Source organism: Pseudomonadota bacterium (assembly GCA_034189865.1).
Taxonomy (GTDB): Bacteria; Pseudomonadota; Gammaproteobacteria; order UBA5335; family UBA5335; genus JAXHTV01.
This window is the reverse complement of sequence record JAXHTV010000009.1, coordinates 1-57,671: the sequence shown is the minus strand read 5'-3', so window position 1 is coordinate 57,671 and position 57,671 is coordinate 1. Positions and strand designations below refer to the sequence as shown.

The following is a 57,671-nucleotide window of genomic DNA, read 5'->3' as shown; positions in this document are numbered from 1 at the left end:
AGCGATCCCGGATCCGCCTCGACTGCGGCACAATGCACTCGCTCTGGAACACAACAGCGGTTCCTGAGCCTCACCGCGTGCAGCGAAGCAGCACCATGACCCCTCTCAAACCGCCGCCACTGGGCATCTACGTACACCTACCCTGGTGCGTACGGAAATGCCCTTACTGCGACTTCAACTCCCACACCAGACGTCCGGGCAAAATCCCTGAGCAAAGCTACATCAGCGCACTGCTACAAGACCTGGAGCGTGATCTAGCGCAACTACCGCTTTCAGATCGCGAGGTATCCAGCATTTTTATCGGAGGCGGCACGCCCAGCCTTTTTTCTCCGGATAGCATCGCCGTCCTGCTCGAGGGCATCAGCAACCGCCTGAAAATCGAGGACGACGTTGAAATCACCCTTGAAGCCAACCCTGGAGCAGCCGATGCAGACCGGTTCCGAGGTTTCCGGCAAGCGGGCGTCAACCGGCTTTCAATCGGCATCCAAAGCTTTGACGATCGCCATCTGGCGCGCCTGGGGCGCATTCACGACCGACAAGACGCCTTTAAAGCCATCGAAGCGGCGCACGCTACGGGCTTCGAATCGTTCAATCTCGACCTGATGTACGCTCTGCCCGAACAAACGGTGGCGGAAGCGGTGACCGACGTAAAACTGGCGTGTGAGCTGGGCGACGGTCATTTGTCGCACTACCAACTGACACTTGAGCCCGGCACCGTGTTTGCCCAGTACCCCCCAAACCTGCCGGACGATGACACCGCCTGGCAGATGCACCAGCAATCGCTTGAGGTCATCGCCGCAGCGGGATTGGCCCGCTATGAGATATCGGCGTACGCTCGCCCAGGAACGCGTTGCCGACACAACCTAAATTACTGGGAATTCGGCGACTACTTGGGATTGGGGGCAGGGGCCCACGGAAAAGTCACCGATATCACCGGCGACACCATCGTACGCACAACCAAGCCGAGTTCACCACAAACTTATCTCCGATCCATCGCAGATGGCGATTGCGCGGTTACCACATTCGTCGCCCCATCGGAGCGGCCGATCGAGTTTTTTATGAACGCACTCCGGCTGATCGACGGCACGACCCTAGCGCTCTTCTCGCAGCGAACGGGATTGGCCGCGAGCGCCGCAGCCTCCGGCCTGAGCCGGGCACGCGAACTCGGCCTACTCATCACAAACGGAACCCACATCGCACCAACAAAACTCGGGCTGCGATACCTCAACGAACTACTCGTCCAGTTCATGCCAACGGACTCGACGGGGCACTAGCAACCCGCTGGCGGTTGACAAAACGAACTTAACCGCGTGGCTTATTCACAGGCCAAGGGGACAGCCCGGAAAAACGCCTGACTCTCGTGATATTTCAAAAAGTCAAGAAAAATTCCAATAACATCGGCGGGTTAGCGTTGCGCATAAACTTGCCAGTGAGCACAAGATACCTGTGGGGCGCGAACTTAAGTGATTTATCACGATTTCATCCACACACTTATCCACAAAATTTGTGGATAAGTCGCCGGATCGAAAATCACAACTTGTCGGCGTATAAATTTGCCGGTATGATTCGCGGTTCTTTTAGGCAGCCAGGCCGCTTCGAGGCAGCCTGGAACAGTCTGGGTCAGAGGAACGGCAGATGCGTGCAGACATCCATCCTGAGTATAGCGAAATCAAAGTGACCTGCAGCTGCGGGCACAGCTTCGAGACGCGTTCCACCATCGGGAAAGATCTCCAAGTGGAAGTTTGCTCTATGTGCCACCCGTTCTACACGGGTAAGCTGAAGATCGTCGACACCGGTGGACGCGTCGACAAGTTCCGCCGTCGCTACGGAATGAAGTAAGCGGTAATCCCTTAAGTCCGTTTTGACACCGGCTCGCAATACGTTCCAAACTGCGAACGCCCAAAACGGACTTCCAACGCGTTGAGCCCATCGCAACTCGCCGGCACAAAGGGGATTTGGTGCGAGAGCCGGCTCACCGCTTATACTCGGGCAAGTCCTACCGGATTTGCCACCCACACTAGTCGTACTGACCAACTCCCCGTTGGATTGCCGAGATGATGACGGATGACCAACTGACACAGGCAGCGCTTGATTATCACGCCAAGCCGAAACCTGGAAAACTCAGCATCGCTATCACCAAGCCGTTCACGACCTACAACGAACTTTCCCTGGCCTATTCACCCGGCGTAGCCGCTCCCGTCCGCGCGATCGCGGCCGATAAAGACAACGCTTTCAAATACACATCCAAAGGCAATTTGGTCGCTGTCATCACAGATGGAAGCGCGGTGCTCGGGCTCGGAAAAACAGGCGCGTTGGCCGGCAAACCGGTGATGGAAGGCAAAGCGGTCCTGTTCAAGAAATTTGCCGACGTGGATGTCTTCGACATCGAGGTGGATGCGGAAAATCCTGAGGCTTTCATCGACACGGTAGCGCGCATTTCGCCGACGTTCGGTGGAATCAACCTGGAGGATATCGCGGCACCTCACTGTTTCGAGATCGAACGCGCACTGGTCGAACGCCTGGATATTCCGGTTTTCCACGACGACCAGCACGGGACCGCTATCATCGTCGCCGCCGGCCTACTCAATGCCCTGGAACTCCAGAACAAATCCATTGGTGATGTGCGGATCGTTTGTTTAGGGGCAGGGGCTGCCGGCATCGCTTCGATGAAGCTGCTGCTCGCCTTGGGCGCGAAGCAAGACAACCTGTTGTTAGTCGACCGGCAGGGTATCATTCATCACGAGCGGGAAAACCTGACACCGACCAAACAAGAGTTTGTTGTCAATACCAAGCTACGAACGCTCACTGACGCCATGCGAGGCGCGGACGTTATCATTGGGGTTTCCGGCCCCGACCTGATTACCGCGGAAATGGTGAAACAAATGGCAGATAAGCCGATTGTGTTCGCCTTGTCCAACCCGGATCCGGAGATTCGTCCCGAGGTCGCCCTGGGCTCTAGGGCGGATGTCATCATGGCAACCGGACGGAGCGATTACCCTAACCAGGTCAATAATGTGTTAGGTTTCCCGTATATCTTTCGGGGTGCTCTGGACGTGCGTGCCACGCGGATCAACCGTGAAATGCACATCGCCGCAGTCAATGCGTTGCGATCGCTAGCCCGTGACCCCGTTCCCCGCGAAGTCTTAAAAGCCTACGGGCTGAAGCAATTGGCCTATGGCCCGCAATATATCATCCCAACACCGCTAGATCCGCGGCTGATTGACTATGTACCGCCCGCCGTTGCGAAAGGCGCAGTCGATTCCGGTGTAGCCCGCACCGGGTATCCGGCTCACTACCCGCCACCACCTGCGAGTTAGCCCAAGGATCTCATCAACACGGTTGACCAGGAGCAGATCGATGAGTGAAGAAAATTTTGTATTGACCGACTCCGCCTCCGGCAAGCAAACGGAGCTTCCGATTCGCCAAGGAACAGCGGGGCCGAGAACTGCTGATATCAGCTCGCTGTATCGCGAACAGGGCATCTTCACTTACGACCCCGGCTTCGTCTCGACGGCCAGTTGCCGCAGCAACATCACTTTCATCGATGGGCAGGAAGGTGTCCTGCTGTATCGCGGCTATCCCATCGAGCAGTTAGCGGAAAAGAGTACGTTTCTCGAAGTGGCCAACCTCCTACTCACCGGTGATCTGCCGAACCGGGAAGAGTTGGATACGTTTACCGACTCCATTCGTTACCACACGATGATTCATGAGTCCCTTCGTGACTTCTTCCGGGGATTCCACTACGACGCTCACCCGATGGCCATGCTGACCGGTGTCGTAGGCAGTCTGTCCGCTTTTTACGGAAACTCCGGTGATATCCGTGACCCTCGGGAACAAGAGATTTTTGCCCACCGGATGATTGCCAAGATTCCAACCATCGCCGCCTGCGCCCACAAACACTCCATCGGTCAACCCTTTATTTATCCCCGCAACGACCTCGATTACTCCAGCAATCTATTGCATATGCTGTTTGCCGTACCGGCGGAAGGCTACGAGGTGGATCCGGTCGCCGCACAGGCTCTGGACATGCTGTTTATCCTCCATGCTGACCATGAGCAGAATGCGAGCACATCCACTGTGCGCCTCGCCGGCAGTTCCGGAACCAATCCGTACGCGGCGATTTCAGCGGGCATCGCCTGTCTGTGGGGACCTGCCCATGGTGGCGCCAATGAAGCGGTGCTGCACATGCTCCACGAAATCGGAGATATCAAGAACATTCCCACGTTCATCGACAAAGCCAAAGACCGTGACGACCCGTTTCGGCTGATGGGCTTCGGTCACCGGGTCTATAAAAATTATGATCCGCGCGCCACGGTGATCCGAGGGATGTGTCACAAGATCCTTAAACGCTTGGGTAAGGAAAACGACCCCTTGTTCGAACTGGCCCTCGAACTAGAGCAAATCGCCCTCAACGACAGTTACTTCAAGGAAAAGAAACTGTACCCCAACGTCGATTTCTACTCGGGGATCATCTACAAAGCGTTGGGACTGCAAACCAATATGTTTACGGTGATGTTCGCCATCGCCCGGACGGTAGGCTGGGTCGCTCACTGGATCGAAATGATCAACGATCCAGAGCAACGCATCGGCCGTCCTCGCCAGATCTACACCGGTGCGGCGAGCCGAAACTACACCGATATCTCCGAACGCGCTTGATAGAAAAAACAGCGGGGCAATAGCCCCGCTGTTTTTTCTTAGGCCGCGTCTTGTCCAGGGGCGTCCTCGTCGATCAAACGCTCGACCTGGGCTCGGGTCGCCCTCGCCATGGGGCGACCATCAATCTGGCTGAGCGGGGGACGCCTCAAACCATCCCGATCGAATACCACCAGTTCGAACGGCACTTCATCCACGAGAAAACGTATCACCGGATAGTCCACGTGTTGCATCGGGCCAGTCCGCAAACGCCGTTCGCCGGTCTCGTACGGTATCCCCCGGTCCATCAGGTGCATGGTCAGTAGCTCCGGAGATTCGGCGAATACGTGAAGATGAATCATGGAATGCTCAGTGGCAGAACCGCTTAGCACAGGCCCCACCAACCGCGGCCGAAAGTCGCTCAAAAAGCGCATCGCCTCGCAGGCCAACTGACGCAGTCGTCGGATCTGCAGAGGCTGCGAATCAGCCTGAAAAATGCGTTGGTACTCCCGCAAAGCCTCATCGATTTCCCGATTTCGGGGCATGTTCGGGCTGTGGCGCGATAAACCAAGTTGATCGGCGGCTTTGTTCTTGGCCAGTTGAAAATCACGGATTCCGTCGTGGACCATAATCTTGGCGGCTGTTTGCGCAACCAAAGTACGCTGCTGCCACGAACGGTTTGTTTGTTTTTTCATAGCATCACGGCTCGAAGCATATCCGGGCAGCGGCGAACAATCCCCCGCCCGTCTGTATGACCAACCTGCGCGATGAGCCTCCACCGACCGAGGCGGCCAATGCGGGACTCAGCGGGCAAACCGTTTTAGAACAATTCCTGAATACCCTCCGTGTCGGGCGCCGATACGCCTTCGCCTGCCGGAGAGGGCTCCGGCGATTCCAGAGCATCGACCGGTAACGCATCGGGACGAAAGATTTCGAACACCACGTCCGTCTCGCTAACCGAGGCGATCCGCCCCGTCTGACGCGAAATCCGCAACGTAACCAATCCCGGCGGCTGAACAGCCGGCATATCCGGAACTTCTGCTAGCGCCGAACGGACAAATCGCGTCCACATGGGCAGCGCCGTACGACCTCCACTCTCACCGCGGCCGAGGGGATAGCCTTGATCGAACCCCACCCAGGCAACGCTCACCATAGCTGGGTTGTAACCCGCAAACCACGCATCTCGCAAGTCGTTGGTCGTGCCCGTCTTACCTGCAAGATCTCGACGACCCAGTGCAGCGACCCGTCGACCCGTCCCCCGTGCAACAACATCCTGCATCATGCTGGTCAAAAGATAAGCCGTTGCCTCGTCGACCACTCGAGGTGCCGCCTGCGGCGGCACAGGAACATATTCGCTGTTGCCAAGAACGTCCGTTCGCGCCGCGACCTCCAGCTTTGGTAGATCTTGGTCGATCATGACGGGTGAGGGCTGATCGTCAAGCGATTCGCAATCGCGACAAGCGTACACTGCCGCGTTCTGATAAATCAGGTTGCCTGATTGATCTTCTACCCGTTCGATTGCATAAGGTTCAACCAAGAATCCGCCGTTGGCGAAAACCGAATATCCACGTGCCAGCGCCAGCGGTGTGACACTCATGCTGCCGAGGGACAGGGACAAATCGCGCGGCATCTGATCGGGGTTAAATCCGAAACGACTTGCATATCGAATCGCGTAGCCGACACCAATGTCTCGGAGTAGCCGGACCGACACCAGATTGCGGGAGTGAACCAGCGCCTCCCGAAGTCGGGTCGGTCCGTAAAAACGCCCACTGTAGTTCTCGGGGCGCCATGTCCCTTCCAAGCGGTTGTCCGCAAATACAACCGGCGCATCGTTGATGACGGTGGCAGGCGTATAACCGCGATCCAGCGCCGCCGCGTAGATAAACGGCTTGAAGCTGGAACCGGGCTGCCGTTCCGCCTGGATAACCCGGTTAAAGGGACTGGTGTAAAAATCGAACCCCCCGACCAGCGCAAGAATCCCGCCATCGATGGGGTCCAACGCCAACAGCGCACCTTGGACGTTGGGCAACTGGCTCAAGGCCCAACCGGCGTCGGTTTCCGACGCATAAACCACTTGACCGGATTGGACCACGTCCGAAGCTTTACTCGGCGCATCACCTCGCCGATCCACGGAGACAAACCGACGCGCCCAGGCGATACCTTCCCAATCGAGCTCTACTTCGCCATGGCCGGCCACATAGACGTGTGCCGATTGATCTTTCAATGCCAACACCAAGGCCGGTCGCAATGGCTCCACCTTGGGATGGGCACTTAAAATCTCTTCTACTGAGGCACGCCAAGTCTCGTCCTGGTGATCACCCGGTGGCAATTCGACCTGAGCAACCGCCCCGCGGTAACCGTGGCGACGATCGTAATCAAGCAACGTCTCACGCAAAGCCGATTGCGCCGCCCGCTGCAACCCCGAGTGCACGCTGGTAACGATTCGATATCCGCCAGTATAGGCATCGCCCCCAAATCGATTGACGGCGTACTGACGCGCCATTTCTGCCACGTAGGGCGCCTCCAACTCCGCCAACGCGCCGTGGTACTCGGCAGCTACCGGCGCGGCGAGCGCCTCAGCGAAATCCTCGTCCGAAATCAACCGCAAGCGATGCATCCGGTTCAGAACATAATCGCGCCGTTCTCGGGCCCGCTTCGGATCGGTGATCGGATTGATCCGCGAGGGTGCTTTAGGCAAACCGGCAATCATGGCCCATTGCGGCAATTCCAACTCGGCAACCGACTTGCCGTAATAGACATGAGAAGCGGCCTCAACCCCGTAGGCTCGATGCCCGAGATAGATTTTGTTGAGGTACAGCTCGAGAACCTCCTCCTTACTCAACTCGCGCTCGATTTTTAGCGCAAGGAGGATCTCCTTAATTTTCCGCTCATAGGTTTTCTCAGGGCTGAGAAAAAAGTTGCGGGCGACTTGCATCGTGATGGTACTGCCGCCTTGTTCTTTTTCTCCTGTCACAAGCAACCGAAAGACAGCTCGCAACAACCCCTGGTAGTCGACGCCTGGGTGCTCGAAGAAACGATCATCCTCTGCAGCGAGAACCGCCTGCACCAAAGGACGCGGCAAATCAGCAAAAACGATCGGCGATCGTCGTTGATCACCATATTCCGCCATCAAGGCTCCATCACGGCTGTAAACCCGCAAAGGAATTTGCAGCTCGACATCCTTGAGCCCCTGCGTTTCGGGCAGTTGCGGTGAGAAATAGTAGTAGGCGGCGACGATCACGCCAATCGCCACAGTACCGGTCGCCACGACCAGTCCGAGAAGAAACCGAATGAACTTTGACAATAAAGCCACTGAAAGACCTGCCGATAAGAAGTGCGGACTCCGAGTAACGGGCATTATAGAACCCTTTACAAGAACGGCGCAGCCCGCCGCACCACCGGGCAAAAGCGACCAGAGACAAGAGTCCGCCTCCCGCCGGGAGGATACACGAAGCTGGTACTGCGACCCGGGAAGAAGGAATGAGCGTGTTCCGAAAGAAAATCAAGCCGCTGATCGGACTGGATATCAGTTCCACCGCCGTAAAACTGATCGAATTGGGTGGCGATAAAGACAAGATGCAGGTGGTCAGCTACGCCGCCATCGGCCTGCCACCCGAATCGGTTGTCGACAAGCAAATCGTCGATCCGGAAGGCGTTGGCGAAGCCATCAAACGGGCCGTGAAGAAGGCAGGAACGCGAACCAGAGAAGCGGTGATCGCTGTCGGCGGTTCTTCCGTCATCACCAAAGTCGTGCCGATGCCGGCCGGCTTGAGCGATGACGAGATGGAACAGCAAATCATGATCGAAGCGGACCAATACATCCCCTTTCCACTGGAAGAGGTGGGTTTGGACTTCGAGGTTCTCGGGCCGTCCGAAACCGAAGAGGGCTCGGTGAATGTTTTGATTGCGGCCTGCCGCAACGAAACCATCGAAAACCGGGTCGCATCGGTGGATCTCGGCGGTCTGAAATGCAAGATCGTCGACATTGAATCCAATGCGCTGGAAAGCGCATGCCACTTGATCAGCGCCGAGTTGACTTTGGAAGACTCCGACAGCGCCATCGCGTTCATCGACGTCGGGGCCACCACCACGACGCTGAACATTATGCACCGGGACAGCATCATCTATACCCGGGACCAGAGCATCGGTGGCAAACAACTAACCGAAGAAATCATGGCCCACTACGGCCTCTCTTATGAAGAAGCCGGGAAAGCCAAGCGAATCGGCGGCCTCCCCGACGGTTATAGCGATGAAGTGCTCAAACCGTTCATTGAAGATGTCATCCAGCAAATCAATCGGGGATTACAGTTTTTCTTCTCTTCGAACAATCGCGTCGAGCACATCAGTCAGATTGTCCTTGCCGGCGGCTGCGCCTCCATCCCAGGCATCGATCAGGCGGTGGAAGAAGAGCTGGAAGTGGCAACGCGAATTGCCAATCCTTTCGGCGGCATGGCCATCCAGTCCCGCGCAAATCCCAAAATGCTCAAATTGGATGCCCCTGCACTGATGACAGCCTGCGGATTGGCTTTGAGGAGCTTCGACTAATGGCGCACCACATCAATCTTCTCCCCTGGCGCGAACAGGCCCGCGCGGAACGTCAACGTCAGTTCCTGGTCATCCTGGCCGGTGCGGTCATCGCGGTCGGCGCCGGGCTGTTCGCCACGAGCAACTACATTCAGAGCCATATCAATTACCAACAAGCCCGGAATCAAAAAATCCAGAAAGAGATCAATGACCTGGACTCGAAGATCGCCGAAATCCGAGACCTCAAAGAAACCAAGCGCCGCCTGCTGGAGCGGATGCGGATTATTGAACAACTGCAACAACAACGCTCCGAAGTCGTACACCTGTTTGACGAGCTGGTCAAAACGTTGCCGGACGGCGTTTATCTGTCCTCCATCCAGCAAGAACGCACCGGCATCGTTCTCAAAGGACAGGCCCAATCCAACGCCCGGGTGTCCAACTACATGAAGCAACTCGATGCTTCTGAGTGGCTCGCCGATCCCAAGCTGTTGGTCATTGAGACCAAAGGCGGTGACTCGGCGCGCTTCAGTGAATTCTCCTTGGTCATCAAGTCGATGAGACCGGACGAGGAAGAGGCCGACGGGGAGTCCGCACGATGAATATGAATCTAAATGTGGGACAACTGTGGAACGAGTTGCGTTCGCTTGACATCAACAACGTCGGCAGTTGGTCCATCGCAGCACGCGGTATCGTCGTCGTGTTTGTCTGCGCACTGCTGGTGTTTCTCGGCTACTGGTTCTTGGTCCGTCATCAAATCGACAACTTGAACGTCGCCCAGAAGAAAGAACCTGAACTGAAACAGCAATTCGAGCGAAAACAAGGACAGGTCGCCAACCTGGATGCCTACAAACAGCAGTTGGAAGAAATGCGGGTTTCATTCTCCACCATGCTACGGCAACTGCCCAGCGAAACGGAAATGGCCAACTTGCTGCAGGACATATCCCAAACCCGGGTGGCGACGGGCCTCGAAGAACAAATCTTCAAGCCCGAACCGGAACGGCCGAAGGAATTTTATGCCGAAGCCCCCATCCGCATCCGAGTGACGGGTGATTTTCACCAATTCGGCGATTTCGCTAGCGGAATCGCTGCCCTCCCGCGAATCGTGACTTTGAGCGGGATCTCGATCAAGCGAAATGGGGGCAAGGGCGCGAGTGCGGACTCCTTGATCATGGACGCCACGGCCATGACTTATCGATACGTCGACGAGCCGGCCGCCAAAAACAAACGGCCGACCAAAGGGCGTAAGAAGTAATGAGCGCGAACCGAAAGAAACCGCTTCAATCCAGAGCTTGGCTCGCCGCGTGCATCTTGATATCGGTTGTCATCACCGGCTGCGGCCGTGACATGTCGGATCTCGACAGTTACATCGATCAGGTCAAGTCCCGTCGCTCTGGAGAGATCGAACCGCTACCGCAGATGAAACCTTACGAACGGTTCGCCTACGATGCAGCCAGCCGGCGCTCCCCATTCCAGCCCGATGAGCGTATCCGCCCCCGAGACAACAACAGCAACGGGGTCACACCCGACGTCAACCGTCCCCGTGAACCACTCGAAGACTATCCCTTGGATGGCTTACGCATGATGGGAACCCTGGCCATGAATGGCTCCCGCTGGGCCCTTGTTCGCGACAGCGATGGAATCATTCACCGGGTAGCAGAAGGCAACCATATGGGCCGAAACTTCGGGAGAATCACGGAGATTTCAGCCGATCAAATTGAACTGATGGAAACCATCCCGAATGGTCTGGGTGGTTGGATGGAACGAAAAGCGTCCATCGCCCTGAGCGATTAGCAAAGGGGAATTCGATGCAGACCATCAAGCACTTACCAACCGTCTCGCGCCGACCGAATCAGTATAAGGGGAAGATGATGCGAGTCCTGAGAAAGTTTTGGGGCAGCCGACGATTTACCGCCCTCGCGTTCCTATTCTGGCTGGTGTCCGGACACGCCTTTGCAGCAAATACGCTGACCAACATCGACTTCGTCGCCACCACCGGCGACCAGGTAGAAATCACCCTGGCTTTGAGTGAACCGGCAATGGAGCCGCTTACTTTCACGATCGATGATCCCGCGAGGATCGTGCTTGATCTGCCCGATACCAGCAATCAGTTCAAAGAAAGGCAACTCCCGATTGGCGTCGGTCTGGCGCAAAAGGTCAATGTCGTTGAGGCAAACAATCGCACCCGCGTGGTGATCGAGCTCGCGGACCTGGTCCCGTATTCGACTGCGGTGATGGGCAATCAAATCCGAATCACCCTCAACAGCCGGCCCGGTACCGACATCGTGAGCAGCCCCCAATTCGGTGAGGCATCACGCGACGCGACCGGTCAGCGTCAAGTAACCAAAGTTGATTTTCGTCGCGGTGAGGCCGGGCAAGGCCGCGTTCTGCTGATGCTGAGTGATCCGAATACGGTCATGGATATGAAGCAGCTCGGAAAAGAAACCATCGTTACACTGCAGGGCACCCGAATTCCGCGTGATCTGCAAAAACGCTGGGATGTGTTGGACTTCGCGACGCCAGTCAAAACGATCGAAGCCACCCAGTCCGGTCAAGACACTCGAATCGTCATCACCCCGACCGGCGAGTTCGAACGACTGGCCTATCAATCGGACGACTTGTTAACCATCGAATTCCGGCGTCCGCTGGAATCGGTGCTGGAAGCGGATAGAGCGCCCGTCTTCAAAGGTGAGCCCATTACGCTGAATTTCCAAAACGTTGAGACCCGCGCAATTCTGCAAATCCTATCCGACGTCGCCGGTAAGAACATGGTGGTCTCGGATAGCGTCGGCGGCACCATGGCACTCCGGTTACAGAACGTTCCGTGGGACCAAGCGCTGGACATCATCCTGAAGAGCCGGGGTTTGAGCACTCGGGAAGTCGGTAACGTGATGTTCGTCGCCCCCGCCGAAGAAATCACGGCCCGGGAAAAACTCGAACTGGAGACGCGCCAGCAGATTCAAGAGCTCGAACCTCTGCGCTCGGAGTTCCTCCAGGTCAACTATGCCAAAGCCACCGATCTGGCCACACTGATCAAATCGAAGGACAGCTCATTGCTGTCCCCGCGCGGCAAGATATCTGTCGATGAGCGCACCAACACGCTGCTCGTTCAAGATACGGCGGCACGGCTCCGTGATATCCGCTCACTGGTGAATCGCCTGGACGTTCCTGTCAGCCAGGTGTTGATCGAGTCCCGCATCGTGGTGGCAAACGATGACTTCACCCGCGCGGTGGGTTCTCGGTTCGGCATTACGGCCTTCAACGATTTCGATAACATGCGCGGCTTGGCCACCACCAGCGGCAGTCTGGACAGTACCGACGTGGCCATCAACCAATCGCTGGAGTCCTTGCTGGATAATGGCACGGTGTATCCCACAGCCGTTCCGGACGCGGCCGAACCACGGCTCAACTTCAACCTACCTGCCGCGATCAGCTCTCCGGCCTCCATCGCTATGGCCGTTCTGGGCACGGATTTCCTGATCGACCTCGAGTTGTCCGCGCTGCAGGCCGAAGGCCGCGGTGAAGTGATCGCCAGCCCGCGAGTCATCACCGCCAACCAGAAGACCGCCTCCATCCGCCAGGGCGTGGAAATTCCTTACCAAGAGGCATCTGCCAGCGGCGCCACCGCCGTCAAGTTCAAAGAAGCGGTGCTCTCTCTGGAAGTCACACCGCAAATCACGCCTGACAACCGGGTCATCATGGATCTGATCGTCAATCGCGACAGCGTGGGCGAAAACGTCCCCACCGGAACCGGTGGCTTCATCCCCAGTATCGACACTCGGGAAATCAACACCCAGGTCCTGGTGGACAACGGCGAGACGGTGGTATTGGGCGGCATCTATGAGCAATCCACCGCGGAGTCCAACAACAAAGTCCCCTTGTTGGGTGACATCCCGATTCTGGGTTCTCTTTTCCGCGAGAAACGGACAGTGGACAACAAAACCGAACTGCTGATTTTCGTTACACCGAAAATCCTGAAAGAGGGGCTCGTCCTCGAATAGATTTCGCCCGCACGCGAAACCCTAGCCCGGCGGCACCCCAAGGCCGACCGGGCTTCTTTTTGCCTGTTTTTGGCCCGAATCGAGCCGCCTCGAGCCGGTGCATGACCGAAAAGGTCGAGACCAAACGGTTCGCCTGGAATACAATATCGCCCATCATGGCGAACGACTATCCGAAGCGAATCTTTCTCATCGGTCCAATGGGCGCGGGCAAAACCACCGTCGGCCGACGCCTGGCCCAGCTCCTTGACTACACATTCATGGACTCGGACCAGGAGATCGAGTCACGTACCGGTGTGGACATTGCGTTCATCTTCGAAAAGGAAGGCGAACAGGGATTCCGGGAGCGGGAGCAAAAGATCTTATCGGAGCTGACCGAACTCGACGGTATCGTCCTGTCGACCGGCGGTGGTGCCGTCCTGGATCCGACCAACCAGCGTCACCTAACCGAGCGGGGCTTCGTCGTTTACCTGGAAACATCTATAGAGGAACAATTGCGCCGGACCCGCCGCAGCACCAACCGGCCGTTGCTTGACGCCACCGACCGCGCGACCCGGCTGCGCGAACTCATGGCTCAACGAGAGCAACTTTATCGGGCGCTGGCGGACCTTACGATTTCGACGGACCATCGTTATCCCAAAGCTGTCGCAACCGAAATCCACAAATTATTTGAGGCGCGGGCACACAGCGCGGGCGAGGATTCGCACTCATCCGGCGACGACCCCGTCACGAGTTAACGAGAGACCTCACCATCCCGATGCGCACACTCACCGTCGAACTTGGCACGCGCAGCTACCCGATCATGATCGGGCAGTCTTTGTTGGGCCGGCCCGAAGCATGGACGCCATATCTCAAAGGTCGTCAAGTCTTGGTGGTCAGCAATGAAACGGTGGCGCCGCTGTATCTCGAGACCGTCCGAGACAGTCTGGCCGAGTTTCAACACGACAGCCTGATCCTTCCCGATGGCGAGCAGTTCAAAACCCTCGATACAGTCGAGCGGATCTTCGATCAACTGCTGCAACAACGATATGGTCGGGACTGTACGCTCATTGCCTTGGGCGGTGGCGTCATCGGCGATATGACAGGCTTTGCAAGCGCCTGTTACCAGCGCGGCGTAGCATTTCTGCAGCTCCCCACCACCCTATTGGCCCAGGTGGATTCATCCGTGGGCGGAAAAACCGGCGTGAATCACCCATTGGGCAAAAACATGATCGGCGCCTTCCACCAACCTTGCGCGGTGGTAGCCGACACCGCCACCTTAAATACGCTGCCGGACCGAGAACTGCGCGCGGGACTGGCCGAAGTCATCAAATACGGCTTGATCGCCGATGCGGGTTTTTTGGTATGGCTGGAATCGCACATAGACAGCCTGCTGGCGCGGGAGCCAACGTTGTTGGCCGAGGCGATCGAGATCTCCTGTCGAACCAAAGCCCGCATCGTGGCAGCCGACGAAAGAGAACAGGGCCAGCGCGCGCTGCTCAATCTGGGCCATACATTCGGCCATGCCATTGAGACCGGCATGGGCTACGGAAAGTGGTTACACGGCGAAGCCGTAGCCGCGGGCATGCTCATGGCCGCTGAGTTTTCTCATCAGATCGGCATGCTCTCAGCGGACGCAGTGGCTCGCGTTCACCGGCTACTGACCCGTGCGGGATTGCCCACAACCGCGCCGGCCGAACTTGACGCCGAGCAGTTTCTCGAACTGATGTCAGTGGACAAAAAAGTCCAAGCCGGCCGCCTGCGCTTGGTGTTGATGCGCGATATCGGACAAGCCAGCGTCGAAACGGAGTTTGACGACGACCAGCTACACCGAACCTTAAGCGAGTTCCCCCGCAGTGACCGAGCTCCCGTCTGAGCTCACATGACCGCGGGACCGGCTCGAACACATCTTCTTGCTCGCCTCGATCACGACAAATTGAACCGCGGTGCCACCACCCGTTATACTGTCCGGCCGCCCCAACCCAATTGAAACTGGTTTCGACCCGGCGCACCCCGTTAAGAGTCGGTCATTATGACTGACGCGGGCACGAGCAAGGGGGGGTCACCTTGCGTGGCGTTGTTTGACGTCGAAACCTTGACGACACCGTCGGCTGCTGGAACATCGCTTCCGCCGCGCGTCGCGTCAGAGAATCAGCAAGGCAGCGCATGAACCAGAACCACAACGGTCTTTATCGCCGCGAATTCGAAAAGGACAATTGCGGATTTGGCTTGATCGCCCATATGGACGATCAGCCCAGTCATTGGCTGGTCCGGACGGCCATCACGGCTCTCGCCCGACTGACTCACCGCGGCGCCGTCGCCGCCGACGGCAAAACCGGTGACGGCTGCGGGCTGTTGTTTAAGAAACCCGATGGATTCTTGCGGGCCGTGGCCGATGAAAACGGCTTTTCACTCGGGCCGGTATATGCCGCGGGCCTGGTGTTCTTAAACCCCGAAGAACCGCAGGCGGAAACCTCTCGATCCATACTCAGCAAAGCCCTCGAAGAAACCGGCGTAACGGTTGCCGGTTGGCGGGATGTGCCGACCGACCCCGAGGCTTGCGGCAGCGAGGCCCTCAAATCCCTTCCGCGCATTGAGCAAATCTTCGTCAGCGCCCCGGAAGGTATGACCGATGACGAATTTCAACGCGCCCTGTTCATCGCCCGTCGCAAGGCGGAGAAAGTGCTCATCGACCGTGACGACTATTTTTATGTCGTCAGCCTGGCCGTGGATGTGGTGGCTTATAAAGGCTTGGTGATGCCGTCTAATCTGCCCTTGTTCTATAAAGACCTGGGGGACGAGCGGCTGGAGTCTTCGCTGGCGGTGTTTCATCAGCGCTTTTCCACCAATACCTGGCCGGAATGGCGCTTGGCTCAACCATTCCGCTATCTTGCGCACAATGGGGAAATCAATACCATTCGCGGCAACCGTAACTGGGCCATTGCCCGCGCCAGCCGGTTCCAAACGCCACTGATCCCAGACATCGAGGCCATTCAGCCCATCGTGTCTCTGAACGGCTCCGACTCCTCCAGCCTCGACAACATGCTGGAGGTCTTGCTCGCCGGCGGCATGGACATCTTCCGTGCCATGCGGCTACTGATACCGCCGGCATGGCAAAACGTCGACACCATGGACCCCGACCTTAGGGCGTTCTACGAATACAATTCCATGCACATGGAGCCGTGGGACGGACCCGCCGGTATCGTCTTGACCGACGGTCGCTATGCCGCCTGCGTGATGGATCGCAACGGTCTCCGGCCGGCCCGGTACGTCATCACCCGCGATCGTCATATCACCCTGGCCTCAGAGGTAGGCGTTTATGACTACGCACCCGACGAAGTCGTCAGCAAGGGGCGACTGAAGCCCGGGCAGATGATCGCTGTCGACACCCAAACCGGGGAGCTGATCTCACCGGAAGAGGTCGACCAGCGCTTGAAATCGCGCCATCCCTACAAAGATTGGCTGCGCCATCACGTCCGGCACGTGGAGTCCAAACTCAACTACCGGCAGCTGACGTCCTCGCCCATGGACCGGAAGATGCTTCAGGTCCACCAGAAATCGTTCGGTGTCACCTTCGAAGAACGGGACCAGATCATGCGCGTCCTCGGTGAGGCCGGACAGGAAGCCGTAGGCTCCATGGGCGATGACACCCCGTTCCCCGTCCTGTCCCGGCAGCCGCGCGCTCTTTACGACAATTTCCGCCAGCAGTTCGCCCAGGTGACCAACCCACCGATTGATCCCCTTCGGGAGCAAATCGTCATGTCCCTGGAAACCTGCCTCGGACCGGAAATGAACGTCTTCGAGGAGACAGCCGATCATGCGGCGCGCTTGGTGGTCGACTCACCGGTTCTGACCGAAGGCAAGTTCAAGCGCCTGCTCGATAGCAAACGTTCCGGCTACAAGCACCAAACCATCGACCTCAATTACCCGATGGATGTGGCGCTGAAGGATGCCGTTGAAGACATCTGCGACAAGGTCGAGGCCGCGGCTCAGGCCGGCAAAGTGTTTGTCGTTCTCGACGACCGTAAACTGGCTCGTGATCGCTACCCCGTTCACGCTCTGCTGGCCACCGGCGCGGCTCATCACCGGCTGGTACAAAAAGGCTTACGCTGCGATGCCAATCTGATCGTGGTCACGGGAACAGCACGCGACCCCCATCATTTCGCGGTTTTGCTCGGTTATGGGGCCACGGCGATTTATCCCTATTTGGCGTTCGAAATTCTCTACGACCTGGTCCAAACACGGGAGATCCGGCAGGACCAACTCGGCAATCTGGTTCAAAACTACCGCAAGGGTATCAATAAAGGCCTTTACAAGATTATTTCCAAAATGGGCATCTCGACTATCGCCAGCTACCGGGGTGCCCAGCTGTTTGAGATCGTCGGCCTGCACGACGAGGTGGTGAACCTGTGTTTCAAAGACACCATCAGCCGGGTCCAGGGTGCCCGCTTTCAGGATTTGGAACACGACGTTCGCCAGCTCATCTGGCAAGCTTGGAATCCCCGGCGACCCGTCGACCATGGCGGTTTGCTCAAATATGTTCACGGCGGCGAATACCACGCCTATAACCCGGAAGTGGTCGCGAAACTGCAGGCCGCAGTTCAAAGCGGCGAGTACGAGACCTACAAGGAATTTTCCGCGTTGGTCGATTCTCGTCCTCCGGCTTGCCTGCGCGACTTGCTGCGTGTTCGAGAAGACCAATCCGTCATCCCGCTCTCCGAAGTTGAAGCGATCGAGAATATCCTGCCGCGCTTTGACACCGCCGGCATGTCTCTGGGCGCCCTGTCACCGGAAGCGCATGAAGCACTTGCCATCGCCATGAACCGACTGGGGGGGCGATCGAATTCCGGAGAAGGCGGGGAGGATCCCTCGCGCTACGGCACGGAGCGGATGTCCAAGATCAAGCAAGTGGCCTCCGGCCGGTTCGGGGTCACGCCCCACTACCTGGTCAACGCCGAAGTGCTTCAGATCAAGATCGCACAAGGCGCGAAACCGGGCGAAGGCGGCCAACTGCCAGGACATAAAGTCAATGAAGTGATTGCCCGCCTGCGTTTCTCCAAACCCGGCGTGGCGCTCATCTCGCCGCCGCCGCATCACGACATCTATTCCATTGAAGACTTGGCGCAGCTGATCTTTGACCTCAAGCAGGTCAATCCGTCTGCTCTGGTATCAGTGAAGCTGGTTTCTGAGCCGGGCGTGGGTACCATCGCCGCCGGGGTGGCCAAGGCATATGCCGACCTGATCACGATTTCCGGCTACGACGGTGGAACCGGCGCCAGCCCCTTAACATCGGTGAAGTACGCCGGATCGCCTTGGGAATTGGGCTTAGCCGAAACCCACCAGACCCTCCGCGCCAACGACCTCAGGGACAAAGTCCGCTTACAAACCGACGGCGGTCTCAAGACCGGCCTCGACGTGATTAAAGCCGCCATATTGGGTGCGGAGAGCTTCGGCTTCGGCACTGCGCCCATGATTGCGCTGGGTTGCAAGTACTTGCGCGTCTGTCATCTCAACAACTGTGCTACCGGCGTTGCGACCCAACACAATGTGCTCCGCAAGAAGCATTTCATCGGCCTGCCGGACATGGTGGCCAACTATTTCTTGTTCGTGGCGCGTGACACCCGGGAGTGGATGGCCCGTCTCGGCATCCGTCGCATGGACGAACTTATTGGCCGCACTGACCTGCTGGAGATCCTGCCGGGCGAAACCCAACGCATGCAAAGTTTGGACTTGAGCCCCATTCTCTCCGACCTGGGATTGGGCCAGGAAAAGCCGCAGATCTGCCTGCAACCGCACAACGAACCGTTCGACAAAGGTGAGCTCGCGGAGCAGATGGTCGCCGATATGCTCTCGGCTATCGAAGCCAAGCAAGGCGGCGAGTTTGCCTATCGCACACAGAACAACAACCGCTCCATCGGTGCGCGCATATCCGGTGAGATCGCCAAGCGGTACGGTAACCGAAACATGGAAGAAGCCCCCTTACGGGTCAATCTTTCCGGGACCGTCGGACAAAGCTTTGGTGTTTGGAATGCCGGTGGCCTGCACATGTATTTGGAAGGCGACGCCAATGACTATGTCGGCAAGGGCATGGCCGGCGGCAAGCTGGTGCTACACCCCCCCCCAAATAGCGGTTTTGTGGGCAAAGATACGGTCATTATGGGCAACACCTGCCTGTACGGTGCAACGGGCGGCAAATTATTCGCCGCTGGCCAGGCCGGTGAGCGCTTCGCGGTCCGTAACTCCGGCGCCATCGCGGTGGTCGAGGGCGTCGGCGATCACGGCTGCGAATACATGACCGGCGGCGTCGTGGTCGTGATGGGCGGCACCGGTCTCAATTTCGGTGCTGGCATGACCGGTGGTTTTGCCTATGTATTGGACTTGGAGCGCAATTTCGTCGATCGGCACAATCACGAACTGATCGACATTCACCGGGTCACACCAGAACACATGGAAGCCCAACGGGTCTACTTGAAAGATCTCATAAAAGAGCATGTTCAGGAAACAGGTAGCCCTTGGGGCCAGGAAATTCTGGATAGTTTCTCGGATTACGTTGGCCAATTCTGGTTGGTGAAACCCAAGGCCATGGACTTGGCAGACCTCCTGGACTCGTTGCGCACGGCGGCGTGAACGAGGATCGGCCCACCCTACGGATGCGGAATTTCTAGCGACTATGAGTGACCCATTTCATTTTCTTGACGTACCTCGCCAGGACCCGGCCAAAGAAGCGGTGGAAGTCCGCATCAAAAGCTGGGGCGAGATCTATGGTCAGTTCGACGCGGAAACCGCGGCCTCACAGGCCCATCGGTGCATCGCGTGCGGAAACCCTTACTGCGAGTGGAAATGCCCCGTCCATAACTACATCCCTCAGTGGTTAAAGCTCATCCGTGAGGGCAACCTGCTCCAGGCGGCCGAGCTGTCCCACAAGACCAACTCGCTGCCGGAGATCTGCGGCCGCGTCTGCCCGCAAGACCGGTTGTGCGAAGGCGCCTGCACCATGAACGACGGCTTCGGCGCCGTCACCATCGGCTCAATCGAGAAATACATCACCGATGAGGCCCTGAAACAGGGTTGGCGCCCGGATTTATCCGATGTCAAAGCGACCGGTAAACGCGTGGCCATTGTCGGCGCTGGACCCGCCGGTTTGGGTTGCGCCGATATTCTCGTGCGCAACGGCGTCACCCCGGTGGTCTACGATCAACATCCGGAAATCGGTGGGTTACTCACCTTCGGGATTCCGCCGTTCAAACTGGAAAAATCCGTGGTTCAAACCCGGCGCCGGTTGATGGAAGAAATGGGTGTCGAGTTCAGATTGAACACCGAGATCGGGCGCGACATTCCGTTCGAAAACCTGCTTGAAGAATACGATGCCGTGTTTCTCGGTATGGGCACCTACAACGCCATGACGGGCGGTTTCCCGGGTGAGAAGCTCGAAGGCGTGCACGAGGCCCTACCCTTTCTGGTATCCAACATCCACAGGTTGATGCAGCTGCAGGATGACCCCGCGCATCACATCAGCATGGAAGGTCAACGCGTGATCGTTCTGGGTGGTGGCGATACCGCGATGGATTGCAACCGGACCTCCATCCGCCAAGGCGCAGCGAAAGTCGTCTGCGCCTACCGTCGCGACGAAGAAAACATGCCCGGTTCCCGACGCGAGTATCGCAACGCCTTAGATGAAGGCGTACGTTTCCTGTTCAACCGACAACCGGTAGAAATTGTCGGCGATCGACGGGTTGAAGGGGTGAAATTCATCACCACCCAACTCGGCGATCCGGACGAACGCGGCCGGCGGCGACCGGTTCCCGTGCCCGGCTCCGAAGAAGTCATCCCAGCCGATCGCGTCATCGTCGCGTTTGGTTTTAGGCCCAGCCCGGCAGACTGGTTTAATGCCTTCGACATTAACTGCGATCCATCCGGACGCGTTCAGGTTCACCGGGGACAGCAAAAATTCCAGACCGACAACCCGAAGGTATTCGCCGGAGGCGATATGGTCCGGGGCTCTGATTTAGTGGTCACGGCGGTATTCGAAGGCCGAACCGCCGCCGAGGGAATTTTAGAGTACCTGGGCGTCTGAACGTGCGGCACGGACTGGTATGAATAACGTCCCAAATCCCGAAAAATCGATTCCGCCGCACGAGCGGTTGATTTTCGCCTTGGATGTTCCCGATCCAGAATCCGCGAAGCAGTTGGTCACGCGACTCGGCAACCACGTCCATTTTTACAAAATGGGCATGGAACTGTTCATGGCCGGCGGCTACTTCGAGTTGCTGGATTGGTTGGTCGGGCAGGGCAAGAAGGTTTTTGTCGACCTGAAATTCTTCGACGTCCCGGAGACCGTCGCCCGGGCGGTGCGGCGCTTGAGCGAGCGCGGCGCCACCTTCGCTACCATTCACGGCAACCAAGGGATGATGGAAGCGGCGGCGGCAGCCAAGGGAGAGCTGGGCGTGTTGGCGGTCACAGCGTTAACCAGCCTGGACCGGGGCGATCTGGATGATTTGGGATTCCAATGTGACGTCGAGGCGCTGGTTTTGTCTCGCGCCCGCCGAGCACTGGAAGCCGGCTGTGACGGGGTGGTCTCCTCCGGCATGGAGGTCCCCCCGCTTCGCGCTTCGGTGGATCAGCGACTGATCGTCGTCACGCCCGGGATTCGACCGGTCGACAATCGCCCCGTCGATGACCAAAAGCGGGTGGTCACACCGGAGCAAGCGCTGAGGATGGGAACAGACTATATTGTAGTCGGCCGCCCCATCCGCGATGCCGCTGATCCGGCACGCGCCGCAGCCGAGATCCAAGAGACCATCGCCCGGGTGGTCGGAACACACCGGTGAGCCATCAATGAACGAACCTTCCAGCCACCGCTTCCTTCGGGCGCTGAAACGACAACCGGTGGATCGCACGCCGGTTTGGATGATGCGGCAGGCCGGCCGCTACCTGCCGGAATATCGGCGGGTTCGCGAACAAGCCGGCGACTTCATGACCCTATGTACCACGCCGGAGTTGGCCTGCGAGGTCACCTTGCAACCGCTGGCCCGGTATCCGCTGGATGCCGCGATCCTTTTCTCCGATATCCTGACCATCCCCGATGCAATGGGGCTCGGTCTGCACTTCGTCGAAGGCGAAGGCCCGCGATTCCACCGGCCGCTGCACCATCGCAGCGCAATTGAGGCGCTGCGCGTTCCGGACATGGAAGACGATCTCGGCTACGTCATGAATGCGGTCAGGCTGATCCGGCGGGAACTGGCCGAGAAAACGCCGTTGATTGGATTTTCTGGCAGCCCGTGGACCTTGGCCACCTACATGGTGGAAGGGGGATCGAGCCGAAATTTTGAGCGCATCAAAACCCTGGCTTACCAAGAGCCAAAACTGCTGGATCAGCTGCTGGACGTGCTGACACAAGCCGTCGCCGAGTACCTTCGCGCGCAGATTCTGGCCGGCGCCCAAGCCGTGCAGATATTCGATACCTGGGGCGGCGTCTTGACCACACCGGCCTTCCTTCGGTTCTCGTTAAATCCCATCTCGCAGATCGTTGCTCAACTGAAGCGCGATCCGCAGTGTGCCAAGGTCCCCGTAATCGTCTTCACCAAGGGGGGTGGGCAGTGGCTGGAGCGCTCGGCCGATTGCGGCGCCGACGCGCTTGGACTGGATTGGACCATGGAGCTCGGAGAGGCACGAAACCGCGTGGGGAAACAGGTTGCGCTCCAGGGTAATATGGATCCGGCGGTGCTGTATGCCGCACCCGACGCCATTCGCGAGGAAGTCGCTCGCCTCTTGGCCAGCTACGGCCAGGGCAGCGGACACGTCTTCAATCTGGGCCATGGCATCACGCCCGGCGTGGATCCCGCTCATGCCGGCGCCATGATTCAAGCGGTGATCGAACTCAGCCCCGCGTATCACCCGCCGGCTTAAGCTCAACAAACGACGGTGGATTTCAGTTGACCGCCAACACTTCACCGATTCGGCGAATGCCCTGAGCGACGTCTTCGCCTAGCGCAGCCGCCCCGGCCCGCGAAATCTCGTCCCGATGATTAGTGGACAATGCCCCGCCGATCATCACCGGCACAGGGGACTCTTTGACCAGCACCCTCAGATCCGCCTCCAGGCCAGGCCAATAGGCAGCCTCCGAACCGGCCAATACAACAGCGTCGCAATTGGATCGCTTGGCCGCCAGAGGCAAGTCTTCGAAGGGCATTTGCGCACCCAAAAGCACGACGCGATAGTTACGCGCCATGGCTGCGAGACAGAACAGCATCAAGGCGATTTCATGCTGCTCGTAGGGCACACAGGCACACAAAAGCTTGGGTCCGCGGGATTCCGACGACATATGGTGAAAACGCGCGCCCAGCTTGTTACGCATGTAAACACTGAAAAAGTGTTCTTCGGCGACACTGCCTTCCGCCGATTCCCAGCGGCGACCCAATTCCTTGAGCAAGGGAACAATCAGTTGTTCTGTGACGAACTCGACCGGATACAAAGCCAGCGCGTCATTGTAGATCGCCGTCAATGCTTTTTCGTCAAAGCGAATAGTGGCGTCCACCATCCGGGCGACATAATCCGCCCAGGGACCGGCGCGTTCCGGCAACTCCGCGGGGTGGCTGTCGAGCGCCGCGCGAACCTGGCCAATCGATATGCCCCGCTCCAACAGCCCCAACACTTGGTTGATACGATGAATGTCTTCCCGCGAATACAGGCGGTGACCTTTCGCCGTCCGCTTGGGCCGGATCAAGCCGTAGCGCCGCTCCCATGCCCGAAGAGTGACGGAATTAACCCCAGTGATACTGGATACGGTGCGAATGGGAAAAAGCTCCTGATCGGGACTCAAACCACCCGCGCCACCCTCACCGGAAGGGGGATTGCCTTTCTGATCTGTTGATGTTGACTCAAACATATACGACCACGACATATTTTTTGTAATAATACCATCAACTCAATTCGTTATGAATAACGAACAACCCAATATTTGTTAGACAACACTGTTACATCATGAACGATCCAAAGCCATCAGAGGCGTTGCAACGCTACATCCATTTTTACGAAGAGCTCACACCCGAACGGCTTGCCGCGGAGGCCTCGGAGATTTTCTCGCCCGAAATTCATTTCAAGGATCCGTTTAACGACATCCACGGCACCGGGGTGGTCATTGAACTGTTTGAACGGATGTTCACGCAGTGCGCTACGGCTCACTTTTCGATCCTCGATTGGTCGGAGCGTGACCACAACGCCTTTCTGCTGTGGCGCCTCGACTACCGGCTTCGTCGCTGGCAACCGAGTAAGGACCGTGAAATCATCGGCACTTCCCGAGTACTGTTCGCGGACGATGGCCGGGCCATCGAACACATCGACTATTGGGACGCCGCCCACCACATCTACGAACACATCCCGGTCTTGGGGGCCATCCTGCGCCGCCTCAAGCACCGGCTGGGATAAGCACGTGTTACTTCGCCAAGCCATCCGAGCCATATCATTCGACCTCGACGATACCCTTTGGCATATGCCGCCCGTTCTGCTCCGCGCGGAAAACAAACTGAAGGACTGGCTCTCCCGTCGTTATCCGCGAGTCGTGGAGCACTACCCAGGCGAAGAATTACGGCGACTGCTGTATCGCGTCGCTGCTAACCGAGCCGATCTGGCCCACGACATCAGCGCTCTACGCCGCGAAACCTTATCCTTGGCGGCGCAGCATGCCGGCTATGACGCCAGCGTGGCGGATGAAGCTTTCGCCGTCTTCTATCAGGCCCGAAACGAAGTGGTACTGTTCGACGACGTCATCCCCACCCTTCGGCGCCTGGGCAAACGGTACCCCTTGATCAGCGTCACCAACGGGAATGCGGATCTGTCCGTGATCGGCATTGATCATCTATTCCAAGCCAGCGTAAGCCCGGCGGATGTGGGTTACCGAAAACCGCATCCGGCCATTTTTAAGGCCGCGTGCGAAACGATCCGGGTGGCGCCCGAGGCGGTATTGCACGTGGGTGACGATCCTCTTAGCGACATTGAGGGTGCCCGCCAAGCCGGATTGCGAACCGCCTGGTTTAACCCCGCCGGACGCAACTGGCCCAACAACACGCCCCCGGATGTCACCATCGAAAAACTGGACGAGCTGAGCGATCATCTGTTGGACTGAGCAGACCACGCGCTCACTCGACTTTCTGGAAAGCAATAGTCACTTCACCCAGATGAATACCGAACTTGCTCATGCGCGCCCGGTTGAGTAGCACACCGTCCGGCTGCAGGAACATCCAGTCGTCGAAACGAACGTTGTAGACATCGTCCCCCACCGGCAAGCGCAAGATGTAGCTCCAATACAAGGCGTTGCCATAGCTCTCACCGGTGGCGACGCCATCGACATCATCGGCCCGTCCTTCGTATCGATGCTCGTCGATCCGGCGGACGCGCCAAATCCGTTGGGACACTTCGCCGTCGGCGTAGACAAAATCTTCAGTTAGCACGAGCTCATCGCCGTCCATGGCTCCGGTGATCTCGACCACAAACTGACGCTGAACCTGGCCTTTACGATCCTCGAAAATCCCCCACGCCTTGGTTTTCCCGAGAAAATAATCCTCGAGAACAAAGCGCGGTTCGGCTTGCTCATAAGCTTTGGGGGTCACCGTCCCGCAACCGGCCAGCAACGCCACGGCACCAGCTAGAAAAATGAGCCCGATCAATCGATGTGTCATACCATCACCTCATCTCTACCATCACGAACGGATGCGATTTGTTCTCTCAACTCACGCTGGCGTGCTTCTGTCAGCGGGAAGTTCCACATCAGCGCCACCGCTAACAGCTTGGCGACCACTGGGCCGCCCCCGTAAAGCAGCGCCAGCGCCAATAGCGCCGAGCGCGTATTCTCTTCACCCGCTTCGAATCCGGCCCAGTCCAACAACGGGTAGGCCAATCCCACGGCCAAGGCCAAGGCCAGCTTGGTGGCCATACCCCACAGCGCAAAGTAAGTGCCTGCTCTGGAAGTGCCGGATTGCGCGGTATCTTCGTCTATCACGTCAGCCTGAATGGACGCCGGCAACGCCAAATCCACACCCACCGTGGTTCCGGTCAACAGACAAACCACGAAGAACCACCAGAACTGTCCCGGCGGGATCAGGGGAACCGTCGCAAAGACCAGACAGGTCAGCAACATGGCCACACACCAGATCCGGTGTTTACTATGGCTGCGCAAGAAACGCAGCCAAAAAGGGAGCGCCGCAAAACCCGCGCCGAAATAGGTCAATAGCAAGATCCCGCTGCTGTTCTCCCCGCCGATAAACGCCCCCACGTACAACAAGAACAGACTGGCGGGCAGGCCATTGGCGATGCCATTGATCAGATAGGCGATAAGTAGCCGCCGGAACGGCCGGTTTTGCCCCAATAATCGAAAGCCGTGTGACCACCCCACATGGGCATCGGTCGCAGGCGGTTCGGGCACCCGCCAGATCATCCACAAACCCAGAACGGGCAAAGTGGCCAAGACGAACAGAAACGTGATACCCAGGGCGTCGCCACGGCTGCCGCCGTTCGCTTGAACAAGCCCCGGAAGCACAACCCCGACCACCGTACCCACAATCACAAAGGCCTGCGTGACGCCATAGATGCGCGCGCGCTCGTGATAATCCGGCGAGAGCTCGGCCGCCCAGGCGTTGTGGGGCAAAGAAATCACGGTCCAACCGAAGGCCACGACCAAGCTCCAGACCAACAAGTAGCCGCCGCTGGCCGAGCTTCCCGGCAAAAACAAAAACCAGACGCCTATCAATAACAGCGGCAAGCCCAATAAGGCCCAGGGTTTGCGCCGACCGAAGGGGGTCGTGACCCGATCGCTCACAATACCGACCAACGGATCCGTCACCACGTCCCACAACCGGGCCAGAAGCAGCAGTGAACCCACCAGCGACAAACTGACGCCCAGCTCCTCGACGTAATAGGGCGGGAGGTAGATAAACAGCGGCACGGCCAAGGCCGCCATCGGCAACGACGGCAAACCGAAGGCCACCAAAACCGGCCAACTCACCCTGCCAGGATCTGCGCCGGAAACGGTCCGGTCCGAGGCCAATGTGCTCACGACTTAATCAAAGCGGTTTGCATCACATCGATGCGCCCGAGCCGAAAGCCCGCTTGACAGTAAGCCAGATAGGCGTGCCACATACGCTGAAACCGCATGTCATAGCCCATCTCGATCAAGCGATCGCTGACTTGGGTGACGTTCCGATCCCAATACGCCAGCGTTTCGGCGTAATCCTGACCGAAGAAATCGCGGTTGACGGTTCGAAGGCCTGCCCCCTCAACGTGGGACTCGAACACTTTCGGCGAAGGCAGCATGCCGCCTGGAAAGATATAGCGCTGAATGAAATCTACGCCGCGGCGATAGTCCTCAAAACAATCATCATCGATAGTGATCACCTGTAATGCCGCGCGGCCGCCGGGCACCAACCGATCATGCAAGGTTTTAAAATAGACCGGCCAGAATTCTTCACCCACCGCTTCGAACATTTCGATCGAGACGACGCGATCATAGGTTTGATCGACGTCACGATAGTCACGGTATTCGAACCGCACCCGATCGGCCAGACCCGCCACCTGGGCGCGCCGGCGCGCCTCATCGAGCTGTTCTTTGGACAAGGTAATACTGGTGACGCGACAGCCCGTTTGTTGGGCCGCATACAAGGCAAATCCGCCCCATCCGGAACCGATCTCGAGCAAATGGTGATCGCTCCTCAGATCCAACCGCGCCAGCATGCGACGATATTTTTCGATTTGCGCCTGCTCGAGGGTGGCATCGGACGTCGCGAAGATGCCGCTGGAATAGGTCATGGTCGGATCCAGCCACAAGGCGTAGAAATCGTTGCCCAGGTCGTAATGTCGGGCGATATTGCGTCGACTACCGGCGCGACTGTTGCGATTCAACGCATGCAAAATCCCCCGGAAGACGCGCGCATAACGAAGCCCGTTAAGCACCTCGCCGAACGCTTCCTCATTCATCGCTCCCCAAGTCAGGAAATCAGCCAAGTCATCGGTATCCCAGTCGCCATCCATGTAGGATTCGAGCAATCCTGTATCGCCGCCGCGCAGAAAACGCCAAGCGACGCGGTTACGGTTAATCCGGGCATTGACGGCCGGCCCCGGCTCATGACCTTCAAATTCACGCACCAAACCTCGCGCGGTCTCGAGCCGAATACTGCCCACGCCAATTCGGTCCAGAACGCGGCCGAATAGCCTCATGGACCATGGTGTCCCACGGAAATCAAGAGGTTGACTCAGGGCATTCGCTCGATTCTGAGAATTCATGATGAACTGCTCCTCGTATGCGGCGGCGTCGCCGGTTTAGGATGAAACGAAGCTCCCCGCAACCACAGCTTGAGAGCCTGCCAGTAGATCATTGCCGTCACTTTCAATGTCATGAGCGGCATACCGAGCAATCGAAGCAAAATCGCCCGGTCGGTCAGTGCCTGCGCCCGACCATGGAGAGTGGCATACAGCACGGGAAGGCCGTCGACGAGGTAATCGATTTCCACACCCACACGCTCATCGGGCATTCGGAAGCGGAAGCGGTACTCGCCCTCGACGCTGAAAAATGGCGAAACGTGAAACGCCTTTTGTTTAGACGGAGGATCCGACGGATCCAACGGGCGCCCGTCATCATTCTTCAGCAGATACCAGTGAAACTCGCCGAAGGTGTTGCTGACTTCGCAAACTACTGCCCGCAAACTACCGTCGGCATGGTAGGCATACCAAACACTCAAGGGATTAAAGACATACCCGAGGACCCTCGGAAAACACAGCACACGAATCGAGCCGCCGGCCAAGTCGACCTCGGCGTCGCGCAAAAGTGAGTCCAACCACTGCCGGCAGGGGGTGCCGTCGCGCGGCCCGTGATCGGCATCGTAAAAGCTGACCAGGTTGCGGCGATTGTAAGAGAACCACTTCAAGCGTCGGTCGAGCTGAGCCAGACCATCGAGATCCAGTAAAAAACTGAACACACGGTAGTGAAAACGATAGGCCGGAGGCCCGGGGCGGGCGTGTGTCACAGTCGCTTGGTAGAGCCGTTCGTTCATGCCGTCCCCTCAACCGATGTTCGCGACACCGTCGACGTCGATGCTGTCTACCCCGGCGATCACTGCCGATTGCTTCAGCGGGGTTGCACCCTCCATCCAGGGCGCGGGCACACCAAGCCGGGCGGCCAAGTGCACGCCGGATCGTAAGCCGTCTTCGTGAAAACCATAACCGAAGTAAGCGCCACAGAACCAACTATGGTTCTGGCCTTGAAGCCGATCCAACAGTGGCTGCGCCCGCATGGCCGAGAGAGAAAACACCGGGTGATCGTAGTCATACACCCCGATCACGTGGGAAGCGCGAGGCTTGCGCACCGGATTAAGAGAGACGATGTACTGGGTATCTCCGGATAGGCCTTGCAGACGATTCATCCAGTAGCTCACAGACACATCCCGCTCGCCGCCGTCCGATCGGTTGGAGACATAGTTCCAGGAAGCCCAGACGTTTCGCCGCCGCGGCATCAAACGCTCATCGGTATGCAAATAAACACGATTCGGTTGATAGCGGAAGGCGGTGAGTAGCTTCGTCTCCCACACACTGGGCCGATCGATCAGTTGCAGCGCCTGATCGGCATGACACCCGAACACAACTTGGTCATACCGGACCTTCCGCCCTTCACCATCGATCACCGTCACGCCACCAGCATCCCGAACCACCCGAACTGCGGGGCAGCCGACCTGAATTCGGTTGGCGAAAGTGGCCGTCAAACGGCGCACATACTCGCGGCTGCCGCCCACCACGGTCCGCCAAACCGGTCTGCCAGACAGGTCCAACAATCCATGGTTGTCGAAGAACCGCAGAAAACTGGCGGCTGGGAACCCAAGCATTGTTCGGGGCGGACACGACCAGATGGCGGCGGCCATAGGGATCAAGTAGCGATCCCGCAATGCCTGACTGTAGCCGTTGTCGTCCAGGAAAGCGCCGAGCGTCTGATCCTCCAGCACCGGGTCGCCCAACAGACTTTTGGCTTGACGATTGAACCGCAGAATCTCCCGGATCATGCGCCAATGGGAAGGCCGGAAAAAATTCTTTCGCTGACCGAATAGGGTGTTCAGGTTGTCCCCGGCGTATTCCACCCGGCCATTGTCCAGCGATACGCCGAAGGACATATCACTACCCCGGGTTTCTACACCGAGATGGTCGAACAATGCGGTCAGATGAGGGTAGTTACGCTCGTTGTAAACGATAAAGCCTGTATCGACAGCCATGCTATCGCCGCTACGGGGCACATCGACCGTGTGCGTGTGTCCGCCGATGTATTGATTTTGCTCATAGACGGTGACGTCGTAACGCGTCTGCAGCAACCACGCGGCTGATAGACCGGAAATACCACTTCCGATAACGGCGATTTTCATTTGGGATCTCCCATCGGGCGCCCCGCCCATGCATGTTGTATAAGTTTTGTGACGCTTAAATCCACAGATGTGATGAAATATAGAGCATACTTGTACATAGATGCAACACTTTTGTATAAGTTTTTTTCGGCAAGTCCACAAAAACCTTCAGCGACAACACACGGCAAGCGGCGAGCCCGGGCGCGAAACCACTGGCAGAAAGTGGCCATAAACGCCGATACTGCGAACAACACCAAACAAAAAGCCGAGACAATCAGACACTCAAAACCATGGAACGTCGAGAACAACTACGCATATTGAGCATAGACGGGGGTGGGATTCGTGGCTTTATGACGGCGGTTTGGCTCCACCAGTTGCAAATGATGCTGGCGCACCCCACGTACCGGTACTTCCACGTATTTACCGGCACGTCCACCGGAAGCCTTTTAACCTGCGCGTTGGGACTGGGAATGACCACACTGGACATCCTGCGCCACTACCAACGCCACGGAGAGAAAGTATTTCCGAAAGGATTCGCCAGACTACTGAACCAGTTCCAGCGAATGTTCCGCGAAGGCCTGGCGCCGGCGCGCTATGACAATCAAGGGTTGGAGATCGTACTGACTGAGATCTTCGAGGATCGACGGTTCGGCGAAATCCCGACCCGCACACTGGTCTCGGCGGTGGACAACCGACATGAGCGTCCGATGATTTTCGATAGCGCCGACCCCAATCACCAGGATTTGCTGATTCGCGACATCTGCCTGGCGTCGGCGGCCCTGCCCACCGTATTCCCACCCAAACAGATCGACGTCCCGATTCAGGGGCTGATCGAGCTGATCGATGGCGGAATGTTTGACCGGAACCCCTCCTTGCAGGCCGTCGCCCATCTGGCGGAATTTGGTCAACGGGATCCGGCGGATTACCCCGGCTGCTTACTCGCCTCATTCGGCACCGGACTGGGCAAGGATGCGACACCGGAGCGCTTGGCGGCGGAAGCCCCAGCCAGTGCGCCTGATCTGTCATGGATGATCGACCCGATCAAGGACCGTCTCGGCCTGACCGTGAGCCATCGCCTGGAAACCGCATTACGCCGCAGTAATTATTTTCGGTTTCAAACCATGCTGGAACCTGAATTGGCCGCAGCCGATCAAGCCGGCCACGATCACATCCATGGCCTTTTACGCGCCGCGCAACGCTTTTTGGTGGAGCAAGGGGGTAACGAAAAAATCAAGGAACTGGCCCGCGTGCTGGAACATGCCGTGCCGGAATAATCCCAGCCCGCAAGGCGATACCGTCGTCACAGCGGCCGGCTAAAAAACCATCCCCAGAGCGAGGCCGAATGTCGTGGTATCGCCCGTGTCGCTCCACTGTCTGACGTAAGGCGCAGCGAACACCGTATTTCTGCCGGCAAAGGTCCATTGAAACTCAAACTCGAGTTGCCAATAGTCTCCGTCGTCGTCGGTTCCCGGCTCGATGTCCGACTCCCATAGCAATCCGTATTCGAGGCCGAGTCGCCAGCTACCCATCCCGCCCATGGGATGACCGACACCCAAACCCACCGGCGAATAGATATAGGTTCGTTCTCTTTCGAAGCCGCCGTCTTCGGTGGTCCAGTCACGATACGCAACGCCGGTATACAAAGAAAACCAATGATTCAGCGAACGCCCAAAACGATACTCGGCGGCCCAGTCGGTCTCGTCCCCCGAAGCCGATACCACATCATCGGCGCTACCGGTCAAGTAGAACAACTTGAGATCGCCGTACCATTCGTCAATCGGCTCACGGAAACGCAGGGTCAGCCCATGCAAACCCGAGCTCGCTTCCAAACCACCCACGGGTGAATACTCCAATTGCTGGTACTGATAACCCAGGCCCACCTCAATGTCAGCCCACGCCAGGACAGGAAGCCCCCACAAAGCCAGCCCCAAGACCCAGCCGATCCGTCGCCCCAACATTGTCTCTCCTTTCAATGACCGTCTGCTGATGAACCCGCGCATCGCCGAGTCGTTACGGAAATACCACAGTTTTATTACCGTGAACCAAAACCCGCCCCTGAACATGGTAACGCAGCCCCCGCGCCAACACGGTTTTCTCCACATCCCGACCAAAGGCGATCATACGCTCCACCGTGTCCCCGTGAGCCACGCGGATCACGTCCTGCTCAATAATAGGCCCGGCGTCCAACTCCGGAGTGACATAGTGGCAGGTCGCGCCAATAATCTTCACACCCCGCTCGTAGGCTTGTCGGTAGGGCTGCGCCCCGGCAAAGGAAGGTAAGAAACTGTGATGGATATTGATGATTCGATTGGCGTATCGGTGGCACAAATCCACCGGCAGGATTTGCATGTAACGGGCCAGAACCATGACATCGGCACCGTATTCTAAAAAGATCCGCTCGACCTGTGCGAACGACTGCTCTCGCGTGGCCGGTACGATCGGGACGTGATGAAACGGCAGACCGTAGGCGGCCACTTGATCGTGCAAAGACTCGTGATTCGAAAGCACAGCAACCACGTCAAAGCGGAAATCCCGACTACGCCAGCGGTAGAGCAAATCATTGAGGCAATGATCTTCCCGGCTGACGAGAATCAGCACCTTGCACGGGACGTCGGCCGAACGCACGGTGCATTGCATTCCGAATTTCTCGGCCAAAGGGGCAAACGCCGCGCAAAAGCCGTCCAGATCGAAAGGTAACCCGTCCGCCAGAAACTCATAGCGCATAAAAAACCAGCCAGTCACCTGATCAGAGTGTTGACTGGCCTCCACGATAGATCCACCGTGCTCGGCAAGAAAGCCGCTGACCGCAGCGATAATTCCGATCTGGTCCGGGCAACTTGCGGTTAAAGTAAACGTCGCCATTATTTATCCATTGCGCGTGGCCGCTGACTCAAAACGTCGGCTTTGAGCGCAAAGGATAACAGCCCTGGTCGTCGAAAGGGCAGCGCCGCCCGACGCCCAATCGCGCGCGCGCGTCGAGCGCGCGGGGAGGACCAACACAACGTGGGAGCAACTGAATGACGTCCTCGCGCCGCGCGCTGATTTCCTGGGCCTTTTACGATTGGGCAAGCAGCGCATTTGCCACCATGATTCAGACCTTTGTCTTCGCGACCTATCTGATGGAAGCGGTGATCGCGGACCCATCGGCTGCCAACGCATTGTGGGGGCAAGCGGTCGGCCTGGCCGGACTCATCGTGGCGCTCACCGCACCCGTCCTGGGCGCCATTGCCGACCGAGCCGGGCGCCGCAAACCATGGCTGATCGCACTGACCGTGTCCGGGGCAGTCGCCACTGTGCTGCTGTGGAGCGTCAAGCCCGACCCGTCTTACTTAATCCAAGGCCTGCTTCTGGTCGGCATTGGCACCGTCAGCGTGGAACTGGCCGTGGTTTTCTACAATGCCATGCTGGCTGATCTGGTCGAACCGAACCGTATCGGCCGCTGGTCCGGCTGGGCATGGGGCCTGGGTTACCTGGGCGGATTGGCCTGCCTGGTGATCGCACTGTTCGGGCTCATACAAGCGGACCCGCCGCCATTTGGTCTGGACCGGGATCAAGCCGAGCACGTTCGTGCCACCTTCGTCCTCGCCGGTGTTTGGTATCTGGTCTTTTCTTTGCCCTTGTTTTTCTTCACCCCAGACCAACCGCGAGCCCGCCTGCCCTTGGGCGCCGCCATCGGACAGGGATTGAAACAGTTGGGTGACTCGCTGCGTCACTTGGGCCGCTATGGCGTGATCATCCGCTTCCTGATTGCCCGAATGTTCTTTATCGACGGCCTAACGACCGTTTTCGCGTTCGGTGGCATCTACGCGGCCGGCAGTTTCGGACTGAACACCTCCGAGGTCATGATGTTTGCCATCGTCCTAAACCTGACCGCCGGAATCGGTGCCGGATTGTTCGCCTGGCTGGATGACCTGATGGGCAGCCGAAACACCATTGTTCTCTCGCTGATCGGACTGCTGACCACCGGCGTGGCCATCCTCACGGTGGAGTCCACGACCGCGTTTTGGGTGTCCGGTACGCTACTGGGATTATTTGTCGGCCCGGCCCAGGCGGCGAGCCGATCTTACCTTTCCCATGTCGCGCCGACGGAATTGCGCACTGAAATGTTTGGCTTAATGGCATTTTCCGGCAAAACAACAGCGTTTTTAGGCCCCATGTTGGTGGGCTGGCTTACCTGGATTAGCGGCAGTCCGCGGATCGGACTGTCCGTTGTGTTGATATTCTTTCTGGCAGGTCTTGCCCTGATGCTGACGGTCCCCAACGTATCCCCGCAGAACACCACCGTCCGTTGAACAACGCTGGACGTCGGTGTCATTTTCGCGTCATGATCGAAAAATTCCCAAAATAAAGCTAAAGCACTGATTGCGAATAACGATGTAGAAAAGATGGGGGAGAGGGAAATGGAAACGACACAGCCGCCGCGCCCAGCGGCAACACTCCTGCTCGTCCGCGACCATCCTCGCGGAATGCAGGTCTTTATGGTCAAACGCCATCACCAAATCGATTTTGCTGGCGGCGCGCTGGTTTTCCCCGGCGGCAAGGTCGATCAGGCGGATACCTTGCCTTCGGTGTTGACACATTGTCGGCCGCTGCCAGGCATTTCGCCTGATGACATGGCGTTTCGGGTTGCCTCCATTCGAGAGGCTTTCGAGGAATGCGGCGTCCTGCTGGCCCGCGAGCGCATGTCCGGCGAACTGATTCGAGCCGCCGCGCTGGCTGATCTTGAGCGCCGCTATCGCCAAGCGGTGGAAACCAAGGCGGTATATCTTGGCGATGTGGCCAGCCGGGAAAACTTGGAGCTCGCAACGGATCGCTTAACCCCATTCGCCCACTGGATCACGCCCGTAATGGCACCCAAACGTTTCGATACCCATTTCTTTTTGGCTGAAGCGCCTGAGGATCAGGTGGCCCTGCATGATGGCGGCGAGACTGTGGACTCATTGTGGATCCGCCCTCAAGACGCCCTGGAACAGGCCGCGGCCGGCACACTGACCATCATCTGGCCAACGCGCATGAATCTGCAGAAACTGGCGCGCCACCACCACGTCGCCGACACCATTGCTGCGGCACGCGACTCCACCGTGGTCACGGTGTTGCCCGAAATGGCAGCCGGCCCGAACGGCCAAGTCATGCGGATTCCGGAAACTGCCGGGTACGGCATCAGCGAGATTCCCATTCATGAAGTGATGGGTGGTCGTCCGTCTCCAGCGCCTCGCGCCCGCTGATCCCACAATGGCGACGGGCGTTTGACGCATGATTGGAAGCCCTTGCCATGAAAAGCTTGCCGAATAATGCCTAATTGGCGTTTCCACTTTCGCAAACTCTGGCCGCGCCGAAAACGGGGGCGGGCTCGCGCTGTGGCGGCGATCACCCCGGTGCCCGCCGCGGGTGCCAACCGAAGCGCCGCGGCACCGGACGAGCAAACGCTGTCGTTGGAACAAGTCGCTGACCTGTTCGATCAGTGGTTACTGGGTCCCCACGCCACCGAGGGATTAGATGACCGGGAGAAACGCTTGGCCCGAAGACTCGACCGCTTGCTCCGTCGAGCAACCAACACCCATCTATCGCTACCTCACTTACCCAGCGTCGTACCCCAACTGATTCACAAAATGAACGATCCCGGCTCATCCGCGCGCCAAGTCGCCGAGATCGTTCGGCGGGACCCGGCCATCACCGCCGAAGTGCTGAGGGTCGCCAACAGCGCCTACTACCAACCGGCTGCCGGCCCCATCGGCAGTATCGACTACGCCATCGTACACATCGGATACGAAGGCATGCGGACTGCCGTTTGCGGAATCGCCATGAAACCCATGCTGATGGTCAACCTGCCTGGACTCCCGGATTTCGGCCAGCGGGTATGGGCCCACGCACCACAATGCGCCAACGCTTGCCGGGTCTTCGCGCTGCGTGCCGACACCGAATCGTTTGCCGCCTATCTGCTGGGCCTGCTGAGCAACAGCGGACGAATTCTGGTCTTTCAACACAGCCTGCCGTTCTTGATCGAAAACCAAGTTCCGCGCGAGTCGATGAGAAAACTGCTCCGCGTGCTCATGCGCCGCAATGGCGGACTGATGACCCACGCCGCACTCACCCAATGGGGTCTTCCGGACGACTACCGCCAAGCGGCAAAAACCAAGGACCCTTTGCTTGCACCGGTGCCTGACAATCCACTGGCAAATTCCGTTCAGCGAGGCGTGCTGGTCGGCACCCTCCAAGTGCTGCTGGGAGCCCGAATGGTGGAGTACGCAGCGGGCAGCCGCTTGCTTTCCTCGCTCGATGTGCCGGCGGGCTTGATCCAAAGACTTATCCCCCCGCCGGCGCCACCCGATGAACCCGAGCCCCATCGGAATCAATCCCTACGGCGCTGAGAACGCCGACTACCCGGCGAAATGCCACGGTATCGGTATCGCTCGCACTCACCGGACTTAATCTGAAGCGCACACAAACCCGTGTTTGATTTCGCCCTCAAGTAGGTCTCCGCTATGCTATGCACGCCGAAGGCAACGACAACCGGCTCCGAGAGCATCGGCTCGATATGATAAGGATTCCTCGCAGATGACAGGCAGCCATAATGGGCGCGATCCGCACCTGGGCATTGTACTCACGAACCTGGGCACTCCGGATGAACCGACCCCTCCGGCCGTCCGGCGTTACCTCGCCGAGTTTCTGAGCGACCCTCGCGTCATCGAAGCGCCGCGTCTGCTGTGGTGGCCGCTGCTTCACGGCGTCATTCTCCGCACCCGGCCGCGAAAATCCGCCCTGGCCTATGCCAGCGTTTGGGACGACGGATCGCCCTTATTGAGCATTAGCGAACGGCAAGCCGCCGCACTGCGTGAACGTCTGGAAGCCATCGCACCGGAAAAGACAACGATCGCGCTCGGAATGCGTTACGGCCAACCCAGCTTGGAAACCGCACTTGCACAGGTCCAAGCTGCAGGCGCAAACCGCATCGTGGTGTTGCCGCTCTATCCTCAGTACTCGGCCACCACCACCGCCAGCACCTTCGATGCCGTCAGTGACGTGTTGCGGCGGTGGCGGTCTCTTCCGACGCTGCATTTCGTCGCCGGCTATGCGGACTTCGCCCCCTATATCGAGGCACTCGCTAACAGTATTCGCGACCACTGGTCGGCACGGGGCCGAGGTGATCATTTATTGCTGTCATTCCATGGCATTCCGCAGCAATACGCCAATGCTGGCGACCCTTATCCTGAGCAGTGTGCAACCACCGCACGTCTGCTCGCCGACCGACTGGGACTCAAAGACAGCGAGTGGACATTGAGTTTCCAATCGCGTTTTGGCCCGACAAAATGGCTCAAACCCTATACCGACGAGACGGTGCGCCATTTGGCCGGTTCGGGGCTCAGACAATTGGACGTGGTGTGTCCGGGATTCGCGGCCGATTGCCTTGAAACACTCGAAGAGATCGCAGAGCAGAACGCCGATTTTTTCCGTGAGGCCGGTGGTGAAGACCTACGCTATATCCCGGCACTCAATGACCGGAGCGATCACATCGCGGCACTGACCGAGCTCATCGCTCCGTATCTTCTTCAAGCGCCCGACGGAAAAACGCAGGGGACTTAAGAGAAATCGGCGCGGACGCGTCGATGCAAGGGGCTGCTTCGCGGAAAATGAGCCAGTAAAAACTGCATTTGATCAGCCAACACCCGCCGCCCCTGCAGATAGACATACTCCGCGTGGGTGGGCGTAAAAGGAATGGCAAGCAACTGCATACGCGCCTGCTCGGGCGTCCGCCCCGCCTTGTGGTTGTTGCAGCGCTTACAGGCCGCCACCACATTGGCCCAAGTATCCCGTCCACCCTGACTCAAGGGGGTAACGTGATCGCGAGACAAATCACTGTCCCGAAAGCGCTGGCCACAGTACAGGCACAGATTGCCATCGCGTCGGAACAACGTGCGATTGCTCAAAGGGGGTGTGTAGTGCAAGTGAATCCGATGATAGTTGGAACTATCACCTACCGTGGCAATGATGGAATAAATATCCACATGGCTGCGCAAGCCGGTGCGGGCGCAGATCCCACCATGGAGACGATAAAGTGAGGACCCCAAAGAATAGGCGACTTGACCGACGTGATAGAGTCGGGCGGCCTGCTGATAATCCACCCACTCCAGCGGCATGCCACTGACATCGGTCCGAAGCACTTGCTGGCTCAAGTCGTACACGCACCACCTCAAGTGTCGAAAACGAATTCAAGAACGACAAGGCTTGCATCTATATGTCAGAACCGCTGACAAAATGCAAATACAAGCTATTGTTATGACAATAATAAGACGCCCATAGTTGCAAGCTTCGGTTACTCCGGCGGTCCACTGGCCATCATCCGACCCCGTCGCTATAATTGCCGGTCGGCCCTTGTATCCCCTTGCGTTGCACGGATACCTGACCGCGGATGAGCGGTCGGTAGCCGCCGGGCAAGCTATTGCTTGCCCCCGTCACGCACACCGGCTCCAAACATGGATGTTATCGGTATTTCGTTCAGACCTCGTGGCCGGGCACTGGAGACAGAATCATGCCAATTAACGTAGCCGTACCAAAGGAAACCTTAAGCGGGGAGAAGCGGGTCGCGCTTGTTCCCGTCGTTGCCAATAAGATGGCCGACATGGGCCTGAACGTCGTTATCGAGAAAGATGCCGGCAGTGGCGTCAGTCTTGCCGACGGGGCATACGAGAAAGCCACCGCAGTGGCTAACGCCGCTGCTGCCTACAAAGACGCCGATATCGTGCTCAAAGTGCAACCGCCGAGCGCTGAGGAAATCGCGCAGATGAAGGAAGGCGCGATATTGATCGGCTTCCTTGCCGCCCATAAGAATCTCGAGCAAATCAAGCTCTTGCGGGACCGCAAAATCACCGCGTTTTCCGTCGAGTTGATTCCGCGAATATCCAGAGCACAGTCGATGGATGCCTTGTCGTCCCAAGCCTCCGTTGCCGGATACAAGGCCGCTTTGATGGCTGCCGATCAGCTGGGTCGATTCTTTCCCATGCTGACGACCGCAGCCGGGACCATCCGTCCGGCCACGGCCTTGGTCATCGGCGCCGGCGTGGCCGGGCTTCAGGCCATCGCCACCGCCAAGCGCCTAGGCGCACAAGTCGAAGGCTACGATGTGCGGCCGGCCGCCAAGGAGCAGGTCGAATCCTTGGGGGCTAAATTTGTGCAACTCGCCGTGAGTGCGGATGCCGCGGGCGGTTATGCGCGGGAGCTCACCGAAGAGGAAAAAGCCCAGCAACAGGACCTGCTCGCCAAGCATGTGAGCAAAGCGGATGTGGTCATCACGACCGCCGCCGTGCCGGGCCGACCGGCGCCAAAAATCATCACCAAGGACATGGTGAGTCAGATGAAGCCAGGGGCCGTTGTCATCGATTTGGCGGCGGAAGGCGGGGGCAATTGCGAGCTCACCAAGCCGGGCAAGAAAGTACATTCGAAGCATGTCACCATTTACGGCCCGCTCAACGTTCCGAGCATGCTCGCCGAACATGCCAGTGAGATGTATGCCAAGAACCTCCTGAACTTTCTCACGCTGATGGTCGAAGAAGGCCAAATCAAGCTGAACTGGGACGATGAAATCTTGGCCGAGAGCGTCGTCACCCACGACGGCGAAATCAAACACCAAGCCACCCGGGAATTGGTTGAAGGAGACAACTGATGATCGAAGGATTCACCGCACTCTATATATTCATGCTGGCGGCATTCACCGGTTATGAAATTATCGGCCGCGTCCCGGCGATCCTTCACACCCCATTGATGTCCGGGTCGAATTTCGTTCACGGCATCGTGTTGGTGGGGGCCATGGTCGCCATGGGTCAAGCAGACTCTTTTCTCACCCAACTGGTCGGATTTCTGGGGGTCATTCTGGCTGCCGGCAACGCCGCGGGTGGCTATGTCGTGACCGAACGAATGCTGGAAATGTTCAAGAGCAGCAAGGAGGGCAAATAATGGCCGTAGAAGTCGCTCCTTCCTTCGCCAATACGCTCATTAACATCGCCTACTTCGCGACGGCGTTCCTGTTCATCATCGGCCTGAAACGGATGTCGTCACCCAAGACCGCCCGTAACGGGATTCTTTGGGCCGGTGCCGGCATGGTGGTCGCAACCCTGGTCACCTTCTTCCATCCCGACATGGGCTCGGATGTCGGGTTCGGCACTTACTTCTTCATGTTATTGGCCATGGCCATTGGTGGAGGTGCGGCGTGGGTCAGCGGCAAACAGGTCGCCATGACCGACATGCCACAGATGATCGCCCTCTACAACGGCATGGGTGGCGGTGCCGCCGCGGCGATCGCTGCAGTGGAACTGGGCGCTGGCACGCCACATGAAGGTGTGGTGGTCGCACTCGCGGTACTCGGTGGCGTGATCGGTACCGTTTCGTTCAGCGGGAGCTTGGTCGCCTTCGGAAAGCTGCAGGGATTGATCGAACGGACGATCCGTTTCGACAACCAGCATTGGGTCAATCTCGGCCTGTTCGTCGTCATCGCTTTCCTCGGACTGCACATCGTCAACGCGGGCGCTGACGCCAGCGGTTTCGCGATTCTGCTTTTCTTTACTTTGTCGCTGATCCTCGGGATCACCATGACGCTGCCCATTGGGGGCGCCGACATGCCGGTGGTCATCTCGTTGTATAACGCGTTGACAGGCCTGGCCGTGGCGTTCGAAGGGTTTGTGCTGCAGAACGCGGCCATGATCATCGCCGGTACCGTGGTTGGTGCCGCCGGGAGTCTGCTGACTCAACTCATGGCCAAGGCGATGAACCGGCCGTTGACCAACGTCCTGTTCAGCAATTTCGGTGCAGCCAGTGAAGGCGGAGCGGTCGGCGAATCGGGTGGCACGATGAAACCCATCGAGTTACCGGATGCAGCGGTGATGATGGCCTACGCCGAAAAAGTATTGATCGTGCCCGGTTACGGCATGGCCGTGGCTCAAGCCCAACACAAAGTGTGGGAACTGTGCCAGGAGTTGATCGGACGTGGTGTGAAGGTCAAATTCGCCATCCACCCCGTAGCCGGTCGGATGCCAGGTCATATGAACGTGCTGCTCGCCGAGGCGGGCGTGCCCTATGACTTGATCTACGACCTTGAGGAGATCAATACGGAGTTCGGGACCGCCGATGTGGCCTTGATCATCGGCGCCAACGACGTGGTCAATCCGATGGCCCGGACCAATCCGGAAAGCCCCATCTATGGCATGCCCATCCTCAATGCCGACCAAGCGAAAAACGTCATTGTCATCAAACGCGGCCAGGGAACCGGGTTCTCCGGTATACAAAACGCGCTGTTTACGCTCGACAATACGCGAATGCTCTACGGCGACGGGCAGGAAGTGGCCGCGAAACTCATCTCCGCGATCAAAGAATTTTGATCGAAACCCGTGGTCTTTTAGCTTCTTTGAACCGCCCTCTTTGAGGGCGGTTTTTTTATGACGCTACCGTGGTAGCGTCGAAAAACCGCCCAAGTCCCTAAAAAACTTATGCACACAACGCTGCGAAATACGAAACTATTCTGACATAGCGCGCGTTGCTGAATTCCAATCTTCAAATTACCCCGCAAGCCATTGTAATAATTGAACTTGTTTAAAAAAGGGTAAAATGTCATCAATCCGTAACAGAACCAACGCTGACGGGGACTTGCGGTATTTCGCCGGTTTTAATCCACATAGTTATCCACAGATTTTGTGGATAATCGACGCTCAGAATTCAAGATAATGCTAAAGTAACTCAATGATAGGCCGATCTCCCATTATTCGGGTCGCCGTTGCCAGCCCCCTTCGCACTTACCTCGACTATCTGCCGCCAACCGGTTACGCCAACACTGCCATTCAACCGGGCTGTCGCGTTCGTGTCCCTCTCGGTCGCCGAGAGACCGTCGGGATCATCGTATCGCTGGAAGAACGCCCCCATGTCGAGCACGCGAAACTTCGGCCGATCATCGCGCTGATCGATGAGCAGCCCCTTCTGCCCTCGGATATCACCCAACTCGCCGTTTGGGCCGCCAGCTACTACCACCACCCCCCAGGTGAGGTTTTTGCGGCCATATTACCCGGACCATTGCGCCAGGGTGCGCCTGCAGAACGCCGTCTCCCTTTTCATTGGGTTTTGACGCCCAATGGCGCGGCCGCCCTTACGGAGCAATTAGGGGGCCGCGCTATCCGCCAACGGGATGTGTTACTGGCATTAAGGGACCACCCCCAGGGGCTCACCCCGGCGCAGCTCAGGGCCACCCTGGGTGAGGTCTCCGACCCCATCCGCCGCCTTGAGCGACGGGGCTGGATTCAACGTCGACACGGGCAGGACGTTTCTCAATCAGAAGACCCGGTCAGCGGTGCCACGCCGCCGGACTTGACGGCCGACCAGCTCACCGCCGTCTCGGAAATTCATTCAAGCGTCGGCTATTGCACATTTCTGCTAGACGGCGTCACCGGCAGCGGTAAAACCGAGATCTACCTTCAGGCCATCCTGGATACGCTCGCCCAAGGAAAACAAGCTTTGGTCCTGGTACCCGAAATTGGCCTGACACCCCAACTGATGGCTCGATTCCGTGCTCGGATCGACCAGCCGCTCACGCTCTATCATTCCGGGCTGACAGAAAAACAACGACAAACAGCCTGGCTGGATGCCCAATCGGGCGATGCGCGCCTTATCGTCGGCACCCGTTCCGCCGTATTCCTACCTTTGCCGAACGCTGGGCTGATGGTGGTCGATGAAGAACACGATCCGTCCTTCAAACAACAGGACGGTTTTCGATACTCAGCGCGGGATATCGCCGTTTGGCGTGCAAAGAGCCTTGGCATTCCGGTCATTCTGGGTTCCGCGACACCCTCATTGGAAACGCTGCAGAACGCCATCACCGGGCGTTACAGTCATCTCAAGCTGTCCAAGCGAGCAACCGGTATCGCACCGCCGAAAGTCCATCTGGTCGACATGCGACACGTACGAGCGCAGGCGCAATTGTCCCCCACATTGCTGACACGAATGCGAGAACATCTCAGCGACGGCGGCCAAGTCCTGTTGTTCCAAAACAGACGGGGCTTCGCGCCGATTCTGCGGTGTCACGCGTGCGGCTGGATCGCCGAGTGCGAACGCTGCGCCTCACCTTACACAGTCCACCCTGACCGCGACCAGGCCACGATGGTTGGCGAACTTCGCTGTCACCACTGTGGCAAACGCGCACCGGTGCCCACCGACTGTCCCGCTTGCCATGACGCTGCCCCGGAACCGATCGGATCCGGAACCGTGCGTATCGAGGATGCGCTGCAGCAGCACTTTCCAAACGCCCGTATCGCACGAGTGGACCGGGACGCCACCCAGCGAAAGGGCACGCTGGAAAAACTGCTCACAGAAATCCGCGCCGGGCACTACCAAATTCTTATCGGCACTCAAATGCTGGCCAAAGGACATCACTTTCCCAACGTTAACTTGGCCGCTGTCCTCGATGCCGATCAAGGGCTCTACAGCACCGATTTTCGAGCCGGCGAGCGCTTAGGACAATTGATCGTCCAAGTAGCCGGTCGTGCCGGACGCCACGCGCGGCAGGGAGAGGTTTTAGTTCAAACGCACCACCCCGACCACCCAATGCTCGGCCTGTTAATCGAACAAGGCTACGGCGCGTTCGCGCGCGCGCTTTTAGGCGAGCGCGAACGCGCCGGTTGGCCACCGTTCACGCGCATTGCACTGCTGCGCGCGGAGGCCAGCCAAGCCGAGCTACCCATGGCGTTCTTAAGCTGGGCCCGTCAGGAAGCAATACGGCTGGACTCCCAATGCCTGCTCCTGGGACCGGTGCCGGCCCCCATGCATCGTCGTGCCGGACGGTACCGGGCTCAGCTGCTGGTTCAAGCGGACAGTCCCGGCACACTTCATGCACTTTTGACCCCGTGGATCCACAGGATTGCCGAAAGCAAACCAGCCCGCCAGGTGCGCTGGTCGGTGGACGTTGACCCCTGCGACACGCTCTAGCAATTCAGCGACAATCGGTCACAACGGCTCGTCCTTCCGCGGCTCCCGACCCACAGGCCATCAAAACGCTTCCCCAGAAACCGTCAATGCTCGGTTCTTTACTACTGAAGCGAATCCGGTGCACGCCCCTAAAGGTTTGGTTTAGAAATGCCGATTTAGGCCACGTTGACCGACAAGAAACGGGGAAGCGCACCACAACCACGGTGACACCCCACGGGAGAGCCAGATGATCGATTTGTCATGGGACACCACGGAGCCCACCTGGAAACGAAACTACTCTCGGGCGTGCCTTGCATCGTTAATGCTATTGACGCTGCTGGCGAGTTGGCCTGCCCAAGCGGCAACCATCGACTTCGATGGCCGGCAGAGAATTATCGCCACGCTGGAGTTTCCACTACAAGGCCAAACGGGTCGCGATTTCCTACCCACCGCCCGGCTGTCGTTGGAAAACCGTCGCCAACTGGAAGATACGAGCCACGTCGCAAGCGTTGGCTATCAGTTCGACTTCCGGCCGGGTAAGACGGCCGCGGCCAACACCGGTTTTTTTGTCGGCACCGAGCTCTCATCCTACTGGGCGGCGGAAAGCCTGGTGGTCGACTATGCCTACCAGGACGTTCCGTTCATGCAAAAGCATGTGGGACGGATCGTATTGAATGATGAATTCTATGGCGAATACCAAAATCTGGCGCCTGTTTACAAAGCCTTGGTTGGCATCGGTGTGGTGGGCGTGGCAGCGCTGGCCATCTCCAACAGCAGCTCGGATAGCGCATTCGACAAAATCAACGATGACAACAACGACGGCAATGACGACGGCGGCGATGACGACGCATCCGCAGGTGGCCCGCTGAGCGACTTCTTGGACGAGTTCAAACAAAATCTCTCGCTGTCCGGACTGATCCAGAACATCGATCTCTCCGCGGTATTTGGCTTCATCGTCGATGCTATCGGCGAAGGCTCGGGCGACACAGCCACGCCTTGAATCCTGTGACAGCCTGATCGATCCCAAATTAAGAGCCATCAACACATGGAACAAAGCGAGTACACACTGGATTGCATCCGTCGCCAGGGCGACAAGATCATGGTCAGCGTCAACTGGTTTTTGTTCGCGGTCGCTCTGGCCTTCGCGCCCATGCATTCCACCTGGGGCGTCGCACTGCTGATCGGTTTGCCGGCGGCTGGCGTACCCAGCCTGCTATATCTGACCATGCCAGGCACGCTCGGATCCCGCCTGGCTAATGCCACCGCATTCATGGTCTTCTCGGGCCTCACCATTCATCAGGCCCACGGCATGGTCGAAACGCACTTCGGCATTTTCGCGCTGCTCGCATTCTTGCTCTATTACCGCGACTGGATGCCCATCGTGATCGCAGCGGGGGTCATCGCCGTGCACCACTTGTTGTTCAATCAGCTCCAGCAAGCCGGCTACCCGATCTTCGTCTTTCCCACCGCCGACGGCCTGCATATGGTGCTGGTCCACGCTGCGTACGTGGTGTTCGAATCGGTCATTCTGGTTTACCTGGCTATCCAATTCCGGTCGGAAGCGCAACAGGCGGAGGAGATTCACCGGATCGGACAGCGTCTGATCGTCAGCCATGAAGGAAATATCGATCTCACATACCGCACCGAACAGCCGGCCAGTCAGTTCGCGCAGGGTTTTAATGCCTTTATGCGGGCGGTGCACGACGCGATGCGCAATGCAACCGACGCCTCAGACGCACTGACCACCTCGGGTACCGACATGATCACCCTAGCGGAACAAGCCCACAAAGGGGTTCAGGAACAGAAGTCGGAAATCAACCGCATGGCCGAAGCGGTTCAGGAAATGGCCTCGGTCGTTCAGAGCGTCGCCCGCGATGCGGAGGGTGCTGCCTTGGCCGCGTCAGACGCGGACGATGCCGCCAAAAACGGTCGAAACGTCGTTACAGCGACGGTGGACGCGATTCAAATGCTAGCCAACCAGGTGCAGGAAGCCTCGGAGGTCATCACCCAACTGGCGTCCGACAGCGAGAATATCGGTGCCGTGCTCGATGTGATCAAAGGGATCGCGGAACAAACGAATCTTTTAGCGCTGAACGCCGCGATTGAGGCGGCACGGGCCGGCGAGCAAGGCCGGGGGTTCGCCGTGGTGGCCGATGAAGTCCGCACCTTAGCCAGCCGTACCCGGGAATCGACCAACGAAATCCAAGAGATGATCGAGCGCCTTCAGGCGGCGGCGAAAAATGCGGTAAATGTGATGCAAACCGGCCGCGAACAGGCGAGCGCGGGGGTGACTCAGGCCGCTGACGCCGGCAAAGCCTTGGAGGCGATCACAACCGCTGTGGCCACGATCCGGGACATGAACGTTCGTATCGCCTCGGCGGCGGAAGAGCAAAGCGCCGTGGCCAGTGATATCAACGTCAATATTGAGAACATCCGTCGGGGTGCGGACGCGTCCGCCGAGTCGACGGAACAGACCAACAGCGCAACCGCCGAGTTGGGAGATTTAGCCGCCCGACTTCAAGCTCTCGTCAAACGATTTAAAGTTTGACGTGATCTGCAGAGGGAATGCTCCGTACCCCAATCGCCGCAAACTTGGATTGATGTCTCATGGAACGCGTTCCAGAGCTGGAACTCATGGACGCACCGGCGTAAGCAGCGGTTTGTGCCGCCGCCTTTTCGCAAGCCCACGACCAAATCATCGATGCATTCCGGCGGCATGTTGCGGACGCTGGCCCTGGGCCGACGGGCGGAGGCGGGCACGGAAGAGCGGACTGAACTTGAGTTGGGACATCAGGATCCCGGCCGGGAAGCAAGCGACCACACGATGATATCCAATGGCCTGCTGCACCGCCTTCAGGAACCCAGTGCGCTGTGGCAGACGCTACGCCGGATCGGCGCCAAGGATGCCTACGTCGCCGTCATGGACCTGATCCGACCGTGAGATCGCGATGAGCTGGATATTTGGGTTGAGCGCTACGCGGGCGATGCGCCGGCAGTGCTGCGCGAGGACTTCCGACACTCGCTGCGGGCAGCTTATCGTCCAGTTGAGGTCAAAACCCAACTCGACACGGCCAAGCTGTCGTTGAAGGTAGATACCATCGGTGATCGGCACCTGCTGGTGCGGGGACGGCTGACAACGCCGACCGACTCGCGTGATCGGCTAGGATCGATCTGAAAACTCACTGATCCGCCAGACCCAGAATCAACTGCTGATCGTCCACGTCAGACCGTGCCACGCCAAATCCCGGATAAACGGTGACATCAAACCGATCGCTTTCCCGGACATCAACCGAGATATGGGACAACAGCGTGGTCTTTAGCCGTTCGGTATCTGCGGCCAAGGCGTAGCGCTTGATGACATGGCTGTATCCGTTCAACGGATCAAAAATGTTGAGCACGATGCTATTGAGCGTATGCACATCACCCGCCCGAGCGTAAATGTTCTCCTTGCGATGGTACTCTTTAAGGTTGACCCATAAGCACAGACTAACGGCTTCCGCCACAAGGCCGTGCTTGTGTCGCATCATGTATTCCCAAAGACGAAAATTCTCGAGCTCGACGAAACGAATGCTGGTCTCGGACTGCGGATTGCGGATATGGCAGCGAACCAACTTCTGCGAGTGTAACTCTGGATGCGCGGTCGTCATGTCGGCTCCTGGCGATTGACTGAGGGATTTTTCGAACGAATCTTCTCCTTTATCGTCCAATCCCGCCAATTGTTCAGCCCATCGCCCCGGAGCGGTTCCCAATGGCCGCTCGGGGCGAATCGACCGCGTTCTCCCAAGAGCGGAAAGACGGGCCCTAGTCGTTGGTCAGCCGCTCGATCCCCAAGACGCGCAACAGATATTTTTCGACGAATGGCTCGGACACGCCGTGTCGCATCTTGCGAAGAAAATAACGCTCGAAACCGATTTTCGCCAAATGCACCCATTTGCCTTTTTTTGCCCAGGTGACATTGCGCGGCGGAATCTGGGGCAAGGCCACAAACGCAAACCCCGTATCGCCGAGGTCGGCCAGACAGATCGCGTTCCAGGTGCCGGTAGCCGTGGGCGTCTCACCAGCGAGCTCCGCGGCGATATTCTCCTTGATGGCCGTGACCATCGATTCGATCATGTAACCGGTTTTCGGAGCGCCGGTAGGCACCGGCGTGGCCTCAACGGGCGGGATGGCCACACAGACACCAGCGGAATAGATAGTCGAATATCGGGGATTGCGTTGCTGCGAGTCGACCAGCACGAAACCGCGTGGGTTACACAGACCGGGCACGCCGGCCACTGCGTCGACACCGCGGAAAGCGGGCAACATCATGGAAAAATGGAAATCGAGTTCGTGCTGCGCTTTCGGATTTCCATCCGCGTCCACTTCCTCGACGAACATTTTTCCGTCTTCGACCCGACTCACCTTCGCATTGGTGATCCACTTGGCGTCTCGTTGCCGCAGTTCCGATTCCAGCAGTGACTTGGAATCCCCCACACCGCCGAGACCCAGATGCCCGATATAGGGTTCGCTGGTGACGAACGTTATGGGCACTTTGTGCCTCAGCTTTCTTTTCCGCAGATCCCGATCGAGAATCATGGCGAATTCGTAAGCCGGACCGAAACAACTCGCCCCTTGCACGGCGCCGATCACCACCGGCCCAGGGTCTTTAAGAAACGCTTGATAGGCCGCGTAGGCCCGTTCCGCGTGATCGGTGGTACAAATCGAATGAGTGAACCCCTCCATCGGCCCCAGGCCCGGCACCTCATCGAAAGCCAATTTGGGCCCGGTGGTGATGACCAGATAGTCGTAACTCACCGACTCACCGCCTTCGAGCGTCAGCTGCCGGCTTTCCGGCTCGATCTGCGTGACCGCCTGACCGATAAACTGAATGCCTTTTCGAGCAAGCACCGGCGCCAAGGGCAACGTGATTTTCTCACGCGTGCGCCACCCCACGGCGACCCATGGATTGGACGGAACGAATTCAAAAGACTCGGACGCGTTGATAAGCGTCACCTGATGGGTCGAGTCCAACGCTTCACGCATTTCATAGGCCGCCGGTAGTCCACCAATACCGGCCCCAACGATCACGACATGTGCCATCTCCAATGCCCTCCTGACGCACTAGCCGGAGGCAAGTTCAATGGATACTCGCCCGGCGTTTAACTGGAAGTGAATCGCGGCGACGCTGAAAACCACGTGCCACGGCTGAACCGGCCAACATCGCCGGCAGAAAGATCCAAGGCTCCCAAGTACTCAGCGCTAAAGCCCCAACGGCGGCGCCGGGACAATAGCCCGCCAAACCCCAGCCCACGCCAAAGACAACTGAACCGAGAATCAGCGGTCTATCAATATCTCGCCGCGTGGGGAGTTGAAACACATCCCCCCAAACCGGACGAACACGACGGGTGACATACGGGAAGGTTGCCAGTGTCACGGCGACCGCGCCACCGACCACCAGGGCCAAACTGGGATCCCACGTACCCAGAACGTCCATAAAATTGATCACCTTGTTCGGATTGACCATCTGAGACAAGGTCACCCCAAAACCAAACAAAACCCCGGCGATCAACGCACTGATTCTCGCCATTACAACGACACTCCCAACAACTGTCGAGCCACAGTGACTGTGACGATCCCGGCACCAAGAAAGGTCAGCGTGGCCACAATCGAACGGACGGATAAGCGGCCGATTCCACAAACGCCATGCCCGCTGGTACAGCCGTTCCCCATCCGCGTACCGAAGCCCACCAGAAAAGCCGCCACGCCCAACAACAATGGCGAATACCCTTCGCGGAGTGCAAAAGCCGGCCCCAGGGTGAGTTGGTGTAACAAAGCACCGCCCACCACGCCCAGGAGAAACAACCATCGCCAGCTTCGGTCACCGGATGATTCGACCGCACCATTGACGATGCCGCTCAAGCCGGCGATGCGGCCGTTGAACAGTAATAGAACCGTAGCACTCAGGCCGATCAAGGCACCACCGATTAGTGCCGAATAGGGGGTGAAATTTTCCATAATCAAATCTTCAATCCACAAGAATGGAGGACGATACCGTCGCTGAATGAGTCTCCCACCGCGGGGTCAGAACACATCCAATGGCAGCTTCAAATAAGACACGCCATTTTCTTCCGGTTCCGGCAAACGTCCGGCGCAGATGTTGACCTGTACCGAAGGAATGATGAGCTTCGGAACGGGCAATTTGGCGTCGCGCGCGGTCCGCAATTCGACGAACTGGTCTTCCGACATCCCTGGGCCGACGTGAATATTCCGCTCCTTTTGCGCCAAAACTGTGGTTTCGCACTCGAAGTCGCGGCCGTCCGGCGGGTAGTCATGACACAGAAACATTCGGGTTGTATCCGGCAGTGCAAAAAGACGTTGAATGGACTGATACAACAACCTCGCGTCCCCGCCCGGAAAGTCGCAGCGTGCCGTGCCGTAGTCCGGCATAAACAAGGTATCGCCTACGAATAACGTATCGTTAAAGAGATAACTGACACTGTCGGAGGTGTGGCCAGGCGTCGCGATGACCCGGCCTTGCAAGTTGCCGACTCGAAACGTTTCCCGGTCGCAGAATAAATGATCGAAATCCCGACCATCGGCTATCAGTGCATCATCGGATAGGTTAAAGAGGGTCTTGAAACGGCCCTGTACGGTTTGAATCCCCTCGCCAATAGCAATCTTCCCCCCGACCGCTTGCTTTATATAGGGTGCTGCCGTGAGATGGTCTGCGTGGGCGTGGGTTTCTAGAATCCAATCCACCGTCAGTGCGTTTTCCCGGACATAGGCCAAAATCGCATCCGCCGATTGATGGCGCGCTCGACCTGACGGCAGATCAAAATCGAGCACGGGATCAATCACGGCTGCCCGTCGTGTCTCGGGATCCCAGATCACATATGAAAACGTGGAGGAAGGTTCATGTAAGAAAGGCTCGACGCAGGGGCGTGCCATCGACGATGTCTCCCATTCCGAAATTATTAGATGAGAATAATCTAATTTAGATATTACTCATTTGTAAAGGGCTCAGTGAATGGAGAGCGCGAAGGCAACTTGCGTCACATCACAAAACCCGTCAAGCTGATCGAACAAGAAAATAACGAACTGTGGTCACCCTATCCGGATGTCCGGCCGGAGCGACACAATCATCCGGCCATCAGGTAAAACCACATCACCAAACTATTCCAATTCAACGACACTAACAATGAATGTGGAACGACGGAACTTCACGCGAATCGAATTTGCCAGTCAAGTAGAGCTGCAAAACAGCGGCCGACGCTTACAATCGGAACTTCTGGACATCTCTCTTAAGGGAGCGCTCATCACCCGGCCCGAAGATTGGCAGGGAGCACCCGGAACCGAAGGGTGCCTAATTATCCGCCTAGGTAGCGACGATGACGTGATCGAAATGCAAGGCCTGGCCGTGCATGTCGACGACGAACGGATCGGGTGGAAATGTACATCTATCGATTTGGACAGCATTACCCATCTGCGCCACTTGATCGAATACAATTTGGGGGATACCGAAGTCCTGCATCGGGAAATCGGCGAACTGATCCAACTGCCCGACGATGACGCGGTCTAAATCGAGCGTTAAAAGGGGAATGTTCTGATATGGCAGATCAAAGTGATCATGACGATGCACATTGGCGGCAAAAATTAACCCCGGAGCAGTATCAGATAACGCGTCGGGGCGGGACCGAACCCCCCTTTACCGGGATCTACCACGACTGCAAAGAACCCGGTCTGTACCGCTGCGTTTGTTGTGAAGCGCCCCTATTTAGCGCCGAGACGAAATACGATTCTGGATCCGGCTGGCCCAGTTTCTATCAACCCTTCAGCGAGGCAGCCGTTAGAACCCTGGAAGATTTCAGTCACGGGATGCACCGCACCGAAGTCCGATGCGCCAACTGTAACGCCCATTTGGGTCACGTGTTCGGCGACGGCCCGAATCCCACCGGACTTCGCTACTGCATCAACTCGGCATCACTCGATCTGGATCGAGAACCCGATTCGGCCTAACCCCGGTCAATCGCACCCGAGACGCCCCTCAAGGGTTGCCGGTGCCGGCCTCATGCCTAGTCTTCCTGCACCGCATAACGCCCCGCCCCCAGCAACAACACTGCAAGGGCGGTGAATAAATAAAACGCCTGCAGCTCCAAACGCCAACCACCATGGGAAGTCAGCGCGAATAGGTCACCCAAATGCGCAAGCACCAGCGCAAAGAACATGTTGATCACAATCAAAAGCGCCGCAACACGCACTTGCCAACCCACGATCAGCATAACCGGCGCAATGATTTCACCCACATACACGCCGTAGGCCACCATCTCGGGCAAACCGGCTTGCGCAACCAGATACTGAACACCACCGATGCCATAAATCAGCTTGTTTACGCCGTGGAAGAGCATCAATCCGCCCAAGGTCAACCGCAACACCAATTTGGCTAGATCGTCCGTTCCCATATCGCGCTCCTTATCGGGAAAGACCGCACAACTCAACTGGCACCCCACGAAGCGGTGACAACAGCATGACGACGCTACAAAACCTCATTCTTCGCAGTCGTAGCCAAGTTCCGCCAGCCCTTCCCGGAGATAATCCGCCACGTTGGGCGTGGCCAATAGATATTCAGCCGTGCGTAAATTGGCATTACGATCGGCTTCTGCCAAGGCTGCTTCCCATTCCTCGGCAGCAAAATCACCCCGACCGACCCACATCAAGGCCACCAGGTTGGCTTGTTGATCCGGCTCAAGGTCCTGAATCGTGGTTTGCAGTTCCTGGAAGGTCAGGTCGTCCCCATGATCAGCCAGTACCTGTAGCGCCCAGTCATCGGTGGGATTAGATGGTACTTCCGGAATCACCACCGCTTCTTTGGCATGAAATGCCCGAGCTTTGAGGATAATCGTACACACAATGGAGGGATTGAGGTCTAACATCCGGTTAGCTCCTGGTGACCTGCCCATAACGCTAAGCATCACGATCAAATCACAAGACCGCGGCCGTCACGACTCTAGTGATTGTCGGCTTTCCCCTGCACCGACGCAACGCCGAACGCTACCACAACAACTTCAGGTGACCGCTTTTGGTGGGTACGACACGGGCGCCGTGCTTTGCGCACTCCCGCTCCAACATTTCACGAAGCCATTGGGTCTCCTCTCGGGACGCCGCCTGCAAGCGAAACCGACATACCCGCATGGGAACCAACTCCAGATCGACCAACCCACCTTCCCCGTCAATGGTCACCAGATAGAGCAAGGTCAAATCCGGCCGATAACATTCGTAGCCCGAGATCCCTTCGTAGTCGTTCAGCAAATCCCCACAGCCATAGAGAATCAAGCGCCCGCTGTGTACGCCGATCCCCAGTGGATGATGAGATGAGTGGCCATGGACAATGGACACGTTTGCCTCGTCAATCAGGGTTTTGGCGAACGCTTGATGGTCGGCCGGAACGGCGTAACCCCAATTGCCGCCCCAGTGAATGCTGACCACGATTACATCATCCACAGCGGTGTGGTCGCGTATCCGCATAGCCACGTCCCGAGCGGATCTCGCGGATACCTCCGACAACCGGGCCACGCCCGGTTGGTCCGCTCGCGCATCCCATTCCGGCGGTACACCGCTGCTCCCGGCGGCGAAGGCAAAAATCTTCAATCTCGACTGCGGCGTCGCCCGAAGGGTTAGAGGCGCAATCGCTTCATCAGACCTCGTTCCGGCACCGACGACCGAAACTCCCGCCGCGCCAAGGGTATCCAGCGTGTCTTGCAAGCCCACATGGCCCCAGTCCAACACGTGATTGTTCGCCAACACAGCCACGTCAATGCCCGCCGCAGTCAGGCAGTCGACGTTGTCCGGATTCATCCGGTAATTGATCCCTTTTCCAGGCCACGGGTCATCACATCGGGTCACAGCGGTTTCCAGATTGATCACGCGGAGGTTAGGACGGAAATCCGCCAGCACAGCCAAAGCGTCGCCCCAGATGTACGAAGCCGGGGTCCTGCGTGGGATGGGACCATTGACCGCCTCCGCCAGCGCGACATAAGCCGTGGCGGAATCCAGACCTGGTTCGTAGATCCTCGGCTGGCTGGGATGGGACAGGATCTGGTCGACGCCACGCCCCGTCATCACATCACCGCAAAAGAAAAGACGGGTCCGCGCCCTTGTCGTCATCCTCGTTCCAGAACCCAATGTTCAGTAAATTATTCACTCACCACTCTGACAATGGAAACGCCAGAAACCCGAAACATACTCTGAAATGTCCACCATAAATGATGGCCTTCTCGTATAGGAATACTTTGCATTTGATCAAAAAAACTTTTCAAAATGTCCGGATAGTCCTACTATTTGATAATACTCACTTAACATGCTGGGCGGGCAAACCATGCATGATTCATTTTGGGAAGACTCAACGCTCTTCACAAAAAGGCGCAAATCGCTCGGGAAGATTTTGTGAGTTTAGCCAATCACGGACCGAGCCTTTCTCGGCCCAGCAAGCCAACGCGTCTCCGGCGCAAGCTGATGTATATCGGGCCACTGCTCATTGTCATCGGGGGCCTGCTTGGCCTCGCTCTGTTCAGCATTGACATCCTCTCGGCCTGCCGAGCCTATACCGGCGGCGAAAGCCTTTGGTCCAAAGGGCAAAAAAGATCCATCGTCTACCTTCAGCGCTATGCCGAGTCGGCAGACCCCAATGACTTCGAGATCTATCAAGCCGCCTTGGCCATCCCCCTCGGATACCGGCAAATGCGCTTGGAACTGGAAAAGCCCGAGCCGGATCTGCAAGTGGCACAGAACGGCTATCTCCAAGGAGGAAGCCATGCCGACGATTTTCCCAGCGTGGTGCGCCTGTTCCGCTATTTTCACCGAACCCCACTGATGGCCGATATTCTCGAGGTATGGCGGGAAGGCGATCAATACATTCTGAACATTCAAGCCATCGGCAAGCAGATTCATCATTTAGTAACCGTACAAGGGACAACCGGAGAAGAGCTTTCAACTCACGTGGCACAACTCTCCCAGATCAACGAGATTCTCCATCCGCTGGAAATTCGATTTTCAAATTTATTGGGAGAGATCTCGCGCTTCGCGGGGGTATTGCTGTCCGTCAGCCTGGTAACGGTCACCAGTTTATTGCTACTGATTGCTCTTCGGTTCTCCTGGCGGAGCCTGTCGAAGAGCGACGCCGCCGAAGCGATCATTCGAGCCGAGAAAGAGCGGGCGCAATTTACCCTCGCGGCCATCACTGACGGCGTGATCCGAACCAACGGCGTGGGCTACATCGAATACATGAATCCGGCGGCGGAACAGCTAGCCGCGATAACCCACGAAAATGCTCGGTTGAACCCCGCATCCGAGGTGATCAAGCTGGTCGACAGTGAGACCCGGGAAGAACTCAATTTACCGGGAATCCGGCTAAGCGGCGGCAGTCCGAAACCGACACGGCTCGGAGACAATACGACAATGATGCGGCCGGACGGATCGACGCTTGCGGTCGAAGGCTGGGTCATGACGCTATGCGACGAGCAAAACATCGCCACGGGACAGGTTCTGGTCCTTCACGACGCGACGGCGGAACGCGAAGCGGCGGCCCGCTTGACGTTCCAAGCTTGCCACGATGGGCTCACCGGTCTTTTGAATCGTCGCGAGTTTGAATCCCGTGTCGAATCGGCCTTGCGTTCAATTCAAAAGACCGGAAAACCCCACGCTATCCTGTACATCGACTTGGACGGATTTAAGGCCATCAACGACGGACATGGCCACTTTGCAGGCGATCAGTTACTCAAGCAGGTCAGCGCCGTGCTCGCTTCGCGATTGCGCGAAAGTGACAGCCTGGCCCGGATCGGCGGCGACGAATTCGGCGTGCTGCTCGAGAATTGCCGGCAAGCCAACGCGCAGCGAATCGCCGAGGATCTTCGCAAAGCGGTACGCAACTTCCGTTTCTCCTGGAATGACAAGACGTTATGCGTCCAAGCCAGCATCGGACTGATCCCGATAACCGAAGACGCCGGCAGCACATCCGACATCCTCCGCGCCGCCGACGAAGCCATGTATCTGGCCAAGGACAGCGGCCGCGATCGCATTCACATCGGAGAAATTCGCCAAACGCGCAACAGGACTCTCAAAGGCGATATGGCATGGGCCAAGCGCATCAGAACGGCCCTGGATGAGAACGGCTTTGTGCTCCATGGTCAGCAAATTCGAAGCACGCAAGCAGCCACCGCCGAGCATCCTCACCATCTGGAAGTACTGGTTCGTATGGTCGACCACAAAAACCGCTTGGTTCCGCCGCGGGTTTTTCTACCGGCAGCGCAGCGCCAGAATTTGGCATGCGACATTGATCGCTGGGTCATTCAGGCGGCCTTGAACCGATACGCCCGCTTGACCCGCACGAGCGCTCACGGCGCACCATCGACACAACGTTGGTTCATCAACTTGTCCGACTGTGCACTGGCCGATCCCGAGCTGACAAAATTCATTCGTCGCGCGTTCAATGACTCGCGCGTGCCGTTTGAAGCGTTTTGCTTCGAAATCACCGAAAACAGCGCCATCACCAATCTTAACGATGCTCACGCCTTCGCCAGCGCCGTCAAACAACTCGGTTGCCATGTGGCACTCAACCACTTCGGCAGTGGCGTTTCTTCTTTCGGCAACCTGAAAAACCTGCCGGTGGACTACGTTAAAATTGAGGGTGAGTTAGTTAAAGACATGGTATCGAGCGCAATGGATCGCGCCATGGTGGAATCTATCCATCACGTTGCCCGGGTCGCCGGAATCCAGTCCATCGCACCTTGCGTAGAAAACCGGCAGGTTCTTCAACGTCTCCGCTGCCTGGGCGTGGACTACGTCCAGGGTATCGGAATCTCCCGCCCCGCCCCGTTGCCCAACCCGCAACTGGACATGGCATCGGCATAACCGACGCGCCATAACGTCGCATTTCACTAAACATTAATGACCAGCCCATCGCGCCGTCCGTGGCCACTACAGGCACATCGACTGCTGCCCGATGGGTGATACCGCCGCCATCGAAACAACAGCAAATAACCAAATTAATGAATTAAAACAGCATCTTGTCTTAAGCTCAGAGGTGCTTCCAGCGCGCCTCCTCCACTGTTTCGCTGCCCCCCCAATCAATCGTTCATAACCGATTGACTCAAGATTCTTCATGTTCAGCAGATATAACCGACTGTTAGCCGAGAAACGCTCATATGCCTCCCCGGCTCAGCCGGACACAAAACTACTCAAAGCGGAGAACACCCCCATGACCCTC

At 57.8% G+C, this 57,671-nt stretch carries 51 protein-coding genes; 32 read left to right on the top strand and 19 right to left on the bottom strand.

Annotated elements, in window-relative coordinates; translation table 11 throughout:
* The first annotated feature begins 95 nt into the window (after positions 1-95).
* The 4 genes from hemW (at position 96) to SVU69_06215 (ending at position 4,656) form a co-directional block, all read left to right on the top strand.
* Positions 96-1,274, top strand: coding sequence for a radical SAM family heme chaperone HemW (hemW, locus tag SVU69_06230; protein MDY6942599.1), 1,179 nt, complete (start codon positions 96-98; stop codon positions 1,272-1,274).
* 361 nt (positions 1,275-1,635) lie between these two features.
* Positions 1,636-1,839: a 50S ribosomal protein L31 gene (rpmE, locus tag SVU69_06225; protein ID MDY6942598.1), complete on the top strand. Its 204-nt coding sequence runs from the start codon at positions 1,636-1,638 to the stop codon at positions 1,837-1,839.
* A 218-nt stretch (positions 1,840-2,057) separates the two neighbouring features.
* Positions 2,058-3,317, top strand: a complete 1,260-nt coding sequence (locus tag SVU69_06220; protein MDY6942597.1) for a malic enzyme-like NAD(P)-binding protein — start codon at positions 2,058-2,060, stop codon at positions 3,315-3,317.
* Positions 3,318-3,357: 40 nt separating this feature from the next.
* Positions 3,358-4,656 carry a citrate synthase gene (locus SVU69_06215; GenBank protein MDY6942596.1) on the top strand — a complete coding sequence of 433 codons (1,299 nt, stop codon included), beginning with the start codon at positions 3,358-3,360 and terminating at the stop codon, positions 4,654-4,656.
* Positions 4,657-4,694: 38 nt separating this feature from the next.
* Here the strand turns inward: SVU69_06215 and SVU69_06210 are convergent, their stop codons facing one another.
* Positions 4,695-5,327 (bottom strand): hypothetical protein, encoded by a 633-nt coding sequence (locus SVU69_06210; GenBank protein ID MDY6942595.1) that lies wholly within the window; start codon positions 5,325-5,327, stop codon positions 4,695-4,697.
* Positions 5,328-5,452: 125 nt separating this feature from the next.
* Positions 5,453-7,945, bottom strand: coding sequence for a penicillin-binding protein 1A (locus SVU69_06205; protein ID MDY6942594.1), 2,493 nt, complete (start codon positions 7,943-7,945; stop codon positions 5,453-5,455).
* A gap of 167 nt (positions 7,946-8,112) precedes the next feature.
* Here SVU69_06205 and SVU69_06200 point away from each other — a divergent pair, with 167 nt between their 5' ends.
* The 11 genes from SVU69_06200 (at position 8,113) to hemE (ending at position 23,036) form a co-directional block, all read left to right on the top strand.
* Complete coding sequence (locus SVU69_06200) at positions 8,113-9,177, top strand: pilus assembly protein PilM (GenBank protein ID MDY6942593.1); 1,065 nt, start codon at positions 8,113-8,115, stop codon at positions 9,175-9,177.
* Positions 9,177-9,755, top strand: a complete 579-nt coding sequence (locus SVU69_06195) for a PilN domain-containing protein (GenBank protein MDY6942592.1) — start codon at positions 9,177-9,179, stop codon at positions 9,753-9,755. The genes SVU69_06200 and SVU69_06195 overlap by 1 nt, the downstream gene beginning before the upstream one ends.
* Positions 9,752-10,408: a type 4a pilus biogenesis protein PilO gene (locus SVU69_06190; GenBank protein ID MDY6942591.1), complete on the top strand. Its 657-nt coding sequence runs from the start codon at positions 9,752-9,754 to the stop codon at positions 10,406-10,408. Before SVU69_06195 ends, SVU69_06190 begins: the two co-directional genes overlap by 4 nt.
* Complete coding sequence (locus SVU69_06185) at positions 10,408-10,947, top strand: pilus assembly protein PilP (protein MDY6942590.1); 540 nt, start codon at positions 10,408-10,410, stop codon at positions 10,945-10,947. The genes SVU69_06190 and SVU69_06185 overlap by 1 nt, the downstream gene beginning before the upstream one ends.
* 14 nt (positions 10,948-10,961) lie before the next feature.
* Entirely contained in the window at positions 10,962-13,154 is a 2,193-nt protein-coding gene (locus SVU69_06180) for a type IV pilus secretin PilQ (protein ID MDY6942589.1), read from the top strand.
* Between the two features lie 155 nt (positions 13,155-13,309).
* Positions 13,310-13,888 carry a shikimate kinase AroK gene (gene aroK / locus SVU69_06175; protein MDY6942588.1) on the top strand — a complete coding sequence of 193 codons (579 nt, stop codon included), beginning with the start codon at positions 13,310-13,312 and terminating at the stop codon, positions 13,886-13,888.
* Between the two features lie 20 nt (positions 13,889-13,908).
* The gene (gene aroB / locus SVU69_06170; protein MDY6942587.1) at positions 13,909-15,006 is read left to right on the top strand and encodes a 3-dehydroquinate synthase; all 1,098 of its coding nucleotides are present in this window, start codon (positions 13,909-13,911) and stop codon (positions 15,004-15,006) included.
* Between the two features lie 290 nt (positions 15,007-15,296).
* Positions 15,297-19,757 (top strand): glutamate synthase large subunit, encoded by a 4,461-nt coding sequence (gltB, locus tag SVU69_06165; GenBank protein MDY6942586.1) that lies wholly within the window; start codon positions 15,297-15,299, stop codon positions 19,755-19,757.
* A gap of 43 nt (positions 19,758-19,800) precedes the next feature.
* Positions 19,801-21,204: an FAD-dependent oxidoreductase gene (locus SVU69_06160; GenBank protein MDY6942585.1), complete on the top strand. Its 1,404-nt coding sequence runs from the start codon at positions 19,801-19,803 to the stop codon at positions 21,202-21,204.
* Between the two features lie 19 nt (positions 21,205-21,223).
* Entirely contained in the window at positions 21,224-21,958 is a 735-nt protein-coding gene (gene pyrF / locus SVU69_06155; GenBank protein ID MDY6942584.1) for an orotidine-5'-phosphate decarboxylase, read from the top strand.
* Between the two features lie 7 nt (positions 21,959-21,965).
* Positions 21,966-23,036, top strand: a complete 1,071-nt coding sequence (gene hemE, locus SVU69_06150; protein MDY6942583.1) for a uroporphyrinogen decarboxylase — start codon at positions 21,966-21,968, stop codon at positions 23,034-23,036.
* Positions 23,037-23,058: 22 nt separating this feature from the next.
* On the opposite strand, the gene SVU69_06145 is transcribed toward hemE, so the two are convergent.
* Positions 23,059-24,015: a MerR family transcriptional regulator gene (locus SVU69_06145; GenBank protein MDY6942582.1), complete on the bottom strand. Its 957-nt coding sequence runs from the start codon at positions 24,013-24,015 to the stop codon at positions 23,059-23,061.
* 95 nt (positions 24,016-24,110) lie between these two features.
* On the opposite strand from SVU69_06145, the gene SVU69_06140 reads away from it, so the two are divergent.
* Together SVU69_06140 and SVU69_06135 are read left to right on the top strand one after the other, a co-directional pair.
* The gene (locus SVU69_06140) at positions 24,111-24,554 is read left to right on the top strand and encodes a nuclear transport factor 2 family protein (protein MDY6942581.1); all 444 of its coding nucleotides are present in this window, start codon (positions 24,111-24,113) and stop codon (positions 24,552-24,554) included.
* Between the two features lie 4 nt (positions 24,555-24,558).
* Positions 24,559-25,251: an HAD family hydrolase gene (locus SVU69_06135; protein ID MDY6942580.1), complete on the top strand. Its 693-nt coding sequence runs from the start codon at positions 24,559-24,561 to the stop codon at positions 25,249-25,251.
* Between the two features lie 13 nt (positions 25,252-25,264).
* Here SVU69_06135 and SVU69_06130 read toward each other — a convergent pair whose 3' ends face one another.
* From SVU69_06130 to SVU69_06110, 5 genes are all read right to left on the bottom strand, one after another.
* Complete coding sequence (locus SVU69_06130) at positions 25,265-25,804, bottom strand: DUF3833 domain-containing protein (protein ID MDY6942579.1); 540 nt, start codon at positions 25,802-25,804, stop codon at positions 25,265-25,267.
* Positions 25,801-27,177, bottom strand: coding sequence for an MFS transporter (locus SVU69_06125; protein ID MDY6942578.1), 1,377 nt, complete (start codon positions 27,175-27,177; stop codon positions 25,801-25,803). The genes SVU69_06130 and SVU69_06125 overlap by 4 nt, the downstream gene beginning before the upstream one ends.
* Entirely contained in the window at positions 27,174-28,334 is a 1,161-nt protein-coding gene (locus SVU69_06120) for a cyclopropane-fatty-acyl-phospholipid synthase family protein (GenBank protein MDY6942577.1), read from the bottom strand. Before SVU69_06120 ends, SVU69_06125 begins: the two co-directional genes overlap by 4 nt.
* Positions 28,335-28,396: 62 nt before the next feature.
* Positions 28,397-29,167, bottom strand: coding sequence for a DUF1365 domain-containing protein (locus SVU69_06115; GenBank protein MDY6942576.1), 771 nt, complete (start codon positions 29,165-29,167; stop codon positions 28,397-28,399).
* Positions 29,168-29,176: 9 nt separating this feature from the next.
* Complete coding sequence (locus SVU69_06110) at positions 29,177-30,520, bottom strand: FAD-dependent oxidoreductase (protein ID MDY6942575.1); 1,344 nt, start codon at positions 30,518-30,520, stop codon at positions 29,177-29,179.
* Between the two features lie 269 nt (positions 30,521-30,789).
* On the opposite strand from SVU69_06110, the gene SVU69_06105 reads away from it, so the two are divergent.
* Entirely contained in the window at positions 30,790-31,773 is a 984-nt protein-coding gene (locus tag SVU69_06105; GenBank protein MDY6942574.1) for a patatin-like phospholipase family protein, read from the top strand.
* A gap of 39 nt (positions 31,774-31,812) precedes the next feature.
* Here the strand turns inward: SVU69_06105 and SVU69_06100 are convergent, their stop codons facing one another.
* Positions 31,813-32,457 carry a hypothetical protein gene (locus SVU69_06100; GenBank protein ID MDY6942573.1) on the bottom strand — a complete coding sequence of 215 codons (645 nt, stop codon included), beginning with the start codon at positions 32,455-32,457 and terminating at the stop codon, positions 31,813-31,815.
* A gap of 52 nt (positions 32,458-32,509) precedes the next feature.
* Complete coding sequence (gene purU, locus SVU69_06095) at positions 32,510-33,361, bottom strand: formyltetrahydrofolate deformylase (GenBank protein ID MDY6942572.1); 852 nt, start codon at positions 33,359-33,361, stop codon at positions 32,510-32,512.
* Between the two features lie 155 nt (positions 33,362-33,516).
* Between purU and SVU69_06090 the strand changes: the two genes are divergently transcribed.
* The 4 genes from SVU69_06090 to hemH all read left to right on the top strand — a co-directional run bounded on the left by SVU69_06090 (position 33,517) and on the right by hemH (position 38,080).
* Entirely contained in the window at positions 33,517-34,791 is a 1,275-nt protein-coding gene (locus tag SVU69_06090; GenBank protein ID MDY6942571.1) for an MFS transporter, read from the top strand.
* Between the two features lie 108 nt (positions 34,792-34,899).
* Positions 34,900-35,724, top strand: a complete 825-nt coding sequence (locus tag SVU69_06085) for an NUDIX domain-containing protein (GenBank protein MDY6942570.1) — start codon at positions 34,900-34,902, stop codon at positions 35,722-35,724.
* Between the two features lie 132 nt (positions 35,725-35,856).
* The gene (locus tag SVU69_06080) at positions 35,857-36,867 is read left to right on the top strand and encodes an HDOD domain-containing protein (GenBank protein ID MDY6942569.1); all 1,011 of its coding nucleotides are present in this window, start codon (positions 35,857-35,859) and stop codon (positions 36,865-36,867) included.
* A 187-nt stretch (positions 36,868-37,054) separates the two neighbouring features.
* Positions 37,055-38,080 (top strand): ferrochelatase, encoded by a 1,026-nt coding sequence (hemH, locus tag SVU69_06075; protein ID MDY6942568.1) that lies wholly within the window; start codon positions 37,055-37,057, stop codon positions 38,078-38,080.
* Here the strand turns inward: hemH and SVU69_06070 are convergent.
* On the bottom strand, positions 38,077-38,634 hold the full coding sequence (locus SVU69_06070) for an HNH endonuclease (GenBank protein MDY6942567.1): 558 nt from the start codon (positions 38,632-38,634) through the stop codon (positions 38,077-38,079). The genes hemH and SVU69_06070 overlap by 4 nt on opposite strands.
* 392 nt (positions 38,635-39,026) lie before the next feature.
* Here SVU69_06070 and SVU69_06065 point away from each other — a divergent pair, with 392 nt between their 5' ends.
* The 7 genes from SVU69_06065 (at position 39,027) to SVU69_06035 (ending at position 47,375) form a co-directional block, all read left to right on the top strand.
* The gene (locus SVU69_06065; protein MDY6942566.1) at positions 39,027-40,157 is read left to right on the top strand and encodes a Re/Si-specific NAD(P)(+) transhydrogenase subunit alpha; all 1,131 of its coding nucleotides are present in this window, start codon (positions 39,027-39,029) and stop codon (positions 40,155-40,157) included.
* A complete protein-coding gene (locus SVU69_06060; GenBank protein MDY6942565.1) occupies positions 40,157-40,447 on the top strand; it encodes an NAD(P) transhydrogenase subunit alpha in 291 nt (96 codons plus the stop codon). Before SVU69_06065 ends, SVU69_06060 begins: the two co-directional genes overlap by 1 nt.
* Complete coding sequence (locus tag SVU69_06055) at positions 40,447-41,865, top strand: NAD(P)(+) transhydrogenase (Re/Si-specific) subunit beta (protein ID MDY6942564.1); 1,419 nt, start codon at positions 40,447-40,449, stop codon at positions 41,863-41,865. Before SVU69_06060 ends, SVU69_06055 begins: the two co-directional genes overlap by 1 nt.
* Before the next feature lie 358 nt (positions 41,866-42,223).
* Positions 42,224-44,455 (top strand): primosomal protein N', encoded by a 2,232-nt coding sequence (locus SVU69_06050; GenBank protein ID MDY6942563.1) that lies wholly within the window; start codon positions 42,224-42,226, stop codon positions 44,453-44,455.
* A gap of 226 nt (positions 44,456-44,681) precedes the next feature.
* Entirely contained in the window at positions 44,682-45,434 is a 753-nt protein-coding gene (locus SVU69_06045) for a hypothetical protein (GenBank protein ID MDY6942562.1), read from the top strand.
* A gap of 45 nt (positions 45,435-45,479) precedes the next feature.
* The gene (locus tag SVU69_06040) at positions 45,480-46,982 is read left to right on the top strand and encodes a methyl-accepting chemotaxis protein (GenBank protein ID MDY6942561.1); all 1,503 of its coding nucleotides are present in this window, start codon (positions 45,480-45,482) and stop codon (positions 46,980-46,982) included.
* Positions 46,983-47,096: 114 nt separating this feature from the next.
* Positions 47,097-47,375 (top strand): hypothetical protein, encoded by a 279-nt coding sequence (locus SVU69_06035; GenBank protein ID MDY6942560.1) that lies wholly within the window; start codon positions 47,097-47,099, stop codon positions 47,373-47,375.
* A gap of 238 nt (positions 47,376-47,613) precedes the next feature.
* Here the strand turns inward: SVU69_06035 and SVU69_06030 are convergent, their stop codons facing one another.
* From SVU69_06030 to SVU69_06010, 5 genes are all read right to left on the bottom strand, one after another.
* The gene (locus tag SVU69_06030; GenBank protein ID MDY6942559.1) at positions 47,614-48,081 is read right to left on the bottom strand and encodes a hypothetical protein; all 468 of its coding nucleotides are present in this window, start codon (positions 48,079-48,081) and stop codon (positions 47,614-47,616) included.
* A gap of 154 nt (positions 48,082-48,235) precedes the next feature.
* Positions 48,236-49,513: an FAD/NAD(P)-binding oxidoreductase gene (locus tag SVU69_06025; GenBank protein MDY6942558.1), complete on the bottom strand. Its 1,278-nt coding sequence runs from the start codon at positions 49,511-49,513 to the stop codon at positions 48,236-48,238.
* 37 nt (positions 49,514-49,550) lie between these two features.
* Positions 49,551-50,000: a DUF6691 family protein gene (locus SVU69_06020; GenBank protein MDY6942557.1), complete on the bottom strand. Its 450-nt coding sequence runs from the start codon at positions 49,998-50,000 to the stop codon at positions 49,551-49,553.
* Complete coding sequence (locus SVU69_06015) at positions 50,000-50,428, bottom strand: YeeE/YedE thiosulfate transporter family protein (GenBank protein ID MDY6942556.1); 429 nt, start codon at positions 50,426-50,428, stop codon at positions 50,000-50,002. Before SVU69_06015 ends, SVU69_06020 begins: the two co-directional genes overlap by 1 nt.
* Positions 50,429-50,494: 66 nt before the next feature.
* The gene (locus tag SVU69_06010; protein MDY6942555.1) at positions 50,495-51,361 is read right to left on the bottom strand and encodes an MBL fold metallo-hydrolase; all 867 of its coding nucleotides are present in this window, start codon (positions 51,359-51,361) and stop codon (positions 50,495-50,497) included.
* A gap of 250 nt (positions 51,362-51,611) precedes the next feature.
* Between SVU69_06010 and SVU69_06005 the strand changes: the two genes are divergently transcribed.
* A complete protein-coding gene (locus SVU69_06005; GenBank protein MDY6942554.1) occupies positions 51,612-51,992 on the top strand; it encodes a PilZ domain-containing protein in 381 nt (126 codons plus the stop codon).
* A 29-nt stretch (positions 51,993-52,021) separates the two neighbouring features.
* On the top strand, positions 52,022-52,429 hold the full coding sequence (gene msrB, locus SVU69_06000) for a peptide-methionine (R)-S-oxide reductase MsrB (GenBank protein MDY6942553.1): 408 nt from the start codon (positions 52,022-52,024) through the stop codon (positions 52,427-52,429).
* A gap of 56 nt (positions 52,430-52,485) precedes the next feature.
* Here the strand turns inward: msrB and SVU69_05995 are convergent, their stop codons facing one another.
* The 3 genes from SVU69_05995 to SVU69_05985 form a co-directional block, all read right to left on the bottom strand.
* On the bottom strand, positions 52,486-52,872 hold the full coding sequence (locus SVU69_05995; protein ID MDY6942552.1) for a DoxX family protein: 387 nt from the start codon (positions 52,870-52,872) through the stop codon (positions 52,486-52,488).
* A gap of 84 nt (positions 52,873-52,956) precedes the next feature.
* Complete coding sequence (locus SVU69_05990; protein ID MDY6942551.1) at positions 52,957-53,343, bottom strand: DUF3775 domain-containing protein; 387 nt, start codon at positions 53,341-53,343, stop codon at positions 52,957-52,959.
* Positions 53,344-53,461: 118 nt separating this feature from the next.
* Positions 53,462-54,574: a CapA family protein gene (locus tag SVU69_05985; protein MDY6942550.1), complete on the bottom strand. Its 1,113-nt coding sequence runs from the start codon at positions 54,572-54,574 to the stop codon at positions 53,462-53,464.
* Between the two features lie 348 nt (positions 54,575-54,922).
* Between SVU69_05985 and SVU69_05980 the strand changes: the two genes are divergently transcribed.
* Positions 54,923-57,316, top strand: coding sequence for an EAL domain-containing protein (locus SVU69_05980; protein ID MDY6942549.1), 2,394 nt, complete (start codon positions 54,923-54,925; stop codon positions 57,314-57,316).
* The last annotated feature ends 355 nt before the right edge of the window (positions 57,317-57,671 follow it).

Bases quoted from the DNA above. Each gene is read 5' to 3' on its own strand.
- hemW (MDY6942599.1), top strand. From the start codon at position 96: ATGACCCCTCTCAAACCGCCGCCACTGGGCATCTACGTACACCTACCC.
- rpmE (MDY6942598.1), top strand. From the start codon at position 1,636: ATGCGTGCAGACATCCATCCTGAGTATAGCGAAATCAAAGTGACCTGC.
- SVU69_06220 (MDY6942597.1), top strand. From the start codon at position 2,058: ATGACGGATGACCAACTGACACAGGCAGCGCTTGATTATCACGCCAAG.
- SVU69_06215 (MDY6942596.1), top strand. From the start codon at position 3,358: ATGAGTGAAGAAAATTTTGTATTGACCGACTCCGCCTCCGGCAAGCAA.
- SVU69_06210 (MDY6942595.1), bottom strand. From the start codon at position 5,327: ATGAAAAAACAAACAAACCGTTCGTGGCAGCAGCGTACTTTGGTTGCG.
- SVU69_06200 (MDY6942593.1), top strand. From the start codon at position 8,113: ATGAGCGTGTTCCGAAAGAAAATCAAGCCGCTGATCGGACTGGATATC.
- SVU69_06195 (MDY6942592.1), top strand. From the start codon at position 9,177: ATGGCGCACCACATCAATCTTCTCCCCTGGCGCGAACAGGCCCGCGCG.
- SVU69_06190 (MDY6942591.1), top strand. From the start codon at position 9,752: ATGAATATGAATCTAAATGTGGGACAACTGTGGAACGAGTTGCGTTCG.
- SVU69_06185 (MDY6942590.1), top strand. From the start codon at position 10,408: ATGAGCGCGAACCGAAAGAAACCGCTTCAATCCAGAGCTTGGCTCGCC.
- SVU69_06180 (MDY6942589.1), top strand. From the start codon at position 10,962: ATGCAGACCATCAAGCACTTACCAACCGTCTCGCGCCGACCGAATCAG.
- aroK (MDY6942588.1), top strand. From the start codon at position 13,310: ATGGCGAACGACTATCCGAAGCGAATCTTTCTCATCGGTCCAATGGGC.
- aroB (MDY6942587.1), top strand. From the start codon at position 13,909: ATGCGCACACTCACCGTCGAACTTGGCACGCGCAGCTACCCGATCATG.
- gltB (MDY6942586.1), top strand. From the start codon at position 15,297: ATGAACCAGAACCACAACGGTCTTTATCGCCGCGAATTCGAAAAGGAC.
- SVU69_06160 (MDY6942585.1), top strand. From the start codon at position 19,801: ATGAGTGACCCATTTCATTTTCTTGACGTACCTCGCCAGGACCCGGCC.
- pyrF (MDY6942584.1), top strand. From the start codon at position 21,224: ATGAATAACGTCCCAAATCCCGAAAAATCGATTCCGCCGCACGAGCGG.
- hemE (MDY6942583.1), top strand. From the start codon at position 21,966: ATGAACGAACCTTCCAGCCACCGCTTCCTTCGGGCGCTGAAACGACAA.
- SVU69_06145 (MDY6942582.1), bottom strand. From the start codon at position 24,015: ATGTTTGAGTCAACATCAACAGATCAGAAAGGCAATCCCCCTTCCGGT.
- SVU69_06140 (MDY6942581.1), top strand. From the start codon at position 24,111: ATGAACGATCCAAAGCCATCAGAGGCGTTGCAACGCTACATCCATTTT.
- SVU69_06130 (MDY6942579.1), bottom strand. From the start codon at position 25,804: ATGACACATCGATTGATCGGGCTCATTTTTCTAGCTGGTGCCGTGGCG.
- SVU69_06120 (MDY6942577.1), bottom strand. From the start codon at position 28,334: ATGAGGCTATTCGGCCGCGTTCTGGACCGAATTGGCGTGGGCAGTATT.
- SVU69_06115 (MDY6942576.1), bottom strand. From the start codon at position 29,167: ATGAACGAACGGCTCTACCAAGCGACTGTGACACACGCCCGCCCCGGG.
- SVU69_06110 (MDY6942575.1), bottom strand. From the start codon at position 30,520: ATGAAAATCGCCGTTATCGGAAGTGGTATTTCCGGTCTATCAGCCGCG.
- SVU69_06105 (MDY6942574.1), top strand. From the start codon at position 30,790: ATGGAACGTCGAGAACAACTACGCATATTGAGCATAGACGGGGGTGGG.
- SVU69_06100 (MDY6942573.1), bottom strand. From the start codon at position 32,457: ATGTTGGGGCGACGGATCGGCTGGGTCTTGGGGCTGGCTTTGTGGGGG.
- purU (MDY6942572.1), bottom strand. From the start codon at position 33,361: ATGGCGACGTTTACTTTAACCGCAAGTTGCCCGGACCAGATCGGAATT.
- SVU69_06090 (MDY6942571.1), top strand. From the start codon at position 33,517: ATGACGTCCTCGCGCCGCGCGCTGATTTCCTGGGCCTTTTACGATTGG.
- SVU69_06085 (MDY6942570.1), top strand. From the start codon at position 34,900: ATGGAAACGACACAGCCGCCGCGCCCAGCGGCAACACTCCTGCTCGTC.
- hemH (MDY6942568.1), top strand. From the start codon at position 37,055: ATGACAGGCAGCCATAATGGGCGCGATCCGCACCTGGGCATTGTACTC.
- SVU69_06070 (MDY6942567.1), bottom strand. From the start codon at position 38,634: ATGCCGCTGGAGTGGGTGGATTATCAGCAGGCCGCCCGACTCTATCAC.
- SVU69_06065 (MDY6942566.1), top strand. From the start codon at position 39,027: ATGCCAATTAACGTAGCCGTACCAAAGGAAACCTTAAGCGGGGAGAAG.
- SVU69_06060 (MDY6942565.1), top strand. From the start codon at position 40,157: ATGATCGAAGGATTCACCGCACTCTATATATTCATGCTGGCGGCATTC.
- SVU69_06055 (MDY6942564.1), top strand. From the start codon at position 40,447: ATGGCCGTAGAAGTCGCTCCTTCCTTCGCCAATACGCTCATTAACATC.
- SVU69_06050 (MDY6942563.1), top strand. From the start codon at position 42,224: ATGATAGGCCGATCTCCCATTATTCGGGTCGCCGTTGCCAGCCCCCTT.
- SVU69_06045 (MDY6942562.1), top strand. From the start codon at position 44,682: ATGATCGATTTGTCATGGGACACCACGGAGCCCACCTGGAAACGAAAC.
- SVU69_06040 (MDY6942561.1), top strand. From the start codon at position 45,480: ATGGAACAAAGCGAGTACACACTGGATTGCATCCGTCGCCAGGGCGAC.
- SVU69_06030 (MDY6942559.1), bottom strand. From the start codon at position 48,081: ATGACGACCGCGCATCCAGAGTTACACTCGCAGAAGTTGGTTCGCTGC.
- SVU69_06025 (MDY6942558.1), bottom strand. From the start codon at position 49,513: ATGGCACATGTCGTGATCGTTGGGGCCGGTATTGGTGGACTACCGGCG.
- SVU69_06020 (MDY6942557.1), bottom strand. From the start codon at position 50,000: ATGGCGAGAATCAGTGCGTTGATCGCCGGGGTTTTGTTTGGTTTTGGG.
- SVU69_06015 (MDY6942556.1), bottom strand. From the start codon at position 50,428: ATGGAAAATTTCACCCCCTATTCGGCACTAATCGGTGGTGCCTTGATC.
- SVU69_06010 (MDY6942555.1), bottom strand. From the start codon at position 51,361: ATGGCACGCCCCTGCGTCGAGCCTTTCTTACATGAACCTTCCTCCACG.
- SVU69_06005 (MDY6942554.1), top strand. From the start codon at position 51,612: ATGAATGTGGAACGACGGAACTTCACGCGAATCGAATTTGCCAGTCAA.
- msrB (MDY6942553.1), top strand. From the start codon at position 52,022: ATGGCAGATCAAAGTGATCATGACGATGCACATTGGCGGCAAAAATTA.
- SVU69_05995 (MDY6942552.1), bottom strand. From the start codon at position 52,872: ATGGGAACGGACGATCTAGCCAAATTGGTGTTGCGGTTGACCTTGGGC.
- SVU69_05990 (MDY6942551.1), bottom strand. From the start codon at position 53,343: ATGTTAGACCTCAATCCCTCCATTGTGTGTACGATTATCCTCAAAGCT.
- SVU69_05985 (MDY6942550.1), bottom strand. From the start codon at position 54,574: ATGACGACAAGGGCGCGGACCCGTCTTTTCTTTTGCGGTGATGTGATG.
- SVU69_05980 (MDY6942549.1), top strand. From the start codon at position 54,923: ATGTATATCGGGCCACTGCTCATTGTCATCGGGGGCCTGCTTGGCCTC.